Below are 56,673 nucleotides of genomic sequence, written 5' to 3'. Positions count from 1 at the left end.
TCCGAGGCCGCTACCGCCGGAATGCCGCGCGCGGGACTGCTCCTCGCGGCTAAAGCGTTTAAACATTTCCGGTAAAAACTGGGGCGAAACGCCCGGCCCGTCATCGGTAAAGTCGAGAGTGTAACGCCCGCTGGCGTAACGCAGCGCCACATCAAGATGTCCGCCCTCGCGCCCGTAGCGTAGTGCATTTTCCATGAGGATGGTAACAACCTGCCCCATGCGGAACGCATCGCCTCTGAACGGGCACGTACGCGGGTTACGCAGCGTAATCGTAAAATGATTCGCTTCGGCCTGCGGCATGATCCAGGCCGCCCGCTCCTGAATAAGCTCATCCAGAGAAAAGGCCTGCTCTTCCAGCACCAGATTTCCCGCGTCCGCTAACGAGAGAAGGTGAAGCTCATCGGTCAGGCGATTAAGATGCTGAAGCTGTTTCATCACCATGCCCAGCTGTGCCGGGCTGGCATCAAACACGCCGTCCAACATGCCCTGCAGACGACCAATGGCGGCCGTCAGGGGCGAGCGCAGCTCGTGCGCCATCGCGACGTGCGAGGCGCGGAGCTCTTTTTCATAGCGGGCGAGTTGCCCCGTCATGGAGTTAAAGTCGTTTGCAAAGCTGACCATTTCCGCTGGCGCATCCTTGACGAGTTCAGCCTGACGGCCAAACTGCCCGTCGGCGACATCTTTGGCGGCATCGCGAAGGCGGCTGAACTGCAGCGCCAGCGGTCGGGCGTGTTTGAGCCCCATCACCACAATAAACGGGATCATCACCAGCACCAGCAGGGCCACCGTGACCCAGTCCGCTGAGGCGATGGATGGCGTGGAATAACTCAGCCCCCACCAGGTATCCACAATGCTGTGGAAGCGGGCCGGATCGGCCTGTGGGTTCTGGCTGAGCGTCAGAAATTCCTGCCGGACCGCCGGTGGCATCCTGCCCATGATCCAGTAGTTCTGGACCGCATAGCGCAGCCACATGCAGGTGGCAATGACGATCACGCTGCCGATAGCCAGCGCCAGGATGCGCGCGCAAATCCAGCGCCACAGAGAGGAGTGCCGGTTTTTTATCATGGCTGTCTGAACCTGTAACCCACGCCGCGAACGTTGATCAGCACGCCGGAGATGCCCGCCGCTTCGAGTTTTTTACGCAGGTTATAAATATGGGTGTCCACCACGCGCTCCAGCGCCTCGCTTTCCGGCAGACAGTGTTCCAGCAGGTACTGACGGGAAAAGGGGCGTGCGGGAGAGCGCAGCAGCGTTGCCAGAAGCGAGAATTCCGTTGGCGTAAGATCGAGCATCACGGGCGCGTCGCCGCCGTTATCCACGCTCGCCACAATGGCGGCGACATCCACCGCCAGCGTTTGCCAGCGAAGGATCTCTTCGTCAGCCTCTTTTTTACTGCTGCGCCGCAGCACCGCCTGCACCCGCGCCACCACTTCGCCCGGATGATAAGGCTTCACAACGTAATCATCGGCACCGTAACGCAGGGCGCCAATGCGATCGGGAGTATCCCCCATGGCCGTAACCATAATCACCGGCACATCGCTTTTACGACGCAGGCCAGCCAGCACTTCGGTGCCGTTAAGCCCCGGCAGCATCACGTCCAGCAGAATGAGGTCTGGCTTCCACCGCTGCGCCATATCCAGCCCGGAATGACCGTCCCCGGTAATGGTCACGTCGTAATTTTCCCGCCGTAAATAGGCTTCGAGCACGCCGGCCGCATCGGCGTCATCTTCAATAATCAGCACTCTTCTGGACAACATCCGTTCACCTTGACCATTTCTTAACACTATCCCGACGATTCATTGATTCAGCCAAATCATACTGCGCCAACATTGTGTGGCCGCCCTGTATCAGGAGACGCCAGCGTCTGTATGGAGAGCAGTATGATAGCGATAAATAAAGTCCTGTATATGTCCGTCCCGCTTCTGATGGCCGTGGCTTCCGGCGCGCAGGCGGATGATGGCACCGCTTCCGATTCCCTAACCGTCGGGCTGGGAGGGCAATACGCCCCGCGTTACTCAGGCTCAGACAAGCAGGTGTGGCAGGTGGTTCCTGTGCTGCAGGGACGCAAAGGCGCTTTCTTCGTTGATGCGCAAAAAGGGGTGGGGTATGACCTGCAAAACGACAGCGGCTGGTATTTCGAACACACGCTGGGCTACGACTTCGGAAGGGCTGATAAAAATTCTGGCTGGCGTGAGGGCGCAAACAATCTGAAAGGGATGGGGGACATTGATGCCACCCTGAATACCGGCCTTGCCGTGGGCTGGCAGGCCGCGCCATGGCTGAGTATGGAAGGCAAAGCGACGCTGCCGTTAACCGACAGCCAGGGGGCAAGCTATCAGGCCTCCGTTACGCTGATCCCGGTACAAAATAACCAGGACACGATCGCCTTGCAGTCTGCGGCCCTGTTTGGCGACAGCCGTTACCTGAATACCTGGTATGGGGTCAGCGAGCAGCAGAGCCGCCGCACCGGCTATCGCCGCTCTGCTGCGCCGGGTGGATTTTACGGCGTCGACACCAGCCTGACCTGGAGCCATCAGTTTGATGCCCACTGGGGGACGGTCCTGAGCGCGGACTATACCTGGCTTGGCGACCATGCCAATGACAGCCCGATAGTGATGCGGCGTAATGAGGGGTCTGCAACCGCCGCTATCACCTGGACATTCTAAATTCGCGGATCACGATGTGAGCGAGGGGGCGAGAGGATTACTTCTTCTTATCCATCATCGCCTTTAAATCGGCAAACGGGTTAAACGTGGCGACGCCCACGTCTTTTTGCGCGTCTTCCCCGGCGACCACGGTGGTGCCGTACCGATCCGCTTCGGTGTATTTCGAATGCTCGTGATCGTGGCAAAACAGGCACAACAGCTCCCAGTTGCTGCCATCTTCCGGGTTGTTGGTATGGTCGTGATCGATATGGTGAACCGTGAGTTCGCGAAGATTGGAATAGACAAACTCGCGCGAGCAGCGTCCACACACCCATGGATAGATTTTTAATGCTTTTTCGCGATAGCCGCTTTCCAGCCGCGCGTAGTTTTTGGGGATCAAAGCCATTGCCGGTTTTACCTGCCATGAAAAGAGTGGGGAAGATTATATCCCATTATGGGGCGGAATGAAGAACCACGCTATTCTGTCAATTTATTTGATGCTTTCCGTTAAATAAACGGCATTTATTCTTATCGGGTAATGCGTAAAGTGGACAGAACGCAACGTATTATCAGGAAAAATGGTTATGAAAAAGATCGGATTTTTATCCTTTGGTCACTGGACGCCTTCGCCGCAGTCGGGCACGCGCTCGGCGGCAGACACGCTGCTGCAGTCTATTGATTTAGCCGTGGCGGCTGAGGAGCTGGGGGCAGACGGCGCCTATTTCCGCGTGCACCACTTCGCCCGACAGCTTAGCTCGCCGTTCCCTCTGCTGGCCGCTATTGGCGCAAAAACGAAAACCATCGAAATCGGCACCGGCGTGATCGACATGCGTTACGAAAACCCGATGTACATGGCCGAGGATGCGGGCGCGGCGGATTTGATTTCCGGCGGTCGCCTGCAGCTCGGCATCAGCCGCGGCTCCCCGGAGCAGGTTATTGATGGCTGGCGTCATTTCGGCTATGTCCCGCAGGAAGGGGAAAACGAGTCGGACATGGCGCGCCGTCATACCGAGGTGCTGCTTGAGGTGCTGCGTGGGGAAGGGTTTGCCAAACCGAACCCGCAGCCAATGTTCCCGAATCCGCCGGGGCTGCTGCGCCTGGAGCCGTATTCTGAAGGGCTGCGCGAGCGTATCTGGTGGGGCGCAGGTTCCAATGCGACGGCCGTATGGGCCGCAAAGCTTGGAATGAACCTGCAAAGCTCAACGCTGAAGGACGATGAAACCGGTGAGCCGTTCCATATTCAGCAGGCAAAACAGATCCGCGCGTACCGTCAGGCCTGGAAAGACGCAGGGCATACGCGCGAGCCGCGGGTGTCGGTCAGCCGCAGTATTTTTGCGCTGATGGATGACCGTGACCGGATGTATTTCGGTGCCAGCCGCAACGACAGCGATAGCGTGGGTTACCTCGATGAGAAAACGCGCGCCATCTTCGGGCGCAGCTATGCCGCGGAGCCGGACAAGCTGGTTGAACAGCTGAAAAAGGACGAGGCAATTGCCGAAGCCGATACGCTCTTACTGACCGTACCGAACCAGCTGGGTGTGGATTATAATGCGCACGTGATTGAGTCTATTCTCAAGCATGTCGCACCGGCAATGGGCTGGCGCGAGTAGTTCCGCTATCAGCCTTGAGATCGTAATGGAAAATCTGGCCCTCTGGTATCGCCGTTTTGGCGAGCCAGAAACCGTTCTGCAACCTGAAACCACGCCCCCGGGCGCGCTTGCGCCGGGACAGCTCCGCGTGCGGATGCTGTTTTCTCCGGTGAACGCGTCCGATCTTATTCCCATCACCGGCGCCTATCGCCACCGAACCCCGTTACCGGCGATCGCGGGGTATGAAGGTGTTGGGGTTGTCATCGAGGCGCCCGCCTCGTTTAAGCATCTGGTGGGTCAGCACGTCCTGCCGCTGCGCGGTCAGGGAACCTGGCAGCGCTATGTTGATTGCCCGGCAGAGTATGCGATACCCGTTCCGGACACCGTCGACGCACATCTGGCCGCGCGGGCCTATATCAACCCGCTGGCGGCGCAGATGATGCTGACTCGCTACCCGCCGCGCGGAAAGCGGGTCTTGCTCACGGCTGCCGGATCGGATTGCGCCATTCTGCTGGGGCAGTGGGCGCGTCAGGCGGGGGCGGAAGCGGTGTACGGCATTCACCGTTCTGCCGTGCATGCTGAACGGCTGGAGGCGATGGGCATCACGCCTGTCGCGCAGCATGACGCAAACAGAATCGGCATCGTCGCCGCCCGTAGCGATATCGTCTACGATGCCACCGGCGGACCGCTTGCGGAAGCGATCCTCAGCGTGATGCCCGAGCAGGGCATGTTTGTCTGCTACGGGCTGCTCTCCGGGCAAGCCTTCACACAGCGGCGGCCTGCGCCGCGCGTGGCGTGGTTCCATATCCGAAACGGTCTGGATGCGCTCGGCGTTGAGGTGTGGCGCGCGGAGTTCGATCGCATCTGGCGGATGTTGCCCGACAGTGAGTACAGCGACGTTACGGTTTACCCGCTGGCGGATTGGCAGAGGGCGCTCAGCGCTTATCGTGAAGGTGGAAGGACCCGCAAGCCCCTCCTGTCGATGGAGGACTGAGCGCTATTTATGGCTCATATCGCTCAGCAGCACGGCGATACTTTGCCCGCCTGCCGTCTGTTCCAGACCAATCTTGACGATAATGGTTAGCGGGACGGAGAGCAGCATCCCAACGGGCCCGAGCAGCCAGCCCCAGAAAATCAGGGACAAAAAGACCACCAGCGTGGAGAGCCCCAGGCCCCGGCCCATCATGCGTGGCTCAAGAATGTTACCGAACACAAGATTGATGACCAGGTATCCGGCAAGCAGGATCAGCGCGTCATAAAGCCCGCTGAAAACCAGCACCTGGAGGATAGGGGGGATCGCCGCCAGCACGGAGCCAATGTTGGGAATGTAGTTAAGCGCAAACGCCAGCAACCCCCAGACAAACGCAAAGCGAACGTCCAGCGCCAGAAGCATCAACCAGACGACAACGCCCGTCACCAGGCTAATGGCGGTTTTCAGCACTAGATAGCGGGAAACGCTGTCCAGCGCGCGTTGAATCGCCCCCATTCCTTCGACCGGACGGACCATCATTTGCTGCAGCTTTGCTGGCAGCTGCGGCACCTCCAGCAGCATGAACACCACCGTTAAAAACAGCAGGAAAATGGAGGTCATGGCATTGGAAAGCTGCGCCAGCAGGCTGGTGACGATCGTCATCGCCGCGTTGGGGTCGATATATTTCAGCAGTTCTTCCACCGAGACTTCGATACCCGCCCGCTGCAGCCAGGGTTCTAGCTGCAGCAGGGGGATAGCCAGCGAAGAGCGGTATTTTGGCAGCGTTCGCGCCAGTTCATTGAGCGAGGTACCCAGATAAGCCACCAGCAGTACCATCGCCACAATAATGATGCTGATAAGCAGCGTGATAGCCAGCACGCGCGGAATGCGTAGCCGCGTCATGCGCTGCACCAGCGGGTTGAGGATCACCGCAATAAACAGGGCCAGAATAAAGGGCACAATAATGTCGGCGGCGAAGCGCACGCCTGTCAATATGATCACCAGCATGCCCAGCATGATGACAATTTTTAACCCGTTCAGGGTAATGATGGGTTTAGCCATGGTGACTCCGAAATTTTCTTTATATTTATAATAAAGGTGAAAGGCTTTGCAATAAACTAACCAAAATCAAACGGAGTGGGTAAAGAATTGCAAAGACTTTGAGTAAAATCCTGGCTTATGGTACAAATTCGGTGTGTTTAACTACCGAGGACAATTTTCATCCGCAAAGACGAGAAGCAACAACGCGGATAATTGTAATTTTATGGACAATATGTTCAGGACGTACTCTTCAAACAATACTGCTGTATACTCCACTTCTTTCTGCCTGCTTTCTGGTGAGCAACACTGGCGCACCGCACTATAGTCATTTCTTCTGCCTGAGCTGGCGCTAAGCGCTTAGCTGTCTGATTTCAATTCGTATTTTTGGGTTTGCTGCACGCAGCGGGCCACGATGGATTATATTCTCAAGCAGGAGAAAAACATGTTTTACTGGATTTTATTAGCGCTGGCTATTATCGCTGAAATTACCGGCACGCTGTCTATGAAGTGGGCAAGCGTCAGCGATGGCAACACCGGTTTTATTTTGATGCTGGTGATGATTTCACTGTCTTATATTTTCCTCTCGTTTGCAGTGAAAAAAATTGCGCTGGGCGTCGCGTATGCCCTGTGGGAGGGGATCGGTATTTTGTTGATTACGCTGTTCAGCGTGCTGATATTTGACGAAACATTAACAACAATGAAGGTCGCCGGTTTAACGACGCTGGTCGCGGGTATTGTGCTGATTAAGTCCGGTACCCGTAAACCTGGCAAACAGCAGAAGGAGCAGAACCATGCAACAGTTTGAGTGGGTTCATGCGGCCTGGCTGGGGTTCGCCATCGTGCTTGAGATCCTGGCGAACGTTCTGCTGAAATTCTCCGATGGTTTTCGTCGTAAGTTCTACGGCCTGATGTCGATTGCGGCGGTTCTGGGGGCGTTCAGCGCGCTGTCCCAGGCGGTAAAAGGTATCGATCTTTCGGTCGCCTATGCATTGTGGGGCGGTTTTGGTATCGCCGCCACGCTGGCTGCAGGCTGGGTGCTCTTCGGCCAGCGCTTAAATAACAAGGGTTGGATGGGGCTCATCCTGCTGCTTGCCGGCATGATCATGATAAAACTCGCCTGACAGTCCTCAATCCATGATTTACAGGCAGCGAAATTCGCTGCCTGTATTACGCTTAGAAAAGCAAAACATGAAGAGGATGGCTGATGTATCGCACATTAAGCTGGCGCAATATTCCCAATGCGAGAACGTTGTTTGCCATGGTCTTTATGGCGGGCATCGGCTTAATCATCTCCGTCGTCGCACTCCTCTATCTTTCCCTGAATCTTATCAGCACCAAAACCAATGAAATAGATGAACACCGCACGGCGCTTTCCGTGCAGGGGGCTATTCAGACATCGGTTAACCGCGTCTCATCTCTGGTGCTTGACAACGCCGTCTGGGACGATGCTGTGCGGGAAGCCTACCGTCCCACGCTTAATACCGACTGGCTGTACGACACCTGGGGCACCGGCTTTAAAATTAATAACCTCTATGACGGCACCTTCGTGCTGGATGAACATTTCAACGTCCTCTGGGGATCGTTTAAAAGTCAGCCTTTTCAGGAGACGAATCTCGATTTTTTCGGTGAGGGGCTGAAAGCTCTTATTGCTCAGCATGCGCGCGCCTTATCAAGCGATAAAAATATCTATGCCGGGATCAGCAAAACGCGAAGCGGCGTCGCCTTTGTGGGCATTGGGCTGATTCGCCCAATGGTCGGAAGATTACAGGTTACCGACGGAACGCGCCGCTATCTGGTGATCACCCGTCATCTGAACGCCAGAATCTTATCCGAACTGGGGACGACCTTTCAGATCGATAACCTTCACTTTACGCCAGATAAAGTTAACGAGATGAGTATGCCGCTGCGCAGTTCGGCTGGGGAGCTGCTGGGCTATCTGAACTGGCAGGCGCGGCTTCCGGGGGCGCAGGCCGCCCGGGCGGCATCCTCTGATATCACGCAGATTGTTGTGCTGGCATCGGCTCTGATCCTGCTCTTTATTCTGGTGAGCAGCGTGGGGCTGTACAAGCTTGCGCGAGGAGAAAGCCAGGCACGTCTGGTGGCCAGAACGGACTGGTTAAGCCATCTGCCGAACCGGCGAGCGCTTATCGAGGCGCTGGATCGGGTGAGCTTACGCGGAGATATCGACGTCAAAAGCGTGGTGTTTATCGATCTGGATGGCTTTAAAGACGTGAATGACATCTACGGCCACAGCGTGGGTGACGATCTCATCGTGGCGATTGCGAAAACGCTGAGTGAACGCGTGCCGCCGGGGGGAATGCTGGCGCGTATGGGCGGGGATGAGTTTGCCATGACAATCGGCGGTGATAAGGCAGAGACACAGGCCACCGCTTTTGCCGTGTCGGTGCTGGATTCTCTCTCCACCCCGATTCAACTGGGGGAACGCACCATCCATATCGGGGCCAGTATCGGGATCGCCAGCGGAACCCTGATTGAATGCACCAGCTCCGAGCTGTTTCGTCGCGCCGATATTGCCATGTACCATGCCAAAATGAGCGGGAAAGGGCGTATCACCCACTACGACGCCGAGCTGAACAGCGCCCGTGAGCGCAAGCTGGCGATTGAAAATCAGATCCGTAACGGTCTGGAGCGCGATGAGTTTGAGGTCTGGTATCAGCCGATTATTGACGCCCGCAGCCAGAAAATGAGCAGCGTCGAAGCGTTGGTCCGCTGGCCGCGTCGCCCGGAAGGGCCGCTGGGCCCGGATACCTTCATCGCCATCGCGGAGACCAGCGGTCTGATTTACAAACTGGGCCAGTTTGTGTTGCAGCGCGCCTGTCAGGATCTCCAGCCATACGGTGACTTAAAGCTTTCCGTTAATATCTCTCCCGCGCAATTTCGCGATCCCGCCTTCGAAGACAAAGTGGCCAGCGTGCTGGAGAGTACCCGTTTCCCGGCCCACCGGCTGCAGCTTGAGGTAACGGAGAGCTATGTGCTGGAAAATCCGGATCGTGCCCGCATGGCAATAGCCAATCTTAAAGCGCTGGGTACCGCGGTGGCGCTGGATGACTTTGGCACCGGCTATTCCAGCATTGGCTATTTGCGGCGTTTTAACTTCGACACCATCAAGATCGATAAATCCCTGGCCGGGCTGGTGGACAACGATGAACAGGCAGCCGCGCTGGTGAGCGGCACGGTGCGGATCGCCAACGCGCTGGGGATGGCGGTGGTCGCCGAAGGGGTGGAAACCGAGAAGCAAATGAAACTGCTGCGGCTGGCTGGCTGCGATCAACTGCAGGGTTTTTGGTTCAGCCAGCCGATGCCGATTGAGTCAATCAGGGCACTGCATCAGGTCAGACGATGCTGATTTATTGCTGTGCCAGCGCTTCCAGCTTGTCGCGAAAACCGGTCACGGACAAGGCCCGGTTATCTGCGCGCCAGCGATCTTTCGCCGCCGGTGCAGAGCTCTGCACGCCAATCAACTGCCAGCCGTTATCTGTTTTCAGCATCAGCGGTGAACCACTGTCACCCGGCAACGTATCGCACTGGTGCGAAAGTACACTGTTTTGCGCCCAGCCCGTCACAATACAGTCGGTGTGGGTGTAAAGCGTATCCAGATGGTCGACAGGATAGCCGGACTGCGTCACCTTTCGGTCGGCGGCTTTCAGGGCGGCGGTGAGTGCGTCTTTGTCGCCGTCAAATAACGGCAGCGGCGTAATGCCGGAAGGGGGGTAGCGTAAAACGATCAGGCCAAAGTCCCATGAGGCGGCCGCCGGTGGCACGATCCAGCCGTCACCATCCGGCTTCAGGCGTTTGCCGAGAGACGAATCGACCCGGCCTTCAATGCCGTGTATTTCATAGCGCCAGGTCCCTTTTTGCGACACAAACCGCAAGGCCACCGCTTTATCCGGCTTGCCGTTTGGCGGCGTTAACAGACAGTGGCCTGCCGTCAGGGCAAGCTGAGGGGTGATCAACGTCGCAGTACATAAGTTACCGCTGGCGGTTTCCAGTTGACCTATAGCATCCCAGGGCGCCTGGGTGGGATCGGCGACGCGCGTGCGGTCGTCATGATTGAAAAAAAGCGTCTTTAGCTCTTTCGCGCTAATGGTGTCATCACCGCCATCATCCGCATGTGAGAATCCAGAAAAAAGACCAAACGTTCCCAGTAACAACACAACAGATTTACGCATATCTCACTCTGGTGGGGGGTAATTATGATTATTAAAAGTGAACCCTATGAAAATACTATAGACGGGACAGCGCTAAAGTGGGAGTAAAATCAGCGTGCTACAATCAGGAAAGATAAAAATGGCTGGCAATGAGCGCGCATAAAATAAGCAGGATCAGAATCAGCTCAAACCGATAGCGTCGCAGCATACGCCCTCCGGATAAAAAAAACGGCGCGGAACCTGTCCGGTTCAGCGCCGGTTTACCAACGTGCCCCGAAAGGCACGGTTAAGCTTGTACTCTTACGCAGCTGGCTGTGCAGCTGGTTTAGCAGCTTCGTGTTTTACTGCTTTTTTGTGATGCTTTTTAGCAGCCTGAGCTTTCTGTTCTACAGCCGGTTTGGTCGCTTTTTTGTGGTGCTTTTTAGCAGCCTGAGCTTTCTGCTCTACAGCTGGTTTAGCGGCTTTATGATGTTTCTTGTGATGGACAGTTTTTGCTGGCGCCGCGGTGGTCGTTGCAGCAGGTGCAGCAGCAGCCGGTGCAGCAGTGGTTTCAGCAGCGAACGCAGCAGAAGACAGACCCATAGCAGCGGCAACAACCAGAGCTAATACTTTTTTCATGTTCATACCCTCGAATTTGGTTTTTCATTTAACCCCACTGCGGGGCCGTTGAAATAACTATATCCCTGTAAATTCGGGGTTTCCGTGAGTGATTGGTATCGGCGTGTAACCATATGTACATTGCCGGGGTCCTGCACAGACGGCTCCCTCTCCCATGAGGGGGTACGGGCTGGGGTGAGGGGGAACACACGGCTGTAGTGGTCATTCCGTTCACTTCATGTTCCTTGCTACTCTGTAACGCCATGACCGGTGAACGTGCCAGGGTGGCTCAATCGCCACCACCCTGGCGACCCGGGCTCCCGGCGGTAAATCGCCGCTTCGCGGTGCCCTCAGCTTATTCCTTCAGGCTATCGGGTCGGGCATGAGCCTGCATCCCTGCAGGCCACGCCCTCTCGGCGCATCCCTGCGCCTCGCCCCGGCCTTACGGAAACGCTTCGGCGATTTACAGCCGGACCAGGTTGTCGCTGTAAGTCATTAATTTTGACGAAGCAACGTTCATCGCTTCAGGTAAAAAATTACTGGGGATTCCTCAGCCCATGAGGGAGAGGGCTGGGGTGAGGGGGAACATACGGCTCTTTTACCTGAGGTCCCTCACCCCCGGCCAAACAGATTACAAATAGCGGGAGGTCAGATGCTCGCGGAAGTAACGGATATTCAGATCTTCACCCGTCGCCTGGGTGATTAATTGCGACGTGCTGAAGCGACTGCCGTGCTGCCAGATGTTCTGGCGCAGCCACTCAAAGAGTGCGGAAAAATCGCCCTCAGCGATGGAGGCCTGCAGACCCGGAAGCGCCTTTTTCGCGGCGTGGAACAGCTGTGCGGCATACATGGCCCCCAGCGTGTACGACGGGAAGTAGCCAAAACCGCCGTCGGTCCAGTGGATATCCTGCATGCAGCCGTTGCGGTAGTTGTCTTTGGTGGACAACCCGAGCCAGGCCTGCATTTTCTCGTCCCACAGGGCGGGAATATCGTCCACTTCAATCTCGCCGTTGATCAGCGCCCGCTCAATCTCATAGCGCAGCACCACGTGTGCCGGGTAGCTCACTTCGTCCGCATCGACGCGGATATAGCCCGGCTTCACGCGCTGGTTCCAGGCAATAAAGTTCTCTTCGCTGAACGCCGCCTGGCTGCCAAAACGGGCGTGTACCGCGGGGAGGAGATGCCTGAGGAAAGCTTCACTGCGCCCCAGCTGCATCTCAAAGAACAGGCTCTGCGATTCATGGATCGCGGTTGAGCGGGCCAGCGCAATCGGCTGTCCTGCCCACGCGCGCGGCAGGTTTTGTTCGTAGCGCGCGTGTCCGGTTTCGTGGATCACGCCAAACAGCGCGCTGAGCAGTTCATCCTCGTCGTAGCGCGTGGTGATGCGCACGTCTTCCGGTACGCCGCCGCAGAAGGGGTGCGCACTCACGTCGAGGCGACCGCCGTTAAAATCGAAGCCGAGCATCTTCATGGCCTCCAGGCCCAGCTCACGCTGTGTTGCCGTCGGGAAGGGGCCCTGCGGGGGAATAAACGACCGCTGAGCCTGTTTTTCCACCACGCTTGCCAGCAGGTCCGGTAGCCAGGACTTCATGTCGCCGAACAGAACGTCCAGACGCGCGCTGGTCATGTCGGGTTCAAAAATGTCCAGCAGCGCGTCGTAAGGCGTACAGCCTTTTGCTTCAGCCCGCAGGCGAGCCTCTTCGCGGCTGAGTTTAACCACCTCTTTCAGGTTGGCGGAAAAGCCCTGCCAGTCGTTGGCGGGGCGCTGAGTACGCCAGGCGTGTTCACACCTGCTGCCCGCCAGAGATTTGGCTTCCACCAGCGATTCCGGCAGCAGGGTCGCCTGCTGGTACTGGCGCGTCATTTCGCGCAGGTTGGCCTGTTCGACGTCATTCAGATCTTCTCCTGCCGCCGCCGCTAACAGGTCGCCGACTTTTTTATCGGTCAGGAGCTGGTGCTGCAGGACGCTCATCTCTGCCAGCGCCTCACCGCGCGCGGCGCTGCCGCCGGGCGGCATCATGGTGAACATGTCCCAGCTGGCGATGGAGGAGAGGTGCGAGAAGCGGGAGAGACGCTGGAAGGTTTTCACAAGTGACTGATAGGCTGATGTTTTTTGCAATTCTTATTTCCTCATGCCGGGGATGTGTTTCAGGGAGCATACAATGAAACCGAGCAAATTCCCCAACATTTCCCACACGGAGGAAATCTATGCCGATCTCCTCCGTAGAAAACCGTCCCCGACATTCCGGGAGACGGTTTTCGGTGGGCACTCAGGACTTATCGCGCATAACCTGTTGCAGGATTGCCAGCGCCTGGCTGAACTGAGCATCCGGAATGGTCAGCGGATAAAGGAAGCGGATCACGTTGCCGTACTGGCCGCAGATCAACAGCAGCAGGCCCTGGGCGAGCGCCTTTTGCTGGATCGCCTGCGCGATGGCGGCCGACGGTTCACGGCTCTCGGGATCAAAAAACTCCGCCGCGATCATCGATCCTCTTCCCCTTATCGCCACGAGCGCAGGGAAGGTGCCCTGAATCTCCTCCAGCGTGGCTTTCAGCCGATCGCCAAGCTGACGGGCGCGCGCGCATAGCGACTCGTTGTCGATAATCTTCAGCACCGCGTGCGCGGCGGCCACCGCAAGCGGGTTGCCTGCATAGGTCCCCCCCAGACCGCCGGGAGCCGGCGCGTCCATGATTTCGGCGCGGCCCACCACGCCGGACAGCGGCATTCCGCCTGCCAGGCTTTTAGCCATCGTCATCAGGTCGGGTTTGTCCGCGTAGTGTTCCATCGCAAACAGCTTACCCGTTCGGGCGAAGCCGCTCTGCACTTCGTCGGCAATCATCACGATCCCGTGCTCATCACAGATACGACGGATGGCGGCCACCAGCTCTGGCGGGGCGACGTTGAATCCGCCTTCACCCTGGATGGGTTCAAAAATGATCGCCGCCACCTGTTTCGCCTCAATATCTGCTTTGAACAGGCGTTCTATCCCCGTGATGGCATCCTGCGTCGTGATGCCGTGCAGCTCGGAGGGATACGGCACGTGATAAACCGACCCCGGGAAGGGACCAAATCCCAGCTTGTAAGGCGCGACCTTGCCGGTTAACGCCATGGTCATATAGGTGCGGCCGTGAAAGCCTCCCCCGAAGGCAATCACGCCCGGTCTGCCGGTGTGGGCCCGGGCGATTTTAACGGCGTTTTCCACCGCTTCCGCGCCCGTTGTGAAGAACGCCGTTTTGGCCGGGCTCTGCACCGGGGCCAGCTCGTTAAGTTTTTCAGCTAATGAAACGTAGCTTTCATACGGCACAATCTGGTAGGCCGTGTGGGTGAACTGGTGAAGCTGTTTTTCCACTGCGGCCACCAGTTCAGGATGGCGATGGCCGGTGTTCAGTACCGCGATCCCGGCGGCGAAATCAATATAGTCGTTGCCTTCCACGTCGGTAAGCGTGGCATTCTCCGCCGAGCGGGCAAAGAAATTACACATTACGCCTACGCCGCGCGGGGTGGCAGAAAGTCTGCGCTGATGAAATTCCTGGTTACTCATGTCAGATACCCTTTTGTCGAAACGATCATACGCCAAGACGATCGCGCAGGCTGTAGTACGCCGCGCCCATCGCCGTAAATGGAATCCGCAGGCTGCGGCCGCCCGGGAAGGGGTAGTGCGGGAGGTTAGCAAACGCATCAAAGCGCTCGGCGTCGCCGCGCAACAGTTCCGAGATCAGCCGTCCGGCCAGGTGGGTGCAGGTCACGCCGTGGCCGCTGTAGCCCTGCATGTAATAGATGTTTTTATCCAGACGACCAAACTGCGGCATACGGGACAGGGTCAGCAGGAAGTTGCCCGTCCAGCGGTAGTCGATTTTGACGCCTGCCAGCTGAGGGAAGGTTTTCAGCAGCTTTGGCATCACCAGGCGCTCGACATCGTCCGGATCGCGCGCGCCATACACTACGCCACCGCCGTACAGCAGGCGGTTGTCGGCGGTGAGACGGTAGTAATCCAGCAGGTAGTTACAATCTTCCACGCAGTAGTTATTGGGGATCAGCGTGCGGGCGACCTCTTCCGCCAGCGGGGCGGTGGTTACAACCTGGGTGCCGCAGGGCATGCTGCGTTTTGCCAGTTCCGGTTCGATCTTATCGCCGAGATAGGCATTCCCGGCGACGATCACGTAGCGGGCCGTCACCTGGCCATGCTGCGTGCTCACCACGGCCGGGCTGGTGTGCTGAATGGAGGTCACCGGGGACTGCTCATATACCCGCCCGCCGTTCAGGCGAATGGCGTCCGCTTCACCGATCGCCAGGTTCAGCGGATGAATATGCCCACCGCTGCGGTCCAGCAGCGCGCCGGTATAGCGTTCGCTGTCGACTTCCCGGCGAATGGCGCTGGCGTCCAGCAGCTCCAGCTGCGTGTTGCCGTAGCGTTCCCAGTTGGCTTTTTGCTCCTCCAGCGTCTCCAGCTGCTTATGGTTAAGCGCCACAAACAGCCCGCCGGGACGATAGTCGCACTGGATCTGATAGCGCTGGATGCGTTCCCGGATGATTTCCCCGCCTTCAAACATCATGCTCCCGAGCATTCTGGCGGCATCGGGCCCGTAGTTTTTCTCGATCACGTCGATATCGCGGCTGTAGGAGTTAACCAGCTGGCCGCCGTTGCGTCCGCTGGCGCCGAAGCCGATGCGCGCCCCTTCAAGGAGCACCACGTCGTAGCCCATTTCGGCGAGATGCAGCGCGGAGGAGAGGCCGGTATAGCCGCCGCCCACCACGCACACGTCACAGCTGATCGACTCGTTAAGCGTCGGGAAAGGTTCGTAAGCGTTCGCGCTGGCCGCGTAGTAGCTGGTGGTATGTTCGGTCATGATTGAGGCTCCAGGGCAATCCAGATGGTTTTCAGTTCGGTAAATTTTTCCAGCGCGTGCAGGGACTTATCGCGACCGTTGCCGCTCTGCTTATAGCCGCCAAAGGGAACGGTCATATCACCGTCGTTATAGTTATTGACGAAGACCGAGCCGGCCTTCAGGCGGCGGCTCATGCGGTGCGCGCGGGAAAGATCGCGGGTCCATACCGCCGCGCCAAGCCCGTATTCACTGTCGTTGGCCAGCGTTAAGGCTTCCTCTTCAGATTTAAAACGGGTGACGACCAGCACCGGCCCGAAAATCTCTTCCCGGCACAGCGGGGAGGCGGGGTCGATGTCGACAAAAATGGTTGGACCGACTGCGGAAGGCCATGATTGTTCCCGCCCGTCCAGCAGCAGCGTGCCTTTCCGGGTTCCCTCGCGAATGAACGTGTGGACGGTATCGGCGTGCGCAGCGTCGATGAGCATGCCCATCGTGCTGTCCGGGTCGAGCGGATCGCCCGGCTGCCAGTGACGAGCCTGCGCTTTTAGCCTGGCCAGGAACTCATCGGCGATGCTGTCTTCGAGCAGCAGACGGGTACCGGCGATACAGACTTGCCCCTGGTTATAAAAAATCCCGGCGGCGGTCGCGCTCACGGCCTTGTCCAGGTCCGGACAGTCGGCAAAGATAATGTTGGCGCTTTTGCCGCCCGCCTCCAGCCAGACGCGCTTCATGTTGCTTTCTCCCGCGTCCTTCAACAGCTGCTTGCCGGTACGGGTAGAGCCGGTAAACGTCAGCACCTCGACCTCCGGATGCAATGCCAGCGCCTGGCCCGCTTCGTGGCCGTAACCGCTTATCACGTTCAGCACGCCGTCAGGCAGGCCCGCCTCTTTCGCCAGTCCGGCCAGCCGCAGGGCGGTGAGGGGCGATTTCTCCGACGGTTTCAGTATCACGCTGTTGCCCGCGATCAGCGCCGGGCCCAGCTTCCAGCAGGCCAGCAGCAGCGGGAAGTTCCAGGGGACGATGGCCGCGACAACCCCGATGGGTTCGCGCACGATCATCGCCAGCTCGCCCGGACCCGTAGGCGCCACTTCGCCGTAGACTTTATCCGCCGCTTCGGCGTACCAGCGAATGGCGCGCGCCGCGCCGGGAATATCGTCGCGCAGGCTGTGGCGGATGGGTTTACCTGTGTCCAGCGTTTCCAGTAATGCCAGCTCTTCGCCGTGGCGTTCCATTAAATCGGCGAGCGTATTTAGCACGGCCTTGCGCTGCGCCGGAGACGCCTGCGACCAGTCACCGCGCTCAAATACCTCACGCGCGGCCTGAACCGCGCGGTCCACGTCCGCCTGCTTGCCCCGGGCGACGTTCGCCAGCGTCTGCTGGGTCGCGGGATTGACGGTTGCAAACGTGGTGTTATCGGCGGCGTCACAATAGGCACCGTTAATAAATAACCGGGTCTCAATGGCGCTGTTTTTTGCTTTATCCTGCCAGTAAGTCAGGTGCTGAAAATGCATATTCACTCCTTTCTTTCGCAATCAGATAAATAAAGGCATGGCCGTTTCAGGCAATACGAAGCCGTGGGGCATCCCGGGAATTAACCCGTTAAATGCCGACAGCGATCGTTTTTATATTTCCCGGCGTAAGCGCGCTTACGCCGGGACTGAGTGGTAATTAGAACGTGGTGGGGGTGTGGGCACTGATAATGCGGCAGACGCCTGCCGAGGTGTTGCTGAAGCTGTGCGGTATGCCGGTATTGATGGCATAGCTTTGCCCCGCAACCAGGTGATATTGCTGGCCATTAATGGTCAACAATATTTCACCTTCCAGTATCGTACCGATCTCCTCACCCTGATGTTTGATCCTCTCTCCGGTCGTGGTTCCAGGCTGGTAAGTTTCAAAAATCATCGCCAGCGTACGGTTCGGATTTCCGTTATGAACCAGCTTCATCGAAACTCCCTGACTGCCTATTTCGATAAGGTCTTCCTGATTAATAACCACCTGCGGTTCATCAGGTTTTTCCGGTTCCGAAAAGAATTCCGAGAGCGACAGCCCATAGACTTTCAGCAGCTTTTGCAGCGTACTGATAGCAGGACTGACTTTGTCCTGCTCAATGGTGCTGATGGCACTGTGTGTTAACCCAGACAGTTCGGCGGCACGCCGCTGCGAGAGACCCAGCTGTTGGCGGATCTCAGACAGACGTTTCCCTGGCGCCAGTCCGTCATCGCTCATAGTTGCATTTCCTTTACGGTAGTGGTCAAAGCCGCTGCTTCTCGGCAATGTGGCTTTGACAGGCGGTGATAAAACCTTCAAACAACATACGGGACAGGGCGTACTCGCTGCTGTTCCATTCGGGGTGCCATTGCACGCCGAGGGCAAAAGGGTGGTCATGAACGCTGACCGCCTCGACCAGCCCATCCGTCGAGCGGGCCTCCACGCGAAGCCGTGGTCCTAACGTCCGTGCACCTTGCCCGTGTAACGAGTTTACCCAAAATGTGTTACAGCCTGGTATTAATTGAGACAGCAGTCCTCCCTCCTGAACCTGAACTTCATGAGACGGAGCGTATTGTAGCTCAACCGGCAGTTCAGGATCTTCCCGGTGCTCGAGCAGGTCGTTCTGCTCGAACAGGCGGCGATACAGCGTCCCCCCCGTCGCAACAACCAGTTCCTGCAGCCCCCGGCAGATGGCGAAAATGGGGATGCGCCTTTCGAGCGCGGCGGCAATCAGCGCCATACTCAGAAGATCTCGCCCGGGATCGGCGTTAGGCTCATCGCCGTTTTCACCATAAAGGTGCGGCTGCACGTTACTTGGGCTGCCCGGCAGGTAAATCCCGTCCAGGGTGGGCAGCAGAGCGGTGAGCAGCTCTGGCTCTGCCAGCGCATGCGGTAAGGCAATCGGTAAACCCCCCGCGTTAATAATGGCATTCAGGTACTTTTCTTGCAGGGTCTGGGTCTCATGACCCTTAAGCCTGTTTCTACACATCACCACGCCAATAACTGGCTTGTTCATTATATTTTCCATGATCGCCCTCACAAAGTGGACTAAATTTAGGCCATTTTCGCCTGTAAAACGGCCTTTTCGTTCAATATTTTCTCAATCTAGCAACGGGATCTGCCTTTTGCAAACTTAATTTAACATTTGACAAACAATTTATTTGCATACAGATTCGATAGGGTGGACATTATATTTGACAGTCCAGAGCAGCGAACGCAAATCCCAAAACGGTGGTAAATCATGGAAACCAATATCGTAGAAGTTGAGAACTTTGTGCAGCACACGGATGAGAGGCGGGGCAGCGCCTTTACGCAGGAAGTGAAGCGCTATTTAGAAAAGTATCCTGACACCCAGTTTATTGATGTCCTCCTGACCGACCTGAACGGCTGTTTTCGCGGCAAGCGCATCCCGGTTGCCGGACTGAGCAAGCTTGAAAAAGGCTGCTATTTCCCGGCATCGGTTTTCGCCATGGACATTTTGGGTAACGTCGTGGAAGAGGCGGGCCTGGGACAGGAGCTCGGCGAGCCGGACTGTATCTGCGTGCCGGTACCGGGCACCCTGACGCCGTCCGCCGCCGACCCGAAATACATTGGTCAGGTGCAGCTCACCATGGTCGATGAAGATGGCGCTCCCTTTGACGTTGAGCCGCGGAACGTACTCAACCGACTCTGGCAGCAGCTGCGCCAGCGCGGCCTGTTCCCCGTGGTAGCGGTAGAGCTGGAGTTCTATTTACTTGACCGTAAACGCGATGCCGACGGCTATCTGCAGCCACCCTGCGCGCCGGGCACCGACGTGCGCAACACGCAGAGTCAGGTCTACTCGGTTGATAATCTGAACCACTTTGCTGACGTACTGAACGACATTGACGAACTGGCGCAGCTGCAGCTGATCCCCGCTGACGGGGCAGTGGCTGAGGCCTCTCCGGGCCAGTTTGAGATTAACCTACACCATACGGAAAACGTGCTCGATGCCTGCGATGATGCGCTGGCGCTAAAACGTCTCGTCAGGCAGATGGCAGAAAAACATAAGATGCACGCCACGTTTATGGCAAAGCCGTATGAAGAACATGCGGGCAGCGGGATGCACATCCATATCAGCATGCAAAACAACCGAGGCGAAAACGTGCTCGCAGACGCCAGCGGCGAGGATTCCGCGCTGCTGAAACGCGCGCTGGCCGGGATGATCGACCTGATGCCTGCGTCCATGGCGCTGCTGGCACCGAACGTCAACTCCTACCGCCGTTTCCAGCCGGGAATGTACGTGCCGACGCAGGCGTCATGGGGACACAATAATCGCACCGTTGCCCTGCGTATCCCCTGTGGCGATCGCCATAACCATCGGGTCGAGTATCGGGTAGCGGGCGCTGACGCGAATCCGTATCTGGTGATGGCGGCTATTTTTGCCGGCATTTTACATGGCCTGGATAACAATTTACCGCTGCAGGAAGAAGTGGAAGGCAATGGTCTGGAGCAGGACGGACTGCCGTTCCCGATCCGTCAGAGCGATGCGCTGTGGGAATTTATGCAAAACGATAGCCTGCGCGAGCGGCTGGGCGAACGCTTCTGCCACGTCTATCACGCCTGCAAAAACGATGAATTACTGCAGTTTGAACGCCTGATTACCGAAACGGAAATTGAGTGGATGCTGAAAAACGCCTGATGACGTGCCCCGGTAAGGGGCCGCTTTGTTTCATCTCATACGTAACACCAAACGGCCTGCGCGGAGCCTGGCCTAACTGTTTGCTGGCACGCCAGCTATCTCCCGGGAGTCGCGTTATGGAGCGCAGGCGGCACAGGGATTTTCTTAACGACACTGTGTGACGAGGTAGGAAATGATGCAGATGTTCAACTATCCGCAGGGCGAAGGGGGCCAGTCAGGCGCCTGCTGTGAGTGCGAGCCAGAGACGGTGCGCTGGTACGATCGCGTGTGTTATTTACAACTTCCCCCTTTGCTAAGCAGGTTTGCGTTAAGGACAGCGCGATTGCAAACCACGGTAAGCATGGGGGGGACGGTTTATGGCGACTAACACCTCTCTTGACTCGCCGGGCATGGCCGGAAGAACCCGGCTGCGCAGTTCCCTCAAGCTCTGGCAGGTGGTCATGATGGGGCTGGCTTATCTCACCCCCATGACCGTGTTTGATACCTTCGGCATTGTGTCCGGTATCAGCAACGGCCACGTGCCCGCTTCGTATCTCCTGGCGCTGGCTGGCGTCATGTTTACCGCCATCAGCTACGGTAAACTGGTACGACAGTTCCCGGAAGCAGGCTCTGCGTATACCTACACGCAGAAATCGATCGGACCCCACTTAGGCTTTATGGTCGGCTGGTCATCGCTGCTGGATTATCTCTTTTTGCCGATGATCAACGTGCTGCTGGCGAAGATCTACCTTTCCGCGTTGTTCCCTGAAGTCCCGCCGTGGGTTTGGGTGGTGGGGTTTGTAACGATCCTGACGCTGGCGAACCTCAAGAGTGTGAATCTGGTCGCCAACTTTAACACCCTGTTTGTGCTGGTGCAGATCGCCATCATGGTGGTGTTTGTCATACTCGTGGTGCACGGTCTGCACAAGGGGGAGGGCGTCGGCACCGTCTGGTCGCTCCAGCCGTTTATCAGCGAGAACGCACACCTGATCCCGATTATTACCGGCGCGACTATCGTCTGCTTCTCTTTCCTCGGCTTTGACGCGGTCACCACGCTGTCGGAAGAGACGCCAAACGCGGCGCGGGTGATCCCCAAAGCGATTTTCCTCACCGCTCTGTATGGCGGGCTGATATTCATTGTTGCCTCGTTTTTCATGCAGCTCTTTTTTCCGACGATCGCGCGCTTCAAGAACCCGGACGCCGCGCTGCCGGAAATAGCGCTGTACGTGGGCGGCAAGCTCTTCCAGTCGGTGTTTCTGTGTACCACGTTTGTGAATACGCTCGCTTCAGGCCTGGCCTCGCACGCCAGCGTCTCGCGCTTACTGTATGTGATGGGGCGTGACAACGTGTTTCCGGAGCGGGTGTTTGGCTACGTGCATCCGAAATGGCGTACGCCGGCCCTTAACGTCATTATGGTTGGGATAGTGGCGCTGTCGGCCCTGTACTTCGATCTCGTGACCGCGACGGCGCTGATCAATTTTGGCGCGCTGGTGGCGTTTACGTTTGTTAATCTCTCGGTGTACAACCATTTCTGGCGGCGTAAGGGGCTGAACAAAACGTGGAAAGATCGTTTCCATTATCTCCTGCTGCCGCTCATCGGTGCCGTCACGGTCGGCGTGCTGTGGATAAACCTCGAAGCGACGTCCCTGACGCTTGGCCTCATCTGGGCGGCACTGGGGATCCTTTACCTGACGTGGCTCACGCGCCGTTTCCGAAAACCGCCTCCGCAGTTTGAAGCCGGTAAGATAGAGCAGGCCTGGGATTCCTGAACGTGAAACGGCACCAGTACGCTGGTGCCGTTTTTGTGGATGGAGCGTCTTAACGGACATCAGCCCGCAGGCGTATTATCTCAGACGTTTATGAAGACTTGCGCCCACCAGCAGCGCGGCGCACAGCATCAGCGCGATAAACCCGCCCACGCCGTTCCAGCCGTAGTTATGCCAGAAGACACCGCCGAGCGTCCCGGCGATGCTGGATCCCAGGTAATAGCTAAACAGATACAGCGACGATGCCTGACCTTTGGCGCGACGGGCGCGCGGTCCAATCCAGCTGCTGGCGACCGAATGCGCGGCGAAGAACCCTGCGGAGAAGAGCAGCATGCCGGCAAAAATCAGCCACAGGGAGGAGAAGAGCGTCAGCAACAGGCCGACCAGCATCATCGCCGTGAAGAACAGCATGACCGGGCCGCGGCCATAGCGTGCGGTCATCGCCCCGGCCTTCGGCGAGCTCCAGGTGCCGGTAAGGTACGCCACGGAAAGCAGGCCGACCACCGCCTGGCTCAGATGCCACGGCGAGAGCATCAGGCGGTAGCCAATATAGTTAAACAGCGTGACGAACGAGCCCATCAGCAGGAAGCCGGTCAGGAACAGGCGCGGCAGCCCCTTGTCGCGCCAGTGCAGACGGAAATTGATAAACAGCGTTTTCGGACGCAGCGATGTCGGGCGGAAATGACGCGATTCCGGCAGAATTTTCCAGAACATCAGGGCAGATGCCAGCGCAAAACACCCGATGACTGCCAGCGCAATACGCCAGTTAAAGAAGTCCGTGAATACCCCGCTCAGCAGACGTCCGCTCATTCCGCCAATCGAGTTCCCGCTGATATAAAGCCCCATAGAGAAGGCAACAAAGCTCGGGTGGATCTCCTCGCTGAGATAGGTCATCCCGACCGCCGCCACGCCGCTGAGCGAGAGCCCAATCAGCGCGCGCATCACCAGAATACCGTGCCAGCTGGTCATCATGGTAGAGAGTAACGTACAGACCGAGGCCAGCATCAGCGCGGTTACCATCACCGGTTTACGGCCAATGGCGTCGGACAGCGGCCCGGTAAAGAGCAGGCCAATCGCCAGCATGCCGGTAGAAATAGAGAGTGAAACGCTGCTGCTGGCAGGCGATACGCCAAACTCATGGGAGAGAACGGGCAGGATCGGCTGTACGCAATAGAGCAGGGCGAAGGTTGCCAGACCGGCGGAAAAGAGCGCCAGCGTGACGCGCATAAATTGGGGAGTACCACGTTTAATGAACTGAACCGGCTGCGATGCTGCGGGTAAATCATTGATATCTCTGGCCGGATCGATATCAATAGTAGTTGTACGACTCACACAGTTTCCTTGCTTAAACATCCCCGTGATTTCTGGTGACGGGTATGACCACCTGTTTAGGGTAGGAAAATGTAAATATTCTGTCTAATATATTAATAATCTCAAATGATACTTTAGAAATATGAATATCGAGCTGCGTCATCTCCGCTACTTTGTCGCCGTCGCCGAAGAGCTGCATTTTGGCCGCGCGGCGGCACGGCTAAACATCTCTCAGCCACCGTTAAGCCAGCAGATTCAGATCCTGGAGCAGCAGGTCGGGGCGCGCCTTCTGGCCCGCACCAACCGCAGCGTGAGCCTGACGGCGGCGGGTAAGCAGTTTCTGAACGACAGCCGACAAATTCTGAGCATGGTCGATGACGCCGCCGCTCGGGCAGAACGGCTCTATCTCGGGGAAGCCGGAGAGTTGCGCATCGGGTTTACCTCGTCCGCGCCGTTTATCAGCGCCGTCTCTGAAACCCTGTCGTCATTCCGCCGCCATTTCCCGGATGTTCACATTCAAACGCGCGAGATCAACACCCGCGAGCAGATCGCGCCACTGAATGAAGGCTCGCTGGATCTGGGGCTGATGCGTAATACCCAGCTGCCGGACTCGCTGGAGTGGGAGGTGATCCTGCGTGAGCCGCTGATGGCCATGATCCCGCACGATCACCCGCTGGCGTCGCGTCCGGCGGTTTCGCTGGCAGAGCTGGCAAAAGAGCCGTTTGTCTTTTTTGACCCGCAGGTTGGAACGGGTCTGTATGACGATATTCTGGGGATGATGCGCCGCTACGATCTTGCCCCGGTCATCACCCAGGAAGTCGGGGAAGCGATGACGATTATCGGCCTGGTCGCCGCCGGGCTGGGCGTCTCTATTCTTCCAGCCTCCTTTAAACGGGTACAACTGCGCGAAATGCGCTGGGTAACCATTGCCGAAGAGGATGCCGTTTCAGAGATGTGGCTGGTCTGGTCAAAACATCGAGAACAGAGCCACGCCGCGCAGCGCTTCAAACAGCAGTTGATGAACGCCTCTGCCGGGCAGCATTTTCAGGCAAAAGTGGGCAAAAATGTGCGGTAAATCACATGGCTAAGTAAATATTTGACGGCAGCCATACAAGTGCTTCACCATAGCCAACAGTTTATTTCGAAGCTCGAAAATAAGGGAGTACGAGGTGGTCGCGGATAGTCAGCCAGGGCATATTGATCAGATTAAGCAGACCAACGCTGGCGCGGTGTATCGCCTGATTGATCAGCTTGGTCCGGTTTCGCGTATCGATCTTTCGCGCCTGGCACAGCTGGCACCTGCCAGTATCACCAAGATAGTCCGCGAGATGCTGGAAGCACACCTGGTTCAGGAGACGGAAATTCAGGAGCCGGGCAGCCGTGGCCGTCCGGCCGTTGGGCTGGTGGTGGAGACGGAGGCCTGGCACTATCTGTCGTTGCGCATCAGCCGGGGGGAAATCTTCCTTGCGCTGCGCGACCTGAGCAGCAAGCTGGTGGTGGAAGACCGTCTTGAACTGCCGCTCAACGCCGAGGAGTCGCTCCTTGAGGCGATTGTCTCGCACATCGATCGCTTCTTTATCCGCCATCAGCAGCGCCTTGAACGCTTAACGGCGATCGCCATCACCATGCCGGGTATTATTGATACCGAAAATGGTATTGTTCACCGCATGCCGTTCTACGACGATGTGAAAGAGATGCCGCTGGGAGAGGTGCTGAAAAACCATACCGGCGTGCCGGTCTATATTCAGCATGACATCAGCGCCTGGACGATGGCGGAAGCGCTGTTCGGCGCGTCCCGGGGCGCGCGGGATGTGATTCAGGTGGTTATCGACCATAACGTCGGCGCGGGGGTGATTACCGACGGACGGCTTCTCCACGCCGGAAGCAGCAGCCTGGTGGAAATCGGCCACACCCAGGTCGACCCGTACGGCAAGCGCTGCTACTGCGGGAACCACGGCTGTCTCGAGACCATTGCCAGCGTGGAAAGCGTGCTGGAACTGGCGCAGGTCCGGCTCAGCCAGTCCATGAGCTCCTCGCTGCACGGACAACCCTTAACGGTGGATTCTCTCTGCGCCGCCGCGCGCCAGGGCGATCTGCTGGCGAAGGACATTATTACTGGAGTAGGGAATAACGTTGGCCGCATTCTGGCCATTATGGTGAACCTCTTCAACCCGCAAAAAATTCTCATTGGCTCACCGCTGAGCCAGGCGGCGGAAATCCTCTTCCCGGCGATCTCGGCCTGTATCCATCAGCAGTCGCTTCCCGCCTACAGCAAAAATATTGCGGTAGAAAGCACCCAGTTTTCCAACCAGGGCACGATGGCAGGCGCGGCGCTGGTCAAAGATGCCATGTATAACGGCTCGCTGTTGATCCGCCTGCTACAGGGTTAACTCTTTTCCGCTGATGTAAGAAAAATTGCGCTATCTCAAGCCGGGTAGCGCATGCATCCCGTAGACTTCCTCCACTGAATTATTTACCTGGTTTATATTTTCGAAGCATACCCAAGAGGTGGAGTGAGTCATGCTTAAGCGTTTCTTTGTTACTGGTACAGATACCTCTGTCGGCAAGACCGTCGTATCCCGCGCATTGCTGCAGGCGCTGGCAGCAAGCGGTAAACGCGTGGCAGGGTACAAACCGGTCGCAAAAGGCAGTAAAGAGACGCCAGAAGGATTGCGTAATAAAGACGCCCTGGTGCTGCAAAGCGTCTCGTCACTGGAACTGCCTTATCACGCGGTCAATCCCATTGCGTTAAGCGAAGAGGAGAGCAGCGTAGCGCACAGCGGCCTGATTAATTATCCCCTGTTGTCCGACGGACTGGCGAACCTGAGCGAGAAGGTTGACCACGTAGTGGTTGAAGGGACGGGCGGCTGGCGCAGCCTGATGAATGATTTGCGCCCGCTGTCTGAATGGGTTGTGCAGGAGCAGCTTCCGGTGGTAATGGTGGTAGGGATCCAGGAAGGGTGCATCAACCACGCGCTGCTGACGGCGCAGGCGATTGCCAATGACGGCCTGCCGCTGATTGGCTGGGTGGCAAACCGCATCAACCCGGGCCTGGCGCACTACGCCGAGATTATTGACGTGCTGAGCACCAAACTGCCTGGCCCATTAGTCGGCGAGCTGCCTTATTTGCCACGCGCCGAGCAGCGCGAGCTAGCGCAGTACATCGATCTCTCTGCCCTCGGTGGCGTGCTGACCGTAGATCGAGTCGTGGCGTAACGTCCGCGACAATACGGACGCCACCACGCAGGCGACCAGCAAACCGGGCAGTAAAAAATACTGTCCGGTCATTTCACAGACCATCAGCGCCGACATAATGGGCGCATGCGTGGTCGCGGCGAGTAGCGTTGCCATCCCTGCCAGCCCCAGCAAAATAGCCGTTTCAGAACCCGGCAGCCACAGCGCGAAAAACTGCGCGAATAGCATGCCTGTTGCCATGCCGACAAACAGCGTGGGCGTGAACACCCCGCCCGGCGCACCCGATCCGCTGCTCGCCAGTACAGCCAGCAGCTTACAGATGAACACTCCGGCAATCACCGACAGCAGCGGCGGCGCGAGCAGAAAAGCCTGAACCACGCTGTAGCCATTCCCCCACACCTTCGGCGTCAGAAGAGACAGCAGCCCAACGATCGCACCGCCCAGCGCTAATTGCCACGGAGGCGAGAGTTTTAAGTGCAGGAAAAGACCGTGGCTGAATGCCATCAACCACATCAGCAGCGGTCCGCAAAGCCCTGCCAGCAGCCCCATGGCGACCAGCAGGGCATAATCGGCTGCGGTGAGTGTGCCGCTCAAATGGACCGCGTAGAGCGTGCCGGTACCCGGCGCCAGGAGCTGCGTGGTGAGCAGCGCCACCACCGCCGCGATAATGACGGGGCCGAGCGAGGCCAGCATCAGGGTGCCAAACAGAATCTCCGCAATAAACAGGCTTCCGGCTAATGGAGCATGGTAGGCGCTGGCCATCCCGGCCGCTGCGCCGCAGGCGATCCATAACTTCCATTCGGACTTGGGCGTAAAGCGCCGGGCAAAAAAGGAGGCGGCGAGGGCAGCAAGCAGGATCATCGCCCCTTCACGCCCGATTGCGCTTCCGCTGGCAACGACAAGCAGAGAGGCAAGGGATTTAACCAGGCTGGCGCCGTAGTCAAACTGACCGTCGCCCGTCTCCAGCGCTTCCATGTAATCGGTAGGGGCATGTGGCCGCTGAGCGGTCAGGCGCTGCCATCCCCAGAGCAGCAGCCCGGCAGCCAGCCCTCCCAGCGCGGGCGTCAGCGCGCGCCGCCAGGGTGAGAGCGACGCGGCGGCATTCACCAGGCTGCCGCTGTCGTTGCTGAGAAGCAGCCACTCCAGCAGATACATGCTGTGGCGGAACACCGCAACAGCCAGCGCGGCCAGCACGCCGGTGACGGTAGCAATCAGCAGTCGACGAAACATCGCGCGGATGTCTGGGTACGTATGAAGACGTTGCATGGGTCGCGAGTAAACGGGAAAGATACAATATTGTGGCGGGAAATCGCGGGGGTAGCAAAAGGTATGCGTGCGGAAAAGCCGGGCGATGCCCGGCCAGAAAGGTTAGCTGTCGGTGTGAATATTCAGCGCCCGGCGCGTACGACCTGAACTCAGATACTCGGCAATATAGTCCTGAGAAATCTCGCCGTTGTAGCGCCCGTCCTCATCTACGATCGGCATCCAGCTGGTGTTGCTCTCATACAGGCGTGACAGCACCACGCGCAGGTTGTCTTCCGCCTTGCCGGTCATGCGGAACGGATGCAGGATGTCGGCGCAGGTCCCGCTGGCGTTACGCGCTTCGCGACGCTTCACAAAGCCCAGCGGCTTGCCGTGCTCGTCGACTACGGTAATTGCGCGAATATCATTATCATCCATGGTCGCAAAGGCTTCGGAAAGCGGAGTAGAGCCCCGCACCGTAATGGTCGGCTGCTGGTCGGTGACGTCGCCCGCCGATACCAGCAGCAGGCGCTTCAGGGTGCGGTCCTGACCGACAAACGAGCCGACAAACTCGTTTGCTGGTTTCGCCAGCAGTTCGTCCGGGCTGGCGCACTGCACGATTTTCCCCTGACGGAACACCGCGATACGGTCGCCGAGCTTCAGGGCTTCGTCGATATCGTGGCTCACCAGCATGACGGTTTTTTTCAGCTTGCGCTGCATCTCCAGGAACTGGTTCTGGATCACCTCGCGGTTGATCGGGTCCACCGCGCCGAAAGGTTCATCCATCAGCAGTACCGGAGGATCCGCCGCCAGGGCGCGGATCACGCCGATGCGCTGTTGCTGGCCGCCGGACATCTCGCGCGGATAGCGATTCAGGAACTTATGCGGATCCAGCGCCACCATATCCATTAGCTCTTCGGCGCGGGTTTTGCAGCGCGCTTTATCCCAGCCCAGCATGCGCGGCACGACGGTAATGTTCTCTTCGATGGTCATGTTCGGGAACAGGCCAATCTGCTGGATCACGTAGCCAATGTTGCGGCGCAGTGTGACGGTGTCCATCCCGCTGGTGTCTTCGCCGTTGATCAGGATCGTCCCGCTGCTTGGGGTAATGAGGCGGTTAATCATCTTCAGTGTGGTGGTCTTCCCGCAGCCGGACGGGCCCAGCAGCACACACATTTCCCCTTCAGGCACGTTCAGGTTGACGTTGTCGACGGCCTTAAAGGTCTGGCCGTGCTTCTGTGAAAATTGTTTGGTGAGGTTTTCCAGTTTTATCATTATCGAATCCCCTTCGGAGTCAGAACCACCTGCAGACGGTGCAGCAGCCAGTCGAGCACAATCGCTAAAAGACAAATCATCAGCGCGCCCGCAATCAACATGCGGATATCACTTCCGCCGATGCCGTTGAGCAGCAGCAGGCCCAAACCGCCCGCGCCGATCACCGCGGCAATCGCCATCACGCCGATGTTCATCACCACGGCGGTGCGGATCCCGCCGAAAATCACCGGCAGCGCCATCGGGATTTCGACCCAGCGCAGGCGCTGCCAGAAGGTCATGCCGATGCCGCGTCCGGCTTCACGCAGGCCCGGCGGCAGGCTGTCGAGCGCCGTATGGGTGTTACGCACAATCGGCAGCAGCGAGTAGAGAAATACCGCCGTGATCGCAGGCAGGGCGCCAATTCCCTGACCGATCAGCGAAAACAGCGGGATCATCAGGCCAAACAGCGCAATGGACGGGATGGTCAGCACGATGGTGGCAATCCCCAGCACCGGCGTCGCCAGCCACCTGTGGCGGACAATCAGAATGCCCAGCGGTACGCCGATGAGAATGGCTAAGCCCACGGCCAGCGCCACCAGCCACAGGTGCTGCAGCGTCAGGGTTAAGAGGTAATCCCAGTTGTCCAGAATGTAGTGAATCGTCTCCATAGTGCCTCCTACAGCAGCTGTTTGCTACGCAGGAAATCGCGGGCGACCTGCTGCGGTGACTGATGGTCGATATCCACCTTTTTGTTTAGCTCGGTGATAACGTCGTTGTTGAGCTGGGCCGAGAGGGTGTTGAGCGCCTCTTCCAGGCCGGGGTTGGCCTCCAGCGTGTCTTTACGTACCACCGGCGTCACCGCATAGCTCGGGAAGAAGCCTTTATCATCTTCCAGCACCTTGAGGTCGAAGCCCTTCACGCGGCCGTCGGTGGTATAAATCAGCCCGGCGTCGACGAAGCCGTCGCGCACCGCGTTATAGACCAGTCCGGGGTCCATCTGACGGATCTGCGGGCGGTCCAGGTCCATCTTATAGGCGGCCTGAAGCGGCTTCATACCGTCGCTACGCCCGGCGAATTCCAGGTCTAAGCCCAGCAGCCAGTTTTTGTCCGGGTTGGTTTTACGGACCTGCTCAATCTTGGCCACCATCTCCGACATGGTGTTGATATGTTCCGCCTCGGCGCGCTTGCGCTGCATGGCGAACGCATAGGTGTTGTTCATGTCGGCGGGCTTGAGCCAGACCAGACCGTGCTTCGCGTCCAGGCGTTTCACCGTCTCGTAAGACTCTTGGGGCGACATGCGCTTGTTGATGTGGTTAAAGATGATTAATGACGTGCCGGTGTACTCCCAGGTCATATCAATCTGCTTGTTGATCATCGCGTTGCGGGAGATCACCGTGGCGATATTGGTTTGCGGCTGCACCTGGAATCCTTTCTTCTGCAGGTACTGCACGGTCATCGCCGAGAGAATGTGCTGCTCGGTAAAGCTCTTGGTTGCCAGAATCAGCGGGGCCGCTATCGACTGGCTGGTAAACAGCGCCGCGGCACACAGCGCCGCCAGGCCGGATATCAGTCTCATAAAAGCTCCTTGTTATTGTTATCGGGGGAGATGGGGACTCATCACGCGACCCAGCGCCGCCAGCAGGGTATCGAGGATCAGGGCGAACAGGGCGGTGGCAGCCGCGCCGAGGATCAGGGTCGGGAAATCGTTCAGGTAAATGCCGGGGAAAATTAGCTCGCCGTAGCTGCTGGCGCCAATCAGGAACGCCAGCGGCGCGGTACCAACGTTAATGGCGGTCGCAATGCGAATGCCGGAGAGCATCACCGGCCAGGCGGCAGGCAGCTCAACCTGGCGCAGACGCTGCCATTTGGTCATCCCGATGCCGTTTGCCGCTTCCAGCAGCGACGGCGGGACCGAGCACAGCCCGGCATAGGTATTGCGGACGATCGGCAGCAGCGAGGCGAGGAACAGGGCGATAATGGCGGGCGTATCGCCAATGCCGATCACCACCATCGCCAGTGCGAGCACGGCCAGCGGCGGCAGCGTGTTGCCTACGTTGAAGATTTGCATCACATATTCGGCGATACCCCGTGCGGCCGGGCGGCTCAGCAGAATACCGGCCGGAATACCCACCATCAGGGCAAAGAACATTGATGAGAAAACCAGAATCATGTGCTGTTGCCCGAGGTAGACCAGGTCAACCTGACGCGCCTTGATCGTTTCCAGTCCGATACCCCAGACGAGGAGGGCGAGGACCACGATAATGGCGCCGACAAACAGCAGCGAACGTTTGAGTAAAGGGTGCATTGCGGTGTGTCTCCCTGTGCGCATGCGTTATAGCAACCACCGGTTGCCTGTTGTTATGCCATGTTTCGGCAGGGGTATTTCACCTATAGCAAGCGTTTGGGAAGGGTTCCAGCGAAGGGGTAAAATCAGTAACCCTATGAAAACAGTGGCAACCTTAAGCCAGGCCTTACGGCGAAAGGCCTGATTGTGTGGCGGGCAGAATAGTCCTAAAGCGAATCTTTAGATGTGACAACGTCACATCTAAAGAGATCTTACACCGAAAAAAGGTCATTATCTTCATAGAGTGGCACGCACCCGTCGAACCCGCGACGAGACGGTGATAATTGATACCACGGCGACAACCGCAAGCATCAACCCCAGCGCCAGCATGGCGTTGAAGCCAATCCATCTGAACAGCAGCAGCCCCGCGATACCGCCCGTAATGAACGAAAACAGGGTGGTTAAGTGGGTTTTTAGCTGACTTTTTTGCGCCGCCGTATCTTTGGAGTAATCCCTGCGCAGCATCGCGACCATTACGGAGGCCAGGGAAATCCCCGCGTCCGTTAGCGTGCCGGTAATGTGCGTCGATCTCACTCGTCCGCCGGAAAGCTGCGTGGAGGTGGAATTATGAATGCCCATCAGAAAGCAGAGAAAAAGAATAATTTCGCGGTTGTTGTTGAGCGCATGGAAATACATTTCGTAGAAGGAAACGCCGGTCAGTAATATCCCCTCGACAAAAAGGATCTGGCAAAAAACCAGCCTGACGTTATGGATAATACCCCATATGACAATTGTGCGCGCAATAATGGCGCCAGCCACAAATGAGAGAATAATCGAGCCGAAGAAAATAATATCGCTCAGATCGGTAGAAGAAACTTCGCTGGATAACTGTGAGGTGTTGCCGGTCATGTGTGAGGGAAAAAAACCAAATGCCCCAAGGGCGATGGCGTTAAGCAAACCTGCCGAGGTCGCCAGCCAGAGAGCAAGCCGGCGATCCTCCTTATGCGTTCGTTCTTTCTTGAGTCTTATCAGCAAGAATACCTCCGGGTTGAGCTTTGCCTGCCTATTCAGGCTAGCAAAGCGATTCAACGGGCTGTCCAGGATATGGCTTAATTATTATTCCCTCTGACGACTTTCAGGGTTTCGTAATTAAATAAAACAGCCTCGTTGCGGTATTCATTCAGGCATTAAGTTTTACACCATACCGTTATTGCCGTGACGCAAAAATGCCGGACGCTGGTTAAGGCGCTCGAACCACGCCTCAATGGCGGGCACGTCTGGCTTATCAAACGGCGTCATTTTCCAGCGATTCACCGACAGCCCAAGCACCACGTCCGCAAGGGTAAACGTCTCGCCCGCCGCAAAAGCCCCGGTGCGCTGCAGCTGGTTTTCCAGAATGGTGATGCAGTGGTTCCACTCTTTGATTCCCGCCGCAATGCGCTCAGGGTCGTTAAAGTCCGGGTTTTTACGCCCCAGGGCCGGGAAGACATAGCGCCAGGCGTTGTTAAATTCAGTGGCCTGCCAGTCCATCCAGCGCTCAACGTTGGCGCAGGCCTGCGGTTCTGTGGGCAGCAGATCGTGACGTTCGGCCTTGCGCGCCAGATAACGGCAGATGGAATTGGACTCCCACAGCACGAAATCGCCATCAATCAGCACCGGCACCATGGCGTTGGGGTTCAGTGCGCGGAAGGCATCCGTTTCCGTCGAGGCAAAACCGCTGCCGTAATCTTCCTGCTGATAGGCTATGCCCGCTTCTTCGCAGGTCCAGAGCACTTTACGAACGTTGATGGAGGTGGTTTTGCCGAGGATGCTGATCATTGCGCAGGTGTCCTTTAATGGATGTTATTGTTTAAAAACAATACACCAGATGTGCCGGAGAGGTTGGGGCAAAATTTGGTGGGGGCAACTGAAGGTAGTAGTGCGAAGCACTTTCGGAGAGCACTTCGCAGTCTAAAACTGATTTAAACAGGCTGTTGGCTACAGTGGCTGGTATAGAAACTTATACCGTTTCCATCCGGATCCTGCAGGGAAAAATAATGATGTCCAAATAGCGTTTCCTGCGCAATTTCCTGAGCTGAATATCCCTTTGCGATGAGGCCAGTTCGATACGTTTCAAGTTCCGATCTGGAATGGCCCGCGATCATGAGATCAATTTTTTCTGCAGCAAAATCTGGCCGCTGACCAACGCGGCTGATATGCAGACTCTGCGTTTCAGGCACATCCTTTTCGGTCAACAATAAATGGGTGCCGCCGCGTAACTCAATAATCGCCATGCCCGGAAATTTGTCGAGCGCACGCAGGCCTAGCCCCTGGTAAAATGCATAGCTGGCATCAACATCGTTCACTTTCATCACAAAATGTGCGAGTGCTGCAGAGGGTAATAATTCATTCATTTTCTTGCCTTTCATAGGTTTATCAGGAAATGAACGCATTGCAATCTTGTCGGGCAAGGCTTGCAGTGCTAATGTGACTGGCCAGTCGAAAACATTATCCGACTGATCAGTCGAATTAAGCAAGGGGAAATCGTGACGCGCAAAAAAGAAATCGATCGGGAGCTGGTTTTAGATGCTGCTGAAAGCATCATCCTTGAGTCTGGAGGGCGCGTATTTACGCTGGATGCCGTCGCGGAACGTGCTGGCATCAGTAAAGGCGGCCTTGTGTATACCTTTTCATCAAAGGATGGCCTGATTTACGCCGTGCTTGAGCGCGAAGTGACGCGTTTCCAGCAGGCAGTCAGTCAGCGTCTTACAGCTACCGCCGCAGGGCCACGAGAATTAATTCTTGCGCACATCGAGGAAGCGCTGGAGGAAGAGGATGCTGTAACACAGATGGCGGCGTTTCTTATTACGGCTCTCGTGCATGCGCCAGGTATGCTGGCGCCCGCTCGCAACCTGTATCGCACACTCCTCGAACCGCTACGCGAGGCTGGAGAGGAGATGGCCGATGTCAGGCACGCGTTTCTCGCTGTAGAAGGCATATTCCTGCTACGCGGACTGGGGCTCGCTGATATCCCGGCAGGCGAAATAAAATCGGTATTGCGTCACGCGCGTGAAATGACTTTGGCGGCGTTGGCACGAACCTGCTGAGACAATACAATAAAAGCACCTGTTCAATAGATGCTTTTATTCAGAAAATATGTCTTAGATTTTGCCCAGCAGAATATTCAACATGCGGCGCAAGGGCTCCGCCGCTCCCCACAATAGCTGATCGCCAACCGTCAGAACCGAATATATTGGATCGTTGTTGAGAGACATTTTCTTGTAACGGCCAATACCAACCTGAAGCGAACCGCTGATATAAGCCGGGGTCAATTTACTGACGCTTTCAACCTTGTTATTGGGCACATAGTTAACCCAGGGATGAGAATGCGTCACTAACGCTGCAAATTCTTCTTCGCTGACGTCACGCCTGAGCTTCATGGTGATTGCGGCGCTGTGGCAGCGTATCACGCCAACACGAATACACAATCCATTTACCGGGATCGCACCAGGAGACAAACCAAGAATTTTGTTTGTTTCGGCTTCACCTTTCCACTCTTCACGGCTATTACCATCCCCTAAATCGCTGTCAATCCACGGTATAATGCTGCCCATTAAAGGCGCGCCGAAATTCTGTATCGGCATGTCAGCGCTATTAATTAACGCACTGACTTTATTGACTAAAGGCAGCACTGAACCTGATGATGCCAGTTCATCAGAGGACAAATGCTCACTGATCCAGGCACTTTGAACAATTAATTCCCTGACATATTGCGCTCCCGCACCTGATGCAGACTGATAGGTCATAACGCTCATCCATTCGATCAGGTCAGCCTTAATCAACCCTGCCAGCCCCATAAGACTCAGCGTGATGGAACAGTTGCCACCGACAAAAAGTTTAATTCCCTCTTTAACGGCACGATCAATCGTGGGGCGATTGACGGGGTCGAGAATAATGCAGGCTTTCTCATCCATCCGTAGCGCTGAGGCCGCGTCAATCCAGTAGCCTTGCCAGCCACAATTAATCAAAGCAGGATAGATTGCTTTTGTGTAATCACCGCCCTGACAGGTAATGATGATATCCATTTCGGCCAGGTCACTGATAGAATTAGCATCTTTGAGTGTGTAGCTGACGCCGCCAATGACTGGACCGGCGGCCCCGGCGCTTGAAGTACTGTAAAAATGCGCTGAGATATCGTCGAAGTCGTTCTCTTCGACCATTCTCTGTAATAAAACAGAACCAACCATTCCTCGCCAACCAACAATACCAACCTGCTTCATTTGTTTAGCCTTATCAACGTTACAAGAATGTTAATTTCCGCAGCAGGTTATATCTCATCCAAACATGAAGATCACTACGAACTGCAGCTAATTCCTTCATTATTAAAATGTTTCATAAGACATCAGCAATATTTATACCTGATGCAGCCATCAGTTAAAAAACGATCGCAGGCATGACGTGCAATGACTGTCAATTAAGAATGAAAGAGCAATTATTAAGAAACGAATCTCTGGCAAAGGGGGAGCCCGGAATTGGCTGCCGGGCCTGGTGAATAGTTCAAAATTGGTGATGATTGTTCAGACAATCAGGCCGCCTTCACTGCCCTGATTTTTTTCGTGTCAGCCGCATCGGATTCTGTTTTATCCGCTACCGCTGGAGCAGTGAGATCGGGAAGCTTGCTGGTACGAAGAATATGCTGCACGGTCTCTTTCTGCTCGGCGAGATACAGGCCAAGATTTTCAGCCTGCGTTTCATCCATCTGCATTCCGCTTTGCAACAGCCAGTCGGTGAACGCGTCGGCCATATCAAGCAGCTTGTCATGAGCGTCAGCCTCTTTCTTACTGGCAAATGTCATTTTCTCTTCACCTTTTCTTACGACAACAAATTTTGTTTCAACAGCCATCGTTCACCTCGCTATACTGTATTTATATACAGTATATCAGCAACAGATCGATGTTGCAGCAAAATATGCATTACTGGCGAAGCTGCTGCGTTTCGGGGCCACCTATACTGCGCCGCCATGCCCCAGGCGCCTGACCATACTGACGCTTAAAGCTGCGGTTGAAGGACTGCTGGGAGTCAAAGCCCAGCGCGATCGCCACGTTCAGAATCGGTTCGTCGCTGTGGGATAACCGCTCAACCGATTTTTGCAGCTTTTGCGCACGAATATACCCGGCGAGGGGATAGCCCGTATGCTCTTTGAACAGGCGCTGGAGGTGCCATTTCGAGTAGCCGGAACGCCTGGCGACGGTCTCAATGTCCAGGCGACTGTCCAGGTTGTTGGCGATCCAGTCGAGTAAATCATGCATAAATGCGCCAGTGTTCATCTGGTTACCCCCACGCAGCGGATGAAAAAGTATCTTTGTCTGTTGCATTTAAAGGTGGCGCGTTTTTTCAGTAATTGCAAGTTTTATTGTTGCATTTAAATCCCTGACCGAAACGGGTCTTTTCACATCCGCTCAAATAGCACATAAAGTGCAACAATTATTCTTGCACTTAGTTAAGCGCCTTCCTACAATCGCCGCGAATAGTGTATTCGCAACTGTTACAGTTTTGTGGCGATGAACGACACAAATGGCCTGAAGACAGCCCCCGGACAAAGGAAGTGGCGCGGTGCCTCCTGCTGCGTCTTGCCCGGTGGCGACAATTACTGGAATAAAAATAATGAGCCTGCAAAAAACCTGGGGTAACTCTCCTCTGAGCGCGCTGGGGGCAATATTGCTCTCCGTGCTGCTCGTCGGATGCGATAACAGCGTCGCGCAAAATGCCGCGCCACCTGCGCCTGCCGTGAGTGCCGCTGACGTGGTGGTGAAATCGATTAGCCAATGGGATAGCTTTAACGGCCGGATTGAAGCGGTGGAGAGCGTTCAGCTGCGCCCGCGCGTTTCCGGCTACATTGATAAGGTGAATTACACCGACGGCCAGGAAGTGAAGAAGGGCGAGGTGCTGTTCACCATTGATGACCGTACCTATCGCGCCGCGCTGGAACAGGCGCAGGCGAACCTGGCAAGAGCCAAAACGCAGGCCAGCCTCGCGCAAAGTGAGGCTAACCGTACCGATAAGCTGATCAATACCCATCTGGTCTCACGGGAAGAGTGGGAGCAGCGACGTTCGGCTGCCGTTCAGGCGCAGGCCGACATTCGCGCCGCGCAGGCGGCGGTTGACGCAGCCCAGCTCAACCTGGACTTCACCAAAGTGACCGCGCCTATCGACGGTCGCGCCAGCCGGGCGCTGATCACCAGCGGTAACCTGGTGACTGCGGGCGATACCGCCAGCGTCCTCACCACGCTGGTCTCGCAGAAGACGGTGTACGTCTACTTTGACGTGGACGAGTCAACCTACCTTCACTACCAAAATCTGGCCCGCAGCGGGCAGGGGGCGTCCAGCAATCACACGGCGCTGCCGGTTGAGATTGGCCTGACGGGCGATGAGGGCTATCCCCATCAGGGCAAAGTGGATTTCCTGGATAACCAGCTCACGCCGAGCACCGGGACCATCCGCATGCGCGCGCTGCTGGATAACTCACAGCGTCAGTTCACGCCGGGGCTGTTTGCCCGCGTACGCCTGCCGGGCAGCGCGGAATTCAAAGCCACGCTGATTGACGACAAGGCGGTGCTGACCGATCAGGATCGTAAATACGTTTATATCGTCGATAAAGAGGGGAAAGCACAGCGTCGCGACATTACGCCGGGTCGTCTGGCAGACGGTTTACGCATCGTGCGGCAGGGGCTGAATCCTGGCGACAAAGTCATCGTCGAGGGTTTACAGAAAGTGTTTATGCCGGGTATGCCGGTTAACGCCAAAACCGTTGCCATGACCGCCACCAGCGCCCTCAACTGATCCCTTGACCTGAGAATCCAACCCATGGACTTTTCCCGCTTTTTCATCGACAGGCCGATCTTTGCTGCCGTCCTGTCGATTCTGATTTTTATCACAGGGCTAATCGCCATCCCGCTGCTGCCGGTGAGCGAATACCCTGACGTCGTGCCGCCAAGCGTGCAGGTGCGTGCGGAGTACCCGGGCGCTAACCCGAAAGTGATTGCCGAGACCGTGGCGACGCCGCTGGAAGAGGCGATTAACGGCGTCGAGAACATGATGTACATGAAATCCGTCGCGGGCTCGGACGGCGTGCTGGTGACCACCGTCACCTTCCGTCCGGGGACTGACCCGGATCAGGCGCAGGTTCAGGTGCAGAACCGCGTCGCGCAGGCCGAGGCGCGTCTGCCGGAAGACGTGCGGCGTCTGGGCATTACCACCCAGAAGCAGTCGCCCACGCTGACGCTGGTGGTGCATCTGTTTTCGCCAAACGGTAAGTACGATTCGCTGTATATGCGCAACTACGCCACGCTGAAGGTAAAGGATGAGCTGGCGCGCCTGCCCGGCGTCGGCCAGATCCAGATTTTCGGCTCCGGCGAGTACGCGATGCGCGTCTGGCTGGACCCTAATAAAGTGGCGGCGCGCGGGCTGACTGCCTCGGACGTGGTCACGGCGATGCAGGAGCAAAACGTACAGGTTTCCGCCGGTCAGCTTGGCGCCGAGCCGCTGCCGAAAGAGAGCGACTTCCTGATCTCCATTAACGCCCAGGGGCGTCTGCACACCGAAGAAGAGTTTGGCAATATTGTCCTGAAAACGACGCAGGACGGTACGGTCGTCCGCCTGCGCGACGTGGCGCGGATTGAAATGGGGTCCGGGAGCTATGCCCTGCGTTCCCAGCTGAACAATAAAGACGCGGTCGGGATTGGTATCTTCCAGTCGCCGGGGGCGAACGCTATCGATCTGTCTAACGCGGTGCGCGCGAAAATGGACGAACTGTCGACGCGCTTCCCGGCGGACATGAAGTGGGCGGCACCTTACGATCCGACGGTCTTTGTGCGCGATTCGATCCGTGCGGTGGTGCAAACGCTGCTGGAAGCCGTGGTGTTGGTCGTGCTGGTGGTCATTCTGTTCCTGCAAACCTGGCGCGCGTCGATCATTCCGCTGATCGCGGTGCCGGTGTCGGTGGTGGGTACCTTCAGCATTCTTTACCTGCTCGGCTTCTCGCTGAATACCCTCAGCCTGTTCGGGCTGGTGCTCGCCATCGGTATCGTGGTGGACGACGCCATCGTGGTGGTGGAAAACGTAGAGCGAAACATAGAAGAGGGGCTTGCGCCGCTTGCGGCAGCGCACCAGGCGATGCGTGAAGTGTCCGGGCCGATTATCGCGATTGCGCTGGTGCTGTGCGCGGTATTTGTGCCGATGGCGTTTCTCTCGGGCGTTACCGGTCAGTTCTACAAGCAGTTTGCGGTGACGATCGCGATTTCGACGGTGATCTCCGCTATTAACTCGCTGACGCTCTCTCCGGCGCTGGCGGCACTGCTTTTAAAGCCGCACGGCGCGCCGAAGGATTTCCCGACCCGGCTTATCGATCGTCTGTTCGGCTGGATTTTCCGTCCGTTTAACCGCTTTTTCCTCCGCAGCTCAAACGGCTATCAGGGGCTGGTGGGTAAAACGCTGGGACGGCGCGGCGCGGTATTCGTGGTTTATCTGCTGCTGCTTTGTGCCGCAGGCGTCATGTTTAAAGCGGTGCCCGGCGGGTTTATTCCGACGCAGGACAAGCTTTACCTGATTGGCGGTGTGAAGATGCCGGAAGGCTCTTCTCTGGCGCGTACCGACGCGGTGATCCGCAAAATGAGCGAAATCGGGATGAATACCGAAGGCGTGGACTATGCGGTCGCGTTTCCGGGGCTGAACGCGCTGCAGTTCACCAATACGCCGAATACCGGTACGGTGTTCTTTGGCCTGAAGCCGTTCGATCAGCGTAAACATTCCGCTGCGGAAATTAATGCGGAGATTAATGCGAAAATCGCGCAAATCCAGGAAGGCTTTGGCTTCTCCATTCTGCCGCCGCCGATTTTAGGGCTGGGTCAGGGGTCGGGCTATTCTCTGTATATTCAGGATCGCGGCGGTCTGGGCTATGGCGCGCTGCAAAACGCGGTGAACACCATGTCCGGTGCGATTATGCAGACCCCGGGAATGCATTTCCCGATCTCAACCTATCAGGCTAACGTTCCGCAGCTGGACGTCCAGGTTGACCGCGATAAGGCGAAAGCGCAGGGCGTGTCGCTGACCGATCTATTCGGGACGCTGCAAACCTATCTGGGCTCGTCGTACGTCAATGACTTCAACCAGTTCGGACGAACCTGGCGCGTGATGGCGCAGGCCGACGGGCAGTTCCGCGACAGCGTCGAAGATATTGCGAATCTGCGCACCCGCAACAGCCAGGGCGAAATGGTGCCGATTGGCAGTATGGTGAAAATCACGACCACCTACGGGCCGGATCCGGTGATCCGTTACAACGGCTACCCGGCGGCGGACCTGATTGGCGATGCCGACCCGCGCGTGCTCTCATCTGCGCAGGCGATGACGCAGCTGGACGCGATGTCTAAGCAGATCCTGCCAAACGGGATGAACATTGAATGGACGGATCTGAGCTTCCAGCAGGCCACTCAGGGCAATACGGCGCTGATCGTCTTCCCGGTGGCGGTGCTGCTGGCGTTCCTGGTGCTGGCGGCGCTGTATGAAAGCTGGACGCTGCCGCTGGCGGTGATCCTCATCGTGCCGATGACCATGCTCTCCGCACTGTTTGGCGTCTGGCTGACCGGGGGCGATAACAACGTCTTCGTGCAGGTGGGGCTGGTGGTGCTGATGGGGCTGGCCTGTAAAAACGCCATTCTTATCGTGGAGTTTGCCCGCGAGCTTGAAATTCAGGGCAAAGGCATCATGGAGGCCGCGCTGGAGGCTTGCCGCCTGCGTTTACGCCCGATTGTGATGACCTCCATCGCCTTTATCGCCGGGACCATTCCACTGATCCTCGGTCACGGCGCTGGCGCAGAAGTGCGCGGCGTCACGGGGATCACGGTATTCTCCGGCATGCTTGGGGTGACGCTGTTTGGTCTGTTCCTGACGCCGGTGTTCTACGTGACGCTGCGTAAGTTCGTGACGCGCGGGAAAAAAGAGGAAAGGGACGTTCTGCCCGCATAAGGACGTTGCCGATAATAAAAAACCGCCTTCATAGTGAAGGCGGTTTTTTTTTCGCATCAGGTAAAACGTTATGACGTTTTTTGATACTGGGCAATGAGGTCGGGGAGTGGATCCCATCCGCTGCTGTCGGCGTTTTTCACCGCTTCCAGGGCGCTTGCCACGGTATGGCGGGCCAGTACTGCTAACGAAGCCTCTTCGGCTTCTTCAGAAATTGATTTGAAGTACCAGCAGGCGTTGGCGCTGACCACGCAGCGGGCCGGCACGTCAGGGCGGGAGGCCCACAACTTTTTATCTTCGATGACCGAAAGGTAGATGTCGCGCAGGGTGATCTCTTCCGGCGGGCGACCAAGATGAATGGAGCCGTTACGGCCAAGCGTTGAGACGATAATGCCGTCTCGCGTCAGCGGAACCATCAATTTGCGGATGAAGCTCGGGTTCGCTTCCAGACCGTAGGCCAGAATCGCACTCGTCGAACGTTCACCCAATTGCTCCGCCATCGCTACGCTGAGAACCATCTGCAAAGCTGTCGGGAAGCGGTAATCTAACATTTCTCTGTCCTGGGTTGCGGTGAATCTTGTTCTTTTTGGCACCGCAGAGGTGAATAAGCAATAAACAACAATATAACAAACACCGTAATTTTTTTGAAGCAATCTGCGGCATTTGCGATCAAACCCCCTGTTCTGCTTTAGCTAAACGTGCGGTTCGGGAAGTCTACCGTCACCAGGAGGCCACCTTCTGCAGAGGTTGTCAGGTTTACGCTGCTGTTGTGTTGCTGCGCCACCGCTTTAACGATGGCAAGCCCCAGCCCGCTGCCGCTCTGCACCTGATTGGGATCGCGGAAAAAGCGGTCGAACACGCGCTCCTGCAGCTCGACCGGAATACCCGGGCCCGCATCGGAGACGCGCAGCTGGACGCCGCGATCGCCCGCCCGCACGTCGACCTGAATCCGCCCGCCCTCGGGGCTGTACTTCACCGCATTCTCAATAAGATTATCAATCAACGACACCAGGCGTTCCCTGGCGCCGGGGATCCAGACTTCATCCTCGGCAAAGAATTCCAGCTCGATCCTGCGCGCAGACGCTAAGGGTTCCAGCTCGGCCATGCGCTCCTGGACGAGCGTCGTCAGCGGCACGGGCTCCATGACCGTATCAATACTCGCTTCACTGTGCATCATCAGCAGAAGCTGATTGACGAGACGTGCGGCGCGGCTGTTGCTGCGGATCACGCCGGCAAGCAGCTCCTGCTGGCTTTCGCTGATGACCCAGGACTGCAGCGCCTCCACGTTGATGCGCATCGCCGCGAGGGGCGTACGCAGCTCGTGTGCGGCATCCGCGATGAAAACCCGCTCCCTTTCCGCGCTTTCACGCACCCGGGCAAGGAAGTCATTGATCGCGTCCACCATCTGGCGAAGCTCTCTGTGCTTCGGTACGGCTTTTAAAGGAGAGAGATCGTCCGGCGTGCGTAACGTAATTTCATTGACCACCTTATTCCACGGACGCATCGCAATGCGGATGGAGAGCCATGCGGGAAACAGCAGAAAAGGGAAACAAACCAGAAGCGGCAGAATGTAGTATCCGCGCGAGTTCAGGTAGATAAAGAAGTTCCAGCCGCTGGCAGGGGTGAAAAGGGTTACCTCCACGTCGGAGTGGGGCGATTTCAGGGTTCGGCTGGTCCAGATGCGACCTTCACTTTGAACGTGCTCCATTTCGCCTTGTCGGGTATTTGTTATCCCCGCGGGTGCTCCGTCGGATGAAAAAATAACGTTATTATTTTTGCGAACGATGAGGTTAATCGACAGCAGGGGATCTTCCCCTCCGCCGTAACCTTCACGCAGCGCCTTGCTGAAGGCCTCCAGCACGGCGGTACGGTCCTGCGGGCGCCCGTCCATACGCTCAGCCAGGGTAAAAACGGTTTCGTACGTTTTGCTGCCCGTGATGATAGGAGGGCTACGCAGGTCCTCCCACAGAATGAAGGTTAAAAAAAGACACCACAGCAGGGTAAGCAGCAGCATCTGGGCGATGATAATTCGCCGTACCAGAGTCGGTCGCCTCAGGTGATACCAGACGTTTTGCATCAACCGGTCACCTTCTGTATTGAGACGGTATCAATAACGTACCCGACGCCCCGGACCGTTCGCACATAGCCGTCGCCGATTTTTCGCCGCAAATTGCCCATATGCACGTCGAGCGCATTGCTGAGATTCTCTTTGTTGCCGAATATCCTTTCTTCCAGAAACCGCCGGGTCAGCACGCGGTCCGCGCGCAGCATCAACGTCTCCAGCAGCGCGTATTCACTGGCCGTTAAATCGATATGGCGCGCACTCACCGTCACGCGACGCGTCGGTATATGAAGAGAGAGCCCGCGAATTTCTATCGCCTCATTCTCAAAACCGTAGCTGCGCCGTGCAAGAGCCCTCACTCGCGCCAGCAGCTCGGCGAGAATAAAAGGTTTGACGAGATAGTCGTCCGCGCCGGCATCCAACCCCCGCAGGCGATCCTGCAATGTCCCTCGCGCCGTCAGGATGATGACCGGGATCCCCTTGAGCTGCTGACGCAAACGCGTCATCAGGCTCATGCCATCTCCGTCGGGCAGCCCGAGGTCGAGCAAAATAAGTTCCGGCACGCAGACGTCAAGCTGATGCAGCGCATCCTCTTTACGGCGAACCCATATGACGTCAAACCCTTGATCTGATAGAGCGATACGTACGCCATTGCCGAGATCCAGGTCGTCTTCGATTAGTAGAATTTTCACACTGGTAACGGTATCAACCGTGAATGAAGAACATCTTAAGAAAAAAACGGTATCAGGAAATCAGCCTGGTTTACAGCACCTGCTTGCGCTTCAGCGTTTCTTCATTTTCGGCTCATAAGAACCTTAGGGTGAGTATTCAAAATGGGCGTTCTGGCGGTTAACCGCATGCATCGTCATCATTTGAATCCATAAGGACTTCCTTAATGAGAAACATCGAACTGCGTCATACGTTCCCTCATTTACTTTCGGGCCGCTGCCTGAAAACCATCGTGCCGGGCGTTGTTCTGGCGTTACTGGCTACGCCTGTACTGGCGGAAGAACAGCGGCAGGGTAACGTCTTAACTCTGGGGGGCGGCGTGGATGTAGGGCCGCGCTATTCGGGTTCAGATAAAACCCGCGTCTCAGCGGCTCAGGTAGTGGATTATTCCATGGAAAATGGCTTCTTCATCGGCACCACGCGCGGGATCGGTTACGGTAACAATATCGGCAACCTGGATTACAGCGCAGCGCTGAGCTATCGAACGGGCCGTAAGGATAAAGACGTGAGCAGCGATTCGATCGGCTCCGGCAGCGACGAGCTGCGAGGAATGGGGGAGATTAAAGGCTCGGCTATCGTGGTGCCCGGGCTTGAGTACAAGGTGACCGACTGGCTTCACCTGCAGCTGCAGGCTGAGGTACCGGTTTCTGAAAGAGACAACGGTGAAGCGGTACATTTTGGCATTTCCAGCCCGTTCTACACCTCACCAAAAACTGAGGTGGCGCTGGCGCTGACCGGCAGTTGGGGATCGGACAAGTATATGCAGACGTACTACGGGGTAAACGCCGCCCAATCGGCCGCATCGGGTTTTGCCCGACATGACGCCGGGGCCGGGATTTATGCCTGGTCGATGAACCTTGACTGGACCCACAAGCTCACCTCGCGCTGGAGCGTACTTGCCTCAGCGGGTGTGACGCAGCTGACGGGGGATGCAGGGGACAGCCCGATTGTGCAACGCAAAACGTCACCTACGGGGAGTTTGAAGGTGACGTATAGTTTTTAGCTTGTGGTTTTGAGCGTGCACCAGCGGTAATTTAAGCCCCTCCGGTTGAGACGGTGGGGCGGTTTCCCTTACAGACAGTTACAGCACTGCACACATGGTTGACGGATTTATCTAAAGCTCCATTGGGCCGTGATGACAAAAACGGAGGGGATGATAATACCCACATCCATACCAAAATAAGACGTAAAATTATACTGAAATCCATGATATATGTAGGGAGAAAAACCTATCCCTGTTACTTTTTTAAAATCATGGTATGAACCATGGTCGCCACAATCATCGAAAGTATCAAAGAAAAATTCGCCTACATATCCATAGATTCCCTTAAAAACCCAACCGTTATTCCATCCAGCCCAGTCTCTTCTTACACCGGCGGCCAGACATCTGTCATTAAAGCTGTTTTTCATTGTGCCTAGCACAACACTATATTTCGACGTATCCGAGAATTTCCGCTCCACGGATATAAACTTGTTTTCAAAGTTCTCCGTGTATTGTCCGTGATTATTTGTCAGATGATAAACGTATGAGCCAGTGTTAATTGAATACAGATTTATTTCATCTGCAGAGCAATTCAATGTCGCCAGATAAAAACTTCCGCACCAAAGCCATGCGGGGTATCTTTTCAGGACTATCTGCTTATGTGGAATATTATCCATATTCGCTCGCTTTGGCTAACATACTGAAATTTTAAAGGGTGATTTTCGATCTGCAGTTGCAAAAATTTTAGCATATATACGGAAACTTGAGATACTCACGTAATGGGGCGGGGGATGAGATCGCCTTACAGAACATGTTCAGCAAACCATTTCGCCCACACGCTTACAATGCTCAAAATCCGCTTTTTTATGGCCCCTTAATTCATAGCCCCAGGTATAATGTCTGCTCAGAAAAACGGCAAAGAGGAGGTGATAAGATGCTGACATATATCACTATAGGTACAAATGACCTTCAGCGCTCCGTGGCGTTTTATGACGCTGTTTTTAACGTGCTTGGCTATTCACGTTTGCCTGCCTGGACAGAGAGCTGGGCAATGTGGGGAGATGAAAATAATCCGGATGAGGGATTCAGCTTCTGTATTTGCCCTCCTTTTGACGGGCATCCCGCAACGGCGGGAAACGGGACAATGTTCGCATTCCGAGCAGATAACGCGGACCTTGTCAGACGTTTCCATGCGGCAGGACTTCTTGCGGGAGGGAAAAATGAAGGCGCGCCAGGGACACGAACCGCGTACGGCCCCGATTTTTATGTTGCCTATCTGCGCGATCCTGACGGGAATAAGCTGGCATGTGTTTGTCAGCACTATTCGCCGGAAGCAGATGAAAATTCAAAGGAACGATAGTTACTCCATGGATGAAATTTTAGGATGTTTAGCGGGGACGAAATCAGCCGTGCAATAAAGCTATATCAATAAAGGTGTCTACCGCAAATTGTGAAAATAACGCTGTTGTTCCATAGTTGCTGAAGCAGTTTTGAGCGAGGAGTGGACGCTGGCCTTTTATACTCGCCGATCTGTCTGACGTATGTATCATAGATTCATAGGCTCATGACTATAGTTTTCTCGACTCTATGACATCGCTATTCCAGACGATATGAGAGAAGGTGAGATTGCCAGCGTGCAGCACTGCAGCATCCGGCCAGGCCAACCCCGGCTAAGGGGTAGTTTATGAACTATGTTTAATATCCGTCAGAATAGTACGATGGCTGTAGTTTATCAGGAACTGAGAGCCGGCGGCCTCAGTCCGGAGCATTTGAAAGCCAGAACCTCACTGAGAAGTGTGCCAGCATGACGTGGCAAATATCCCTGTCCGGAGAAGAATGTGTTCGGAAAACTATTGTTAAACTACATGCCAGGTTTACAAAATTTGTTAGCCTACGATAAAAGCTGGCTAAAACATGATGTTAAAGCCGGGTTATCCGTTGCGGCTGTAGCGCTACCCGTTGCGATTGCTTACGCTGAGCTGGCGGGTGTTGGGGCAATTGTAGGGCTCTATTCCTGCGTTTTACCAATGATAGCTTACGCACTGTTTGGCTCTTCACGCCAGCTTATTGTGGGCCCAGATGCAACGACATGCGCGGTGATTGCGGCCGTCGTGTTTCCGCTTTCTGCGGGGAATCCCGAACTGCACTGGCAACTGACAATTATCATGACATTGATGATGGGCGGGTGGTGCCTGCTGGCCAGTAAATTCCGCCTGGGCGCACTTGCCGATCTGCTTTCTCATCCCATTCTTACCGGCCTGCTTAACGGCGTAGCGGTGACGATTATTGTCGGGCAACTAGGCAAGGTGTTGGGGATTAAGCTTGATGAGGCGCAGGTTATTGAAAAAATAATCGCCTTGCCAGGCCGACTTTCAGATAGCCATTTATTAACCGTAGGGATATCCCTTTTTACGTTAATTATTTTAATGGCGATTAAAACGTATCGCAGCCAGTGGCCAGCACCTTTAATTGCTATTGTGATAACAACGGCGCTGGTATGGGTGACCTCTGCGCAACAGTATGGAATTGCCACGATTGGGGGAGAAGGCTTCCAGCCAGGTTTACCCGTCGTTAACTGGGGGGCGTTCCAGCCAGGTCCGATGCGTGATTTAGTGATCCCGGCGCTGAACCTGGCGTTGGTCAGTTTTGTCAGCCTGATGCTGACCGCCCGCAGTTTCGCCGCGAAAAATGGCTATGAAATTAATGCTGATGCAGAGTTCCGCGCGCTGGGTATTGCGAACATTATGTCGGGGTTATCTCAGGGGTTTGCTATCAGTGGCGCCGATTCCCGGACCGCGGTTAATGATTCGGTTGGGGGGAAAAGCCAGCTGGTTTCGGTGGTCGCAGCTTTGATCATCGGTATTGTCGTAGTGTTTTTCACTCAGCCATTACAATACATTCCGGTATCTGCGTTAGGTATAGTTCTAATGTATGCCTCGTGGTCATTAATCGATTTACGTGGATTATGGAACCTGAGGCGCAGAAATAAGCAGGCATTTCGTCTGGCCTTCTTCACGTTTGGCTGCGTTTTAATTATCGGCGTTATCCAGGGGATTGGCCTTGCGGTGTTGCTTGGCCTGTTACAGTTCCTTCGTACAGTGTTTCGTCCCTCTGAGCACTTACTGGGCACTGACGACGATGGAATGATTCACTCATTAGGAAATACGAACGATATTAAAATGGTCCCGGGCGTACTGATGTATCGATTTAACTCACCGTTGACCTATTTTAACGTGGCTTATTTTAAACGCCGGGTATTGAACCTGGTTGATGGGGCAGCCTTACAGCCTAAATGGGTGGTCATTGATGCCGTTGCCTGCTTCACCTATTCAGACATCAGCGTTCTGGCAACCATTAATGAGTTAAAGCGCGATCTGAAAGGTCGACAGATTAAATTAATCCTCGCGGGCAGGAAAACGGAGTTAACCCGCTGGTTTAAAGAGAGTCGGCCAACAATGAATGATGATGACATGATTCTGGCGCCAGACCTCTACCTGGCACTTCGGTTCATTCAAAGTAAAGAGAGTGCGAGTGAGGGGGAATCAGTCGGTGATACACAACCAAATACTGGTTAAAGGCTTGTAACGCATGCTACTCGCAGGCAGGGAGCAGGGAACGCTCACAATTTCTACCACCGAGGCTCAACTACTGTTGGCCTGGACAGTGAGATGTTCCTTGCCCGTTTTACCTTATTCTTCCATCTATCTCAGTAAAAACTGAATCAGCTGAACAAAGATATACCCTGCCGCCGCCACTCGTATTGCCTGCCAACCCCATCTGAGATAGCGCCATTCATAGCGTTCTCTGGCATTAGCCTCTGCTATAGCGGAGTCATAACGCTTTTTTTTCTTTCTCCTGACTACGTCTATTACCCACAGGACGAGAATAAAGATAATGATGGTTTTCAGAAATATGGGATTATCCATTAAAAATGACTCCGGCTTGCTCGCTGAAAAAGCAGAATAGATGAACAGTCGTCACGTATCTACCACTAAATTTGTGGGTATACGGGAGGTTTTATCCTGATTCGATTTTGAGATGGTCCTGCCCATAGCCGGTTTCTCCGCTGTGAATGCGCAATCTGTGGTGCGAAGTATCTGGCTGACGGCTACAAGCAAGGAGCGGACCTCGAGCGCCGCCATTCATTTTCACCGGGACAAAAATAGATAGGGTCGTGCCTACAAATAAATAAACTCATAATTCACAATGTAACTTCCAATATTATTAACGCGGGCCGTTACCCACACTCCAGTCATTCCCTGCTTACGGTGGCTGTGCAGATACTCTTTGTTTGTACAGAGCTGAACCCATCTGTTGGTGTTCTGATCTTTTAACCAGAGACCCGCTTCACAATGGCTATACTTACCTCTCGAAGGACCCGGAAAGACAACCTCATATTCAGATTCATAGCCAATTATTTTGTCCGGGAAGAGATAGACATAAATATCATAACAATTTAAGCTCAATACAAACCCAAGGCAAAAGCCGCTAAAAAAAGCATTGGCAAAATATTCAAATGTTTTGTTGAAAGTGCGCAGATAAAAAGCGCGCATAACAAAAATTATTCCAGTCAAAACGCCAAAAGAAATATATGTTATCCATTCAGGAACGGATTTTTTTAATATGGTGTTATGGGAGATGCCAGATGCCCATGACATATACCAGAGCCATCCACCTAAAACGATCAATATCACGGTTGTAACAAGTAATTTCTTACGCTTGTCTTCGAAGGAATAATTTTTATTCATGGTTTTGTTTTTATGTATCAAACGAAAGTGTTGACCTTACCAGGAAAAGCTATTTTATATTATTAAATTCAATATGCCTCCTGTTTCGAGTTAAATTTTTTAAGTCTCCTCTTTTGACCGTAGCTTGCCCGCCAACCGCGAGCAAGCCACATCTTTTAACGATACAGCGTCTTTTCCGCAACCGGAATAAGCAGCCTCGATCGCCAGTCCGTGAGCGTCAGCTGCGCGAGCTTACCCAGCGCGGTATAAAACGGATGCCTGGCGTTGTCGACAAACACGGACAGGAAGCGGGTGCTCCACGGCAGCAGGTGCCACGCCAGAAGCCGATCGCACTCAGCATCGCGACCATTCTCGGCCAGCCACGCTGCCAGCAGCAGCAATGTCCCAAAGTGGTCTTCCGGTTCGTTCTGCTGCATCTCAAACGCGATATTGTTCTCCCGCATCCACTGACGCAGGGCGAGGGTCGAGTCGCCGAACAGCACGGATTCGCGGTCGAGCCAGACGGAGCCCCACGGTGGAGCGGGCAGGGCGTAAGGGCCAATAAACAGCCGTTGCCACGCGTCCGTCAGCGGCTCGTCGGCAGGCGAGGCAAAGGATTCGGCAATGGGCTGCAGCGTTTCCGGCAGCAGAGGCCAGTCCTGAACCCAGTCGCCCGCGGTCAGGGCCTGGACCAGCGGAGCAGCCTGCTCGCTGTCGGGTGCAAAATAAAACAGCGCGCCCAGCACCCGGGCGCTGAACGCGAACGATTCACGCTGTGAGACGTCTTTCATTACATCTTCCTTGCTCGCGCGGATTTCGCCCGCGCGACTGTGTTAAACCAATTTATAGACCATAGAATAAACAACGGTCATGCGCTTCACTTTCTAGACCTTCTCGATCTGCACCAGATTGGTGTGCTGCGGGTTGCCTTTTGCCAGCGGCGACGGGCGGTGCGTGGTCAGCGTGTTGATGCATGAGCCGTGGTCGATACGATCGCCGTTCATGTTGGCGTCGTGCCAGGCACCCTGGCCCATGGCGCTCACGCCGGGCATGATGCGCGGCGTGACTTTCGCTTCAATTCTCACCTCACCGCGATCGTTAAACACGCGCACTGTATCCCCGTTCTTAATACCGCGTTTTTCGGCATCAACAGGATTAAGCCAGACCTCCTGGCGGCAGGCCGCTTTAAGCACGTCGACGTTACCGTAGCTTGAGTGGGTACGGGCTTTGAAGTGGAAGCCAAACAGCTGCAGCGGGAACCGCGCGCGCTCGGGCGCATCCCAGCCGTCAAAGGTCGAGGCGTAGACGGGCAGAGGGCTGATGGTCTCATCTTTTTCAAGCTCCCAGGTGGCCGCAATCTCCGCCAGCTTGCTGGAGTAAATCTCAATCTTGCCCGAAGGCGTTTTCAGCGGATTGGCATCCGGGTTTTCGCGGAACTTTTTATAGGCCACAAAATGTCCGTTCGGATCTTTACGCTTGTAAATGCCCATTTTTTTCAGCTCGTCATAGGACGGCAGCTGAGGGTCTTTTTCGAGCATTTTGGCATACAGATACTGCAGCCACTGCTCCTGCGTGCGTCCTTCGGTAAAATTCTGATGGATATCCGGCCCGAGGCGTTTTGCCACTTCGCTCATGATCCAGTAGATGGGCTTGCGCTCAAACTTCGGCGTAGTCACGGGCTGGAGGAAAATCAGGTAGCCCATATTGCCCGCATAATCGTTAGGAATGATGTCTTCCTGCTCGACGGTCATCAGGTCCGGCAAGATGATATCGGCGTATTTCGCTGACGACGTCATGAAGTTATCGATGACCACAATCATTTCGCACTTGCTTTCATCCTGCAGGATATCGTGGGTTTTATTGATATCGGAGTGCTGGTTGATGATGGTATTGCCCGCGTAGTTCCAGATGAACTTAATCGGCACGTCCAGCTTATCCTTTCCGCGTACGCCGTCGCGCAGGGCGGTCATTTCCGGCCCGCGGGCGATGGCGTCCGTCCAGCTGAAGCAGGAGATTTGCGTTTTGACCGGGTTATCCGGCAGCGGCATACGTTCAATGGTGATGGTGTAGGTCGACTCTCGCGCGCCGCTGTTCCCGCCGTTGATCCCCACGTTTCCGGTGAGGATCGGCAGCATCGCGATGGCGCGCGAGGTCAGCTCGCCGTTCGCCTGACGCTGGGGTCCCCAGCCCTGACAGATATAGGCCGGCTTCGCGGAGCCAATTTCCCGGGCAAGCTTAATGATGCGTTCTGCGGGAATGCCGGTGATGCGTGAGGCCCACTCCGGCGTTTTAGCCATGTGGTCATCGCCCTGGCCGAGAATATACGCTTTGTAGTGACCGTTAGCGGGCGCGCTTTCCGGCAGCGTTTTTTCGTCGTAGCCAACGCAGTATTTGTCCAGGAACGGCTGGTCGACCAGATTTTCGTCGATTAATACCCAGGCAATACCCGCCACCAGCGCGGCATCGGTTCCAGGACGGATCGGGATCCATTCATCTTCGCGTCCGGCTGCCGTGTCGGTGTAGCGCGGGTCGATAACAATCATGCGCGCGTTGGACCGCTCGCGGGCCTGCTCAAGATAGTACGTAATCCCGCCGCCGCTCATGCGCGTTTCCGCCGGGTTATTGCCGAACATCACCACCAGTTTAGTGTTTTCGATATCCGAGGTGCTGTTGCCGTCGTTGCTGCCATAGGTGTAGGGCATCGCGCAGGCAATTTGCGCCGTGCTGTAGGTGCCGTAGTGGCTCAGGAAACCGCCGTAGCAGTTCATCAGGCGCGCCACCAGCGAAGCGTAAGGGGAAGAGCGGGTGATATTGCCGCCGACAATTCCGGAAGAGTAGTTGATATACACCGCTTCGTTGCCGTATTTGGCCACCACGTCTTTCAGGCTGGCGGTGATAGTGTCGAGCGCTTCATCCCACGTGATGCGTTCAAACCTGCCTTCGCCGCGTTTGCCCACGCGCTTCATCGGGTAGTTCAGACGGTCAGGGTGATTGATGCGGCGGCGGATTGAACGTCCGCGCAGGCAGGCACGCACCTGGTGATCGCCATATACATCCTCGCCGGTGTTGTCCGTTTCGACCCAGTACACTTCGTTGTCGCGCACGTGCAGACGCAGCGCACAGCGGCTGCCGCAGTTGACAGAGCAGGCGCCCCACACGACGGTATCTTCAGGGGGCTGGACGGCGCCCTTCACCGCGGCTGCAGCGCTTTTAAGACCAAATGGAAGCGAGATCCCACCAGCGGCAAGCGCCAGAGAACCTATCGCCGTAGATTTCACGAGAGTTCGACGGCTAATTCCGCCGTGATGTTCAGCATCGGACATGGCTCACCCCATCATTATAATTGCGTATTATTTTTCCCGAAATGATATCCGGGCTAATGATGGGGTGAGTGTCACTGATTTGGGGGGACTAAATATTAATCCTTATCAAATCAAAGGGGATTGAAGCTCAATTACTGAGGTTCAGCTGCCGCACCGCTGCCTGTGCGGGTGTATAAAATCTTAAACGTGTCGTTAGCGCAGTGGCCTACGACCTGCGTGCCCGGCTGGTCGGCCTGGTCGTTTGGCACGATATTCAGCGTAAAACCTGACTCAGGCACGCCGTTGTTGACGATCTTCTGCTGAATGTCGCTTTTCACGCGCTCGCAGGAATCCGGTGCCGCCAGCGCGGCCGTCGAGGCACTCATTAACAGCAGGGCGGTAATCCAGGGTAACCGTTTCATCTGTAGCTCCTTTTCTCTGTGTGTTAAGTTAGTGTAGCAGGGGAGGCGTAAGTCTATGTTTTTATCTGTAATTTTCTGATTAATCTTAATGCTGCCACGCGTAGCTGGCTCCCTCGCGCGGCGAGCCGCTATCATTTAATCGAACGAGAATGCTCTGGTGAGACATTCTCAAATATTTCATCAAAAAAACGATGAAACGCATTAAAGCACTCAGCAATCATCTGGCTGGCTTTATTTCTTTCCTCTTCCGTTAAATTCAGGGTATCTACAATCTCATCCTCGCTCCCCATTGAATGTCCAGTCTCATGACTCAAATGTAAATGACCGCAGTATTCCAGCTGTTTATCCGTGCCCTTTGTTATGGATGCCAACGTATCAAATGTCGCATTGCCGGTTGCCTCCATGACTTCAATTACGATTAAACGCATTTTGGCGCTTTGATTGTGAAGGGCCTGAATTAAATGGTAAGTCAGCTTTCGGCTGTTAATCAGGTTATCAGCCCACAGAAAGCTCAGGTGTTCTGTGAGGCTAGCGGCGGAATTTTGCCCGCTGGTCTGCAGATCGTTTAGAAACCAGGGCCAGTGTTCGGCATCCTCCCTGGCATGGGTATTCACTGCACGTTCCAGCGGATTGGCGGGCGTCGCAAACGGCAAAATATATTTATTAATATCGGCAAAGCTCATGACAAAATGTGAAATATAGGGTAAAAACCTCAGTCGCTCATCAAGCGATAATGCATCGTCATTGAGATAATTAAATAACGGATGATTCAGGAAGTTCGTTTTGTGATATTCAATCTCTTTTGAAATGCCCGTCATAATATATCCTTTAGCGTTGACCGTTCCCCATAAAATATAGCCTGGTTTCCCGTCTGCGTGGGCGAGACCGGTTTTCTCCGCGTTCAGATGATTCGTTTTCACTATCGCGTAAGCCGCTGTATTTGCTAATATGATTGGGAATAATCTCCTGTACGGAAATGAATGTGAAGATATACGCAGCGATAACGCTACTGGCAGCAACACTGGTGGGGTGCGACAACAGCTCCGCGCCGCTGTCGTTTACGCCCGAGATGGCGAGTTTTTCAAACGAGTTTGATTTTGACCCGCTGCGCGGCCCGGTCAAAGACTTTACCCAGACGCTGTTCAACGAGAAGGGCGAAGTGTCCAAACGGGTCACCGGCACCGTCTCGTCTGAAGGGTGTTTCGATACGCTGGAGCTGCACGACCTGGAGGCCAACACCGGCGTGGCGCTGGTGCTGGATGCCAATTACTATCTTGACGCTGAAACCCAGCAGCGCAAAGTGAAGCTGCAGGGGAAATGCCAGCTGGCCGAACTGCCGTCAGCCGGGATAACGTGGGATACCGACGACAACGGTTTTGTGGTGGCGGCGCACGGCAAAGAGATGGAAGTGAAGTATCGCTACGACGCGGATGGCTACCCGCTGGGCAAAACCACCGTTTCCGGGGATCAGCACCTGTCCGTTCAGTCGACGCCGTCTAAAGATCTTCGCAAAAGAATGGATTACTCGGCCGTGAGCATGTTGAACGACAAGCCGCTGGGCAACGTGAAGCAGAGCTGCGATTACGACCGCCACAATAACCCGGTGAGCTGCGATCTGACGATCACAGACGACAGCGTCAAACCCGCCGTTGAGCGCAAGTACACCATCAAAAATACGATTGAATACTACTGAGAATAAAACCGCGCAGGTTACTGCGCGGTCGGTTTCAGCAGGCTGGCGCCAGACGGTTTATGTCCGGCCAGGTGCTGATGCTGGAAAATGCACATGCGAATGGTATTGCGGTATTCACCGTTAATAAAGAATTCGTGAATCAGCTCGCCTTCCACCATAAAGCCCAGCTTGCGATAGATATGGATCGCTTTCTCGTTCTCTTTATCCACAATCAGGTAAAGCTTGTAGAGATTCAGAACGTTGAATCCGTAATCCATTGCCAGCTTAGCCGCCCGTGACGCAAGGCCCTTTCCCTGATGTTCAGGGGAGATGATTATCTGGAACTCCGCCCGACGGTGAACGTGGTTGATCTCAACCAGCTCCACCAGCCCGGCTTTTTCACCTTCACACTCCACCACAAAACGACGTTCACTCTGATCGTGAATGTGTTTATCGTAGAGATCGGACAGCTCAACAAACGCCTCGTAAGGCTCTTCGAACCAGTAGCGCATCACGCTGGCATTGTTGTCGAGCTGGTGCACAAAGCGCAGGTCTTCACGCTCCAGCGGACGGAGTTTGACGTCGCAGGACACCGACATTACGGGGCTACCGTGCGGCCAGTGCGGCGATCCAGGCAGCGCAGGGTGTTTGGCTCCCAGTATGCATTGACGTTTGCACTTTGCTGACACTTATCGCGTGCGTCAAAAGCAACATCTTCTTTGTCCCACTCTTTTTCGGCACGTTTGTTGACCTTCTGGCGAAGGCTACGGGTGTCATTCCATTGTTCTTTGTCCATAGCGGCGTTCTGGCGGCTTTGCGCGCTGTCACCAGACTCAATAATGAGCTTGCTGGTTTCCGCTGTCGCAGAGGCGGCAAAGGCGAACGATGACAGCGCCAGCAGGGCTGTCAGACAAAGGCGTTTGCTTAATGTGGTCATAGCGTTTCCTTTTAAATGGGTGCAGGTAATCAGGTTACCCCGTACAGATTCTACACTAATGCGAAATGACGGCATACCCGCGGGGCAAGTATGGAAAAGTAAAGGGCATCATCAGGTATGATGGTTAAATAAATCCTCACCTGACGTGAAATATGCTTAAAACGACGCTGCTTTTTTTTGCCACCGCGCTATGCGAAATCATCGGCTGCTTCCTGCCCTGGCTCTGGCTGAAGAAGGGGGGAAGCGCACTGCTGCTGATCCCTGCGGGCGTCGCGCTTGCCCTGTTTGTCTGGCTGCTAACGCTGCATCCGGCGGCCAGTGGTCGCG

General features: G+C 55.8%; 55 protein-coding genes (2 of these 55 cut by a window edge). 19 read left to right on the top strand and 36 right to left on the bottom strand.

Annotated elements, in window-relative coordinates; all coding sequences use genetic code 11:
- Nucleotides 1-1,065: the 5' portion of a sensor histidine kinase gene (locus USH94_RS06630; protein ID WP_111965713.1), read on the bottom strand. 132 nt of this gene lie to the left of the window's left edge; the window shows 1,065 of its 1,197 coding nt (coding positions 1-1,065); the start codon lies at nt 1,063-1,065; its stop codon lies beyond the left edge, outside the window.
- The gene (locus USH94_RS06625) at nt 1,062-1,757 is read right to left on the bottom strand and encodes a response regulator (protein WP_111965714.1); all 696 of its coding nucleotides are present in this window, start codon (nt 1,755-1,757) and stop codon (nt 1,062-1,064) included. The genes USH94_RS06630 and USH94_RS06625 overlap by 4 nt, the downstream gene beginning before the upstream one ends.
- A gap of 123 nt (nt 1,758-1,880) precedes the next feature.
- On the opposite strand from USH94_RS06625, the gene USH94_RS06620 reads away from it, so the two are divergent.
- Complete coding sequence (locus tag USH94_RS06620; protein WP_111965715.1) at nt 1,881-2,666, top strand: MipA/OmpV family protein; 786 nt, start codon at nt 1,881-1,883, stop codon at nt 2,664-2,666.
- Nucleotides 2,667-2,703: 37 nt separating this feature from the next.
- On the opposite strand, the gene yajD is transcribed toward USH94_RS06620, so the two are convergent.
- The gene (gene yajD / locus USH94_RS06615) at nt 2,704-3,051 is read right to left on the bottom strand and encodes an HNH nuclease YajD (RefSeq protein ID WP_023617218.1); all 348 of its coding nucleotides are present in this window, start codon (nt 3,049-3,051) and stop codon (nt 2,704-2,706) included.
- A gap of 178 nt (nt 3,052-3,229) precedes the next feature.
- Between yajD and USH94_RS06610 the strand changes: the two genes are divergently transcribed.
- Complete coding sequence (locus USH94_RS06610; protein ID WP_008500518.1) at nt 3,230-4,255, top strand: LLM class flavin-dependent oxidoreductase; 1,026 nt, start codon at nt 3,230-3,232, stop codon at nt 4,253-4,255.
- 25 nt (nt 4,256-4,280) lie between these two features.
- Nucleotides 4,281-5,228 (top strand): zinc-dependent alcohol dehydrogenase family protein, encoded by a 948-nt coding sequence (locus USH94_RS06605; protein WP_111965716.1) that lies wholly within the window; start codon nt 4,281-4,283, stop codon nt 5,226-5,228.
- Between the two features lie 3 nt (nt 5,229-5,231).
- Here the strand turns inward: USH94_RS06605 and USH94_RS06600 are convergent, their stop codons facing one another.
- Nucleotides 5,232-6,266, bottom strand: a complete 1,035-nt coding sequence (locus USH94_RS06600) for an AI-2E family transporter (protein WP_111965717.1) — start codon at nt 6,264-6,266, stop codon at nt 5,232-5,234.
- A 421-nt stretch (nt 6,267-6,687) separates the two neighbouring features.
- Between USH94_RS06600 and mdtJ the strand changes: the two genes are divergently transcribed.
- The 3 genes from mdtJ to USH94_RS06585 all read left to right on the top strand — a co-directional run bounded on the left by mdtJ (nt 6,688) and on the right by USH94_RS06585 (nt 9,612).
- Nucleotides 6,688-7,050: a multidrug/spermidine efflux SMR transporter subunit MdtJ gene (gene mdtJ, locus USH94_RS06595; protein ID WP_029739354.1), complete on the top strand. Its 363-nt coding sequence runs from the start codon at nt 6,688-6,690 to the stop codon at nt 7,048-7,050.
- Entirely contained in the window at nt 7,037-7,366 is a 330-nt protein-coding gene (gene mdtI, locus USH94_RS06590) for a multidrug/spermidine efflux SMR transporter subunit MdtI (RefSeq protein WP_045910373.1), read from the top strand. The genes mdtJ and mdtI overlap by 14 nt, the downstream gene beginning before the upstream one ends.
- A gap of 83 nt (nt 7,367-7,449) precedes the next feature.
- Nucleotides 7,450-9,612, top strand: coding sequence for a bifunctional diguanylate cyclase/phosphodiesterase (locus USH94_RS06585; RefSeq protein ID WP_111965718.1), 2,163 nt, complete (start codon nt 7,450-7,452; stop codon nt 9,610-9,612).
- A gap of 1 nt (nt 9,613) precedes the next feature.
- Here USH94_RS06585 and USH94_RS06580 read toward each other — a convergent pair whose 3' ends face one another.
- The 8 genes from USH94_RS06580 to puuD form a co-directional block, all read right to left on the bottom strand.
- Complete coding sequence (locus USH94_RS06580) at nt 9,614-10,435, bottom strand: trypsin-like serine peptidase (protein WP_111965719.1); 822 nt, start codon at nt 10,433-10,435, stop codon at nt 9,614-9,616.
- Between the two features lie 279 nt (nt 10,436-10,714).
- On the bottom strand, nt 10,715-11,032 hold the full coding sequence (asr, locus tag USH94_RS06575) for an acid resistance repetitive basic protein Asr (protein WP_143345030.1): 318 nt from the start codon (nt 11,030-11,032) through the stop codon (nt 10,715-10,717).
- Nucleotides 11,033-11,642: 610 nt separating this feature from the next.
- Nucleotides 11,643-13,130, bottom strand: coding sequence for a carboxypeptidase M32 (locus USH94_RS06570; protein WP_111965720.1), 1,488 nt, complete (start codon nt 13,128-13,130; stop codon nt 11,643-11,645).
- Nucleotides 13,131-13,281: 151 nt separating this feature from the next.
- Nucleotides 13,282-14,553, bottom strand: a complete 1,272-nt coding sequence (gene puuE / locus USH94_RS06565; protein ID WP_111965721.1) for a 4-aminobutyrate transaminase — start codon at nt 14,551-14,553, stop codon at nt 13,282-13,284.
- A gap of 25 nt (nt 14,554-14,578) precedes the next feature.
- Entirely contained in the window at nt 14,579-15,859 is a 1,281-nt protein-coding gene (locus tag USH94_RS06560) for an NAD(P)/FAD-dependent oxidoreductase (protein ID WP_111965722.1), read from the bottom strand.
- Entirely contained in the window at nt 15,856-17,349 is a 1,494-nt protein-coding gene (gene puuC, locus USH94_RS06555) for an aldehyde dehydrogenase PuuC (RefSeq protein WP_111965723.1), read from the bottom strand. The genes USH94_RS06560 and puuC overlap by 4 nt, the downstream gene beginning before the upstream one ends.
- A 157-nt stretch (nt 17,350-17,506) precedes the next feature.
- Entirely contained in the window at nt 17,507-18,064 is a 558-nt protein-coding gene (puuR, locus tag USH94_RS06550; protein WP_111965724.1) for an HTH-type transcriptional regulator PuuR, read from the bottom strand.
- 25 nt (nt 18,065-18,089) lie between these two features.
- A complete protein-coding gene (gene puuD / locus USH94_RS06545) occupies nt 18,090-18,854 on the bottom strand; it encodes a gamma-glutamyl-gamma-aminobutyrate hydrolase (RefSeq protein WP_045910614.1) in 765 nt (254 codons plus the stop codon).
- 213 nt (nt 18,855-19,067) lie between these two features.
- Here puuD and USH94_RS06540 point away from each other — a divergent pair, with 213 nt between their 5' ends.
- Together USH94_RS06540 and USH94_RS06535 are read left to right on the top strand one after the other, a co-directional pair.
- Nucleotides 19,068-20,486: a glutamine synthetase family protein gene (locus USH94_RS06540; RefSeq protein WP_111965725.1), complete on the top strand. Its 1,419-nt coding sequence runs from the start codon at nt 19,068-19,070 to the stop codon at nt 20,484-20,486.
- A 356-nt stretch (nt 20,487-20,842) separates the two neighbouring features.
- A complete protein-coding gene (locus USH94_RS06535; RefSeq protein WP_045284883.1) occupies nt 20,843-22,234 on the top strand; it encodes an APC family permease in 1,392 nt (463 codons plus the stop codon).
- Between the two features lie 75 nt (nt 22,235-22,309).
- On the opposite strand, the gene USH94_RS06530 is transcribed toward USH94_RS06535, so the two are convergent.
- On the bottom strand, nt 22,310-23,563 hold the full coding sequence (locus USH94_RS06530; RefSeq protein ID WP_111965727.1) for an MFS transporter: 1,254 nt from the start codon (nt 23,561-23,563) through the stop codon (nt 22,310-22,312).
- 121 nt (nt 23,564-23,684) lie between these two features.
- Between USH94_RS06530 and USH94_RS06525 the strand changes: the two genes are divergently transcribed.
- From USH94_RS06525 to bioD, 3 genes are all read left to right on the top strand, one after another.
- Nucleotides 23,685-24,617: a LysR family transcriptional regulator gene (locus USH94_RS06525; protein ID WP_111965728.1), complete on the top strand. Its 933-nt coding sequence runs from the start codon at nt 23,685-23,687 to the stop codon at nt 24,615-24,617.
- A 94-nt stretch (nt 24,618-24,711) separates the two neighbouring features.
- Nucleotides 24,712-25,932 (top strand): sugar metabolism global transcriptional regulator Mlc, encoded by a 1,221-nt coding sequence (gene mlc / locus USH94_RS06520; RefSeq protein WP_111965729.1) that lies wholly within the window; start codon nt 24,712-24,714, stop codon nt 25,930-25,932.
- Between the two features lie 130 nt (nt 25,933-26,062).
- On the top strand, nt 26,063-26,758 hold the full coding sequence (gene bioD, locus USH94_RS06515; RefSeq protein WP_111965730.1) for a dethiobiotin synthase: 696 nt from the start codon (nt 26,063-26,065) through the stop codon (nt 26,756-26,758).
- On the opposite strand, the gene clcB is transcribed toward bioD, so the two are convergent.
- The 8 genes from clcB to USH94_RS06475 all read right to left on the bottom strand — a co-directional run bounded on the left by clcB (nt 26,693) and on the right by USH94_RS06475 (nt 34,033).
- The gene (gene clcB, locus USH94_RS06510; RefSeq protein ID WP_111965731.1) at nt 26,693-28,003 is read right to left on the bottom strand and encodes a voltage-gated ClC-type chloride channel ClcB; all 1,311 of its coding nucleotides are present in this window, start codon (nt 28,001-28,003) and stop codon (nt 26,693-26,695) included. The genes bioD and clcB overlap by 66 nt on opposite strands.
- A gap of 102 nt (nt 28,004-28,105) precedes the next feature.
- Nucleotides 28,106-29,254 (bottom strand): osmoprotectant ABC transporter ATP-binding protein OsmV, encoded by a 1,149-nt coding sequence (osmV, locus tag USH94_RS06505; protein WP_111965732.1) that lies wholly within the window; start codon nt 29,252-29,254, stop codon nt 28,106-28,108.
- The gene (osmW, locus tag USH94_RS06500) at nt 29,254-29,901 is read right to left on the bottom strand and encodes an osmoprotectant ABC transporter permease OsmW (protein WP_021241193.1); all 648 of its coding nucleotides are present in this window, start codon (nt 29,899-29,901) and stop codon (nt 29,254-29,256) included. The genes osmV and osmW overlap by 1 nt, the downstream gene beginning before the upstream one ends.
- 8 nt (nt 29,902-29,909) lie before the next feature.
- On the bottom strand, nt 29,910-30,809 hold the full coding sequence (gene osmX / locus USH94_RS06495; RefSeq protein WP_111965733.1) for an osmoprotectant ABC transporter substrate-binding protein OsmX: 900 nt from the start codon (nt 30,807-30,809) through the stop codon (nt 29,910-29,912).
- A gap of 18 nt (nt 30,810-30,827) precedes the next feature.
- Nucleotides 30,828-31,538, bottom strand: coding sequence for an osmoprotectant ABC transporter permease OsmY (gene osmY, locus USH94_RS06490; RefSeq protein WP_111965734.1), 711 nt, complete (start codon nt 31,536-31,538; stop codon nt 30,828-30,830).
- A 276-nt stretch (nt 31,539-31,814) separates the two neighbouring features.
- Nucleotides 31,815-32,552, bottom strand: coding sequence for a YoaK family protein (locus USH94_RS06485; protein WP_111965735.1), 738 nt, complete (start codon nt 32,550-32,552; stop codon nt 31,815-31,817).
- 159 nt (nt 32,553-32,711) lie between these two features.
- Entirely contained in the window at nt 32,712-33,335 is a 624-nt protein-coding gene (locus tag USH94_RS06480; protein WP_111965736.1) for a glutathione S-transferase family protein, read from the bottom strand.
- Between the two features lie 143 nt (nt 33,336-33,478).
- Nucleotides 33,479-34,033, bottom strand: a complete 555-nt coding sequence (locus USH94_RS06475) for a VOC family protein (protein WP_258525067.1) — start codon at nt 34,031-34,033, stop codon at nt 33,479-33,481.
- A gap of 9 nt (nt 34,034-34,042) precedes the next feature.
- On the opposite strand from USH94_RS06475, the gene USH94_RS06470 reads away from it, so the two are divergent.
- Nucleotides 34,043-34,603 carry a TetR/AcrR family transcriptional regulator gene (locus tag USH94_RS06470; RefSeq protein ID WP_111965738.1) on the top strand — a complete coding sequence of 187 codons (561 nt, stop codon included), beginning with the start codon at nt 34,043-34,045 and terminating at the stop codon, nt 34,601-34,603.
- A gap of 54 nt (nt 34,604-34,657) precedes the next feature.
- Here the strand turns inward: USH94_RS06470 and asd are convergent, their stop codons facing one another.
- The 3 genes from asd to USH94_RS06455 all read right to left on the bottom strand — a co-directional run bounded on the left by asd (nt 34,658) and on the right by USH94_RS06455 (nt 36,823).
- Complete coding sequence (asd, locus tag USH94_RS06465; RefSeq protein WP_111965739.1) at nt 34,658-35,776, bottom strand: aspartate-semialdehyde dehydrogenase; 1,119 nt, start codon at nt 35,774-35,776, stop codon at nt 34,658-34,660.
- A 305-nt stretch (nt 35,777-36,081) separates the two neighbouring features.
- Nucleotides 36,082-36,399 carry a YebG family protein gene (locus USH94_RS06460; RefSeq protein WP_059365166.1) on the bottom strand — a complete coding sequence of 106 codons (318 nt, stop codon included), beginning with the start codon at nt 36,397-36,399 and terminating at the stop codon, nt 36,082-36,084.
- 70 nt (nt 36,400-36,469) lie between these two features.
- Nucleotides 36,470-36,823, bottom strand: a complete 354-nt coding sequence (locus USH94_RS06455) for a helix-turn-helix domain-containing protein (protein ID WP_111965740.1) — start codon at nt 36,821-36,823, stop codon at nt 36,470-36,472.
- Nucleotides 36,824-37,160: 337 nt separating this feature from the next.
- Here USH94_RS06455 and USH94_RS06450 point away from each other — a divergent pair, with 337 nt between their 5' ends.
- Together USH94_RS06450 and oqxB are read left to right on the top strand one after the other, a co-directional pair.
- Nucleotides 37,161-38,336, top strand: coding sequence for an efflux RND transporter periplasmic adaptor subunit (locus USH94_RS06450; protein WP_111965741.1), 1,176 nt, complete (start codon nt 37,161-37,163; stop codon nt 38,334-38,336).
- Nucleotides 38,337-38,360: 24 nt separating this feature from the next.
- Complete coding sequence (gene oqxB, locus USH94_RS06445) at nt 38,361-41,516, top strand: multidrug efflux RND transporter permease subunit OqxB (protein WP_111965742.1); 3,156 nt, start codon at nt 38,361-38,363, stop codon at nt 41,514-41,516.
- A gap of 68 nt (nt 41,517-41,584) precedes the next feature.
- On the opposite strand, the gene USH94_RS06440 is transcribed toward oqxB, so the two are convergent.
- The 3 genes from USH94_RS06440 to USH94_RS06430 all read right to left on the bottom strand — a co-directional run bounded on the left by USH94_RS06440 (nt 41,585) and on the right by USH94_RS06430 (nt 44,267).
- Nucleotides 41,585-42,064 carry an RrF2 family transcriptional regulator gene (locus tag USH94_RS06440; protein ID WP_029739386.1) on the bottom strand — a complete coding sequence of 160 codons (480 nt, stop codon included), beginning with the start codon at nt 42,062-42,064 and terminating at the stop codon, nt 41,585-41,587.
- Between the two features lie 137 nt (nt 42,065-42,201).
- Nucleotides 42,202-43,590 (bottom strand): sensor histidine kinase, encoded by a 1,389-nt coding sequence (locus USH94_RS06435; protein ID WP_111965743.1) that lies wholly within the window; start codon nt 43,588-43,590, stop codon nt 42,202-42,204.
- On the bottom strand, nt 43,590-44,267 hold the full coding sequence (locus tag USH94_RS06430) for a response regulator transcription factor (RefSeq protein ID WP_111965744.1): 678 nt from the start codon (nt 44,265-44,267) through the stop codon (nt 43,590-43,592). The genes USH94_RS06435 and USH94_RS06430 overlap by 1 nt, the downstream gene beginning before the upstream one ends.
- A 203-nt stretch (nt 44,268-44,470) precedes the next feature.
- On the opposite strand from USH94_RS06430, the gene USH94_RS06425 reads away from it, so the two are divergent.
- On the top strand, nt 44,471-45,307 hold the full coding sequence (locus USH94_RS06425) for a MipA/OmpV family protein (protein WP_111965745.1): 837 nt from the start codon (nt 44,471-44,473) through the stop codon (nt 45,305-45,307).
- Nucleotides 45,308-45,414: 107 nt separating this feature from the next.
- On the opposite strand, the gene USH94_RS06420 is transcribed toward USH94_RS06425, so the two are convergent.
- Entirely contained in the window at nt 45,415-45,963 is a 549-nt protein-coding gene (locus USH94_RS06420) for a hypothetical protein (protein ID WP_223582071.1), read from the bottom strand.
- A gap of 257 nt (nt 45,964-46,220) precedes the next feature.
- Between USH94_RS06420 and USH94_RS06415 the strand changes: the two genes are divergently transcribed.
- Complete coding sequence (locus tag USH94_RS06415; RefSeq protein WP_111965746.1) at nt 46,221-46,646, top strand: VOC family protein; 426 nt, start codon at nt 46,221-46,223, stop codon at nt 46,644-46,646.
- 478 nt (nt 46,647-47,124) lie between these two features.
- Nucleotides 47,125-48,861 carry a SulP family inorganic anion transporter gene (locus USH94_RS06410; RefSeq protein ID WP_111965747.1) on the top strand — a complete coding sequence of 579 codons (1,737 nt, stop codon included), beginning with the start codon at nt 47,125-47,127 and terminating at the stop codon, nt 48,859-48,861.
- 126 nt (nt 48,862-48,987) lie between these two features.
- Here the strand turns inward: USH94_RS06410 and USH94_RS06405 are convergent, their stop codons facing one another.
- The 6 genes from USH94_RS06405 to USH94_RS06380 form a co-directional block, all read right to left on the bottom strand.
- Nucleotides 48,988-49,212, bottom strand: a complete 225-nt coding sequence (locus tag USH94_RS06405; RefSeq protein WP_111965748.1) for a hypothetical protein — start codon at nt 49,210-49,212, stop codon at nt 48,988-48,990.
- 252 nt (nt 49,213-49,464) lie between these two features.
- The gene (locus USH94_RS06400) at nt 49,465-50,034 is read right to left on the bottom strand and encodes a hypothetical protein (RefSeq protein WP_111965749.1); all 570 of its coding nucleotides are present in this window, start codon (nt 50,032-50,034) and stop codon (nt 49,465-49,467) included.
- 155 nt (nt 50,035-50,189) lie between these two features.
- Nucleotides 50,190-50,804: a Tat proofreading chaperone DmsD gene (dmsD, locus tag USH94_RS06395; protein ID WP_111965750.1), complete on the bottom strand. Its 615-nt coding sequence runs from the start codon at nt 50,802-50,804 to the stop codon at nt 50,190-50,192.
- A gap of 93 nt (nt 50,805-50,897) precedes the next feature.
- Nucleotides 50,898-53,336 (bottom strand): selenate/tellurate reductase subunit YnfE, encoded by a 2,439-nt coding sequence (ynfE, locus tag USH94_RS06390; protein WP_111965751.1) that lies wholly within the window; start codon nt 53,334-53,336, stop codon nt 50,898-50,900.
- A 131-nt stretch (nt 53,337-53,467) separates the two neighbouring features.
- A complete protein-coding gene (locus USH94_RS06385) occupies nt 53,468-53,737 on the bottom strand; it encodes a DUF1161 domain-containing protein (RefSeq protein ID WP_021241220.1) in 270 nt (89 codons plus the stop codon).
- A gap of 131 nt (nt 53,738-53,868) precedes the next feature.
- Nucleotides 53,869-54,657 carry a hypothetical protein gene (locus USH94_RS06380; RefSeq protein ID WP_146749044.1) on the bottom strand — a complete coding sequence of 263 codons (789 nt, stop codon included), beginning with the start codon at nt 54,655-54,657 and terminating at the stop codon, nt 53,869-53,871.
- A 62-nt stretch (nt 54,658-54,719) separates the two neighbouring features.
- Between USH94_RS06380 and USH94_RS06375 the strand changes: the two genes are divergently transcribed.
- Complete coding sequence (locus USH94_RS06375; RefSeq protein ID WP_111965770.1) at nt 54,720-55,430, top strand: YnfC family lipoprotein; 711 nt, start codon at nt 54,720-54,722, stop codon at nt 55,428-55,430.
- 17 nt (nt 55,431-55,447) lie between these two features.
- Here the strand turns inward: USH94_RS06375 and speG are convergent, their stop codons facing one another.
- Together speG and USH94_RS06365 are read right to left on the bottom strand one after the other, a co-directional pair.
- A complete protein-coding gene (speG, locus tag USH94_RS06370; protein ID WP_048030664.1) occupies nt 55,448-56,008 on the bottom strand; it encodes a spermidine N1-acetyltransferase in 561 nt (186 codons plus the stop codon).
- Nucleotides 56,008-56,346 carry a DUF1283 family protein gene (locus USH94_RS06365; protein ID WP_008502414.1) on the bottom strand — a complete coding sequence of 113 codons (339 nt, stop codon included), beginning with the start codon at nt 56,344-56,346 and terminating at the stop codon, nt 56,008-56,010. The genes speG and USH94_RS06365 overlap by 1 nt, the downstream gene beginning before the upstream one ends.
- Nucleotides 56,347-56,498: 152 nt before the next feature.
- Here USH94_RS06365 and USH94_RS06360 point away from each other — a divergent pair, with 152 nt between their 5' ends.
- Nucleotides 56,499-56,673: the 5' portion of a YnfA family protein gene (locus USH94_RS06360; protein WP_111965753.1), read on the top strand. It continues 152 nt past the right edge of the window; 175 of the gene's 327 nt are visible here — the first part of the coding sequence; the start codon lies at nt 56,499-56,501; the stop codon falls past the right edge of the window.

The organism is Enterobacter sp. 148H3, assembly GCF_034107425.1.
Classification (GTDB): Bacteria; Pseudomonadota; Gammaproteobacteria; order Enterobacterales; family Enterobacteriaceae; genus Enterobacter; species Enterobacter vonholyi.
Note: the sequence above shows the minus strand (reverse complement) of the source record. Positions and strands in the feature narration are given on the sequence as shown.

Bases quoted from the DNA above. Each gene is read 5' to 3' on its own strand.
- USH94_RS06525 (WP_111965728.1), top strand. From the start codon at position 23,685: ATGAATATCGAGCTGCGTCATCTCCGCTACTTTGTCGCCGTCGCCGAA.
- USH94_RS06480 (WP_111965736.1), bottom strand. From the start codon at position 33,335: ATGATCAGCATCCTCGGCAAAACCACCTCCATCAACGTTCGTAAAGTG.
- USH94_RS06405 (WP_111965748.1), bottom strand. From the start codon at position 49,212: ATGGATAATCCCATATTTCTGAAAACCATCATTATCTTTATTCTCGTC.
- USH94_RS06425 (WP_111965745.1), top strand. From the start codon at position 44,471: ATGAGAAACATCGAACTGCGTCATACGTTCCCTCATTTACTTTCGGGC.
- USH94_RS06460 (WP_059365166.1), bottom strand. From the start codon at position 36,399: ATGGCTGTTGAAACAAAATTTGTTGTCGTAAGAAAAGGTGAAGAGAAA.
- USH94_RS06415 (WP_111965746.1), top strand. From the start codon at position 46,221: ATGCTGACATATATCACTATAGGTACAAATGACCTTCAGCGCTCCGTG.
- USH94_RS06625 (WP_111965714.1), bottom strand. From the start codon at position 1,757: ATGTTGTCCAGAAGAGTGCTGATTATTGAAGATGACGCCGATGCGGCC.
- yajD (WP_023617218.1), bottom strand. From the start codon at position 3,051: ATGGCTTTGATCCCCAAAAACTACGCGCGGCTGGAAAGCGGCTATCGC.
- bioD (WP_111965730.1), top strand. From the start codon at position 26,063: ATGCTTAAGCGTTTCTTTGTTACTGGTACAGATACCTCTGTCGGCAAG.
- USH94_RS06385 (WP_021241220.1), bottom strand. From the start codon at position 53,737: ATGAAACGGTTACCCTGGATTACCGCCCTGCTGTTAATGAGTGCCTCG.
- USH94_RS06540 (WP_111965725.1), top strand. From the start codon at position 19,068: ATGGAAACCAATATCGTAGAAGTTGAGAACTTTGTGCAGCACACGGAT.
- osmX (WP_111965733.1), bottom strand. From the start codon at position 30,809: ATGAGACTGATATCCGGCCTGGCGGCGCTGTGTGCCGCGGCGCTGTTT.
- osmY (WP_111965734.1), bottom strand. From the start codon at position 31,538: ATGCACCCTTTACTCAAACGTTCGCTGCTGTTTGTCGGCGCCATTATC.
- speG (WP_048030664.1), bottom strand. From the start codon at position 56,008: ATGTCGGTGTCCTGCGACGTCAAACTCCGTCCGCTGGAGCGTGAAGAC.
- puuE (WP_111965721.1), bottom strand. From the start codon at position 14,553: ATGAGTAACCAGGAATTTCATCAGCGCAGACTTTCTGCCACCCCGCGC.
- mdtI (WP_045910373.1), top strand. From the start codon at position 7,037: ATGCAACAGTTTGAGTGGGTTCATGCGGCCTGGCTGGGGTTCGCCATC.
- USH94_RS06450 (WP_111965741.1), top strand. From the start codon at position 37,161: ATGAGCCTGCAAAAAACCTGGGGTAACTCTCCTCTGAGCGCGCTGGGG.
- USH94_RS06455 (WP_111965740.1), bottom strand. From the start codon at position 36,823: ATGAACACTGGCGCATTTATGCATGATTTACTCGACTGGATCGCCAAC.
- USH94_RS06605 (WP_111965716.1), top strand. From the start codon at position 4,281: ATGGAAAATCTGGCCCTCTGGTATCGCCGTTTTGGCGAGCCAGAAACC.
- USH94_RS06400 (WP_111965749.1), bottom strand. From the start codon at position 50,034: ATGAATAAAAATTATTCCTTCGAAGACAAGCGTAAGAAATTACTTGTT.
- ynfE (WP_111965751.1), bottom strand. From the start codon at position 53,336: ATGTCCGATGCTGAACATCACGGCGGAATTAGCCGTCGAACTCTCGTG.
- osmV (WP_111965732.1), bottom strand. From the start codon at position 29,254: ATGATAAAACTGGAAAACCTCACCAAACAATTTTCACAGAAGCACGGC.
- puuC (WP_111965723.1), bottom strand. From the start codon at position 17,349: ATGCATTTTCAGCACCTGACTTACTGGCAGGATAAAGCAAAAAACAGC.
- USH94_RS06365 (WP_008502414.1), bottom strand. From the start codon at position 56,346: ATGACCACATTAAGCAAACGCCTTTGTCTGACAGCCCTGCTGGCGCTG.
- USH94_RS06420 (WP_223582071.1), bottom strand. From the start codon at position 45,963: ATGGATAATATTCCACATAAGCAGATAGTCCTGAAAAGATACCCCGCA.
- USH94_RS06580 (WP_111965719.1), bottom strand. From the start codon at position 10,435: ATGCGTAAATCTGTTGTGTTGTTACTGGGAACGTTTGGTCTTTTTTCT.
- USH94_RS06610 (WP_008500518.1), top strand. From the start codon at position 3,230: ATGAAAAAGATCGGATTTTTATCCTTTGGTCACTGGACGCCTTCGCCG.
- osmW (WP_021241193.1), bottom strand. From the start codon at position 29,901: ATGGAGACGATTCACTACATTCTGGACAACTGGGATTACCTCTTAACC.
- puuR (WP_111965724.1), bottom strand. From the start codon at position 18,064: ATGAGCGATGACGGACTGGCGCCAGGGAAACGTCTGTCTGAGATCCGC.
- mdtJ (WP_029739354.1), top strand. From the start codon at position 6,688: ATGTTTTACTGGATTTTATTAGCGCTGGCTATTATCGCTGAAATTACC.
- asr (WP_143345030.1), bottom strand. From the start codon at position 11,032: ATGAAAAAAGTATTAGCTCTGGTTGTTGCCGCTGCTATGGGTCTGTCT.
- USH94_RS06585 (WP_111965718.1), top strand. From the start codon at position 7,450: ATGTATCGCACATTAAGCTGGCGCAATATTCCCAATGCGAGAACGTTG.
- oqxB (WP_111965742.1), top strand. From the start codon at position 38,361: ATGGACTTTTCCCGCTTTTTCATCGACAGGCCGATCTTTGCTGCCGTC.
- USH94_RS06440 (WP_029739386.1), bottom strand. From the start codon at position 42,064: ATGTTAGATTACCGCTTCCCGACAGCTTTGCAGATGGTTCTCAGCGTA.
- USH94_RS06535 (WP_045284883.1), top strand. From the start codon at position 20,843: ATGGCGACTAACACCTCTCTTGACTCGCCGGGCATGGCCGGAAGAACC.
- USH94_RS06620 (WP_111965715.1), top strand. From the start codon at position 1,881: ATGATAGCGATAAATAAAGTCCTGTATATGTCCGTCCCGCTTCTGATG.
- USH94_RS06600 (WP_111965717.1), bottom strand. From the start codon at position 6,266: ATGGCTAAACCCATCATTACCCTGAACGGGTTAAAAATTGTCATCATG.
- USH94_RS06435 (WP_111965743.1), bottom strand. From the start codon at position 43,590: ATGCAAAACGTCTGGTATCACCTGAGGCGACCGACTCTGGTACGGCGA.
- asd (WP_111965739.1), bottom strand. From the start codon at position 35,776: ATGAAGCAGGTTGGTATTGTTGGTTGGCGAGGAATGGTTGGTTCTGTT.
- dmsD (WP_111965750.1), bottom strand. From the start codon at position 50,804: ATGAAAGACGTCTCACAGCGTGAATCGTTCGCGTTCAGCGCCCGGGTG.
- puuD (WP_045910614.1), bottom strand. From the start codon at position 18,854: ATGGAAAATATAATGAACAAGCCAGTTATTGGCGTGGTGATGTGTAGA.
- clcB (WP_111965731.1), bottom strand. From the start codon at position 28,003: ATGCAACGTCTTCATACGTACCCAGACATCCGCGCGATGTTTCGTCGA.
- USH94_RS06560 (WP_111965722.1), bottom strand. From the start codon at position 15,859: ATGACCGAACATACCACCAGCTACTACGCGGCCAGCGCGAACGCTTAC.